Here is a 57,671-nt window from a genome sequence, read left to right on the forward strand (position 1 = left end):
GCATATTTTCGTTTCAGGTCAGCCTTCTGCTCATCCGTCAGGCTGGTAGTAATACGCGTGAAGCCTGCATCAATCGCTCTGTCATTAATATCCAGATCCGGGATGCGCTCTTCGTACAGTAGCGGGGTAACGGCTTCGTCTTCCACCGCACGCTGCATGGTGTAGGCATGCACAATCGGGCCGAATTTGCTGGTGGTTTTATCGTCTTTCAGTAGCGGCGTGCCGGTAAAGGCCACGAAAGCAGCATTGGGCATTGCCTGTTTCATACGGATATTGCTTTCGCCACCCTGGCTGCGGTGGCCTTCATCAATCAGCACAATGATGTCAGGGCTGGTATTCACACATTCCGGCAGCTTGGTTGCGGTATTGAATTTGTGAATCAGCGAAAAAATAATCCGCTCGGTGCCGGTACTAATCTGTTCTGCTAGGCGCTTGCCCGAGGTAGCCAGCGCGGCTTCTTTGTCTTTCTTGCTCGACAACTCGCCACCAGAAGCAAAGGTTTTGGAGAGCTGGCTTTCCAGATCCACGCGGTCGGTTACCACCACAATGCGGCATTGCTTGAGCGAATCGTGCAGGATCAGCGCCTTGCTCAGGAACACCATCGTGAACGATTTTCCTGAGCCCGTAGTATGCCAGATCACACCGCCTTCGCGCCCACCATCGGCGCGGCGAGTATTGATGCGGGCGATCAGCCGCTTGATGCCAAACACCTGCTGATAGCGAGCGACGATCTTGCCGACCTTTTTATCGTACAGTGTGAAGTAGCGCACCAAGTCTATCAGACGGGAAGGTTTCAGCAAGCTGATCAGCAATTTATCCTGCCCTGTTACCGCCAGCTCACCACCAGCCAGCAGCGATTGAAACCAGGCCAAATCCCTGGCTGGGCGATGATTAAACAGGGTATCGGTCTGTAGCTGGCTCAGCGTCATATTTTTGATCGCAAGCATCTCAGCATCAGAGATATCCTCTTCGCGCCATGCTGCGAAAAACTTCTCCGGCGTGCCGCAAGTGCCATAGCGGCCATCGCTGCCGTTGATGGATAAAATCAGCTGGGCATAGGCAAACAGGCGTGGTATTTCATCGTGGCGCTGATTGCGCAGTGATTGCGAAATTCCCTCGGCAATGGTCGGGCCTTTTTTGGCATTACCATCGGGGCGCTTGGCCTCGATTACCACCAGCGGAATGCCATTCAAAAAGCACACGATATCGGGGCGGCGGCTATCAATGCCGCCCGTGCGCGTTACGCTGTACTCCTCGGTAAACAGGAAGCTGTTATTCTCTGGCGTTTCCCAATCGATTAGCGCAATGGTCGGGTTGGCCTTTTTACCATCGACAAACTCGGTCACCGAAATGCCGTACAGCATGTGGTTGTAGAGCTTTTCATTTGCCAGCGCGAGGCCTTCATTTAATGCTGGGCTACATACTTCCGCGATTAGCTTATCGACTGCTTTATCCGATAAAGCCTGTTCACGTCCCTCGAAGCGAAAGCGCCGCGTTTGCAAAACCTGCCGCAGCTCATCGCGCAGCACCACCTCATCCTGCTTGCCACCGCGTTTGGCTAAGGCCACCTCGGGCGGCAGGAATGTCCAGCCAAGGTTGGTGAGTAGCGTCAGCGCGGGGATTTTGGCGCTATATTCTTCCTGGAATTTGGGCGTGTTATTCATATACAGTAATTCCCTGCTCGGCCAGCCAGGCGCGGCCAGCAGCGGTAGTGGCATAGGCTTGCTGCGGATGATTAACCACTTCGGGGTAACTGTACTGCAGCAATTTTTCTTGCTCGCGCAGCAAGCTCAAATGCTGGCTTTTGAGAGCTGTTACCTGCCGATTGCCAAGCCGGGCGGCCAGCTCTTCCGCGGTATGCGATCGAATGGCACACAACCAGATAATGACTGGCCACAGCTTTTCACGACGTGGCTTTGTGCCAAGAGTAGCCATCGCTGCGAGCAGTTCTGGGGGGAGGTCACTCGCATCGCCCCTAAGGTCACTCGTATTTGAGTCGAGGTCACTCGTATTTGGAGTGAGGTCACTCGTATCCACGCCATCAAACAGCGGCAATTCCGGCAAATTGCGCAATTGGTAGTAGGTGGCCGAGCTGGCCCCACCCTGCACCAGGAGCTCACGTTGATGATGTAATTTACGCAGCACCTGGCTGGCCGACAGCGTATCGAGCCCCGTAATGGCACGCAGGCTGGCGTTATCGACTGCGCCTGTTTCTCGCGCCAGAATCAGCGCCTTGGCTTCGTCATCATTTAACCCAAAGTAGCTAAATTGTTGCAACCACTGCAATTGCTCGGTATCCATCAATTGATGCAGCAGATACGTTGCAGTAAACAGATTGCTCTGGCTGCTGCTGGCAAAAACGGGGGCAGTCAATCCAGCATTCTCTAGCAAGCGTCGCATCGTGCGGATGCCAGACCCTTTAGTTTCTGCGAAGTCCAGGTCATACAGAACTGAAGCAATGCAGGGGTTGCGCTGAATCGAGCCCATTTCACCGAGTAATGCATTGGGTTTGAGCGAATAGCCCGCGTTGCGGATTTCCAACCGGTTACTGTAGCGCACCACCAGAATGGGCTGGTTCACCTGATAATCGCGATGCATCACCGCATTTACAATCGCCTCTCGGATGACCTTCTGCGGTAGCAATGGCTCATCGCTGCGCTGGGTATCCCCTTCCCGCAAGCGAAAATGCCTTGGCATATCGTCCAGAATGGCTGCTTCCAGTTTCGGGATCAGCCGCAGCAGAGGCTCTCGAATATCCAGCGTAGTGGCAAAGCGTTGCTCCGGATCTTCCACCCATTGCGTACCAACAATGCGCACATAGTCCACACGAATAGCGGGCAGCAAGCGGCGCAAAGCCAGTGGTTTACCCAGCAGCAGTAAACCCGCTACATTAGGCAATAACTGCCCATTTTGCCGTTTGACCAGATTCAAAGCATGTAGCATTTCCTCGTCACTGGCCTGCAACTCCTCGGCATGGGGCCGAACTTTTTGACGTAAAGCGCGATACAACGCAATGGCAGCTGGGTCGAGATCTTCCCACTCGGCCTCAGCGGGTACCACCTGCTCGAAGCTAGTGCCGGCTTTGGCCAGCAGAATCGGCTCCAGCTCCTGCTGGCTGCACTCGTAATCGCCATTCAGTCCACGCCGCCAGATGCCGGATTTGCGTTTGTTCTTGCTATCGTACTTGCCTTTAAAAACGCATGGCTTGGCAGCTGGGATCAGCTCTGGCACAAACACAATCAGTACCCGTTGGCCTTCCAGCAATACGGCCTCGCCCCGGACCGGAATTGGCTGCTCGAACTGATCGCGGCAATGATGCTGCAAATCCCCCAGCAACTTATCGCTATCGGTCACTCCAGCCACCCAGAATTCAGCATGTGCGTCATCCGGCTCGGCCACGCCCAGCATCAGAAAGCCACCGCCCAGACCCGGCTCATTGGCAAAAGCGCACACCGTCTGCATCACTGAATCACCCGCATCACGCCCCAGTTTGGCCTCGATACGCGGGTGCTCATCCAGCTCACGTAACTGCTGCAAGAGTTCTTCGGGGGTAAATTCCATGTCGTGCATATCAGTAGCTCGAAAATTGTTGATGTTCAGTTGTTCGGTTAAGCCGAACAACTGTTCTAGTTGAAATCGGGGAACTCAACCTTTCGCACAAATTGCGTGCAGGAGATTGGTTTCGTTAGCGATAGCAACAATGGTCAAAATGATCAAAAGTGCGCAGAGCATGAGTGACAGGGGGATTTTGTCTCTGAAAAATCTAAATTTCAATTGCTCATCAACCCAATCAATCTGATGCTCCCAAAAAAATTTATAATGCGCGTACCAATTACTAAACATAATTTGGTGATGCATACTTAGGTTGTTATATTCGTTTTCTAGCTGTTCGAGCTCTGCAATATAAGGATCGAGTGCGCCTTGTTCAGCCTTAACCTTGCCAGACAAGATTTTCAATTTATTAAATAATTTTGTTAGTTCAACCCCCGTTTTGGCATATTCACCCTTCTTTGCATCGTAGAAGGTAATGTACATCCCAACGATACCCAAAATAATGAATGACGCCGAGAAAAACTTTGCATTCAGCGCCTCAAATACCAAAGCATAAACACCAAACGCCAGTGAGATAAAACTAATCAAACCAGGCATTTTGGCAACAATGTCATACGTGGCAAAATTCTTTTTTGCACCAAACCCCACGTTGTAGGCCGTTTGTGCAATATGTTTTAGTAAATCGTCTTTATTCATGATTTTCACTCAATTGGGACTTCAATTCGGTTTCTGGCAATGACCACATTGTTTTTAATAACATAGCATTCAACAATGTGATCTCCTCTGAAATCAGTCTTCTCAATTCGTTGAAATTTGCCATCATCAAGAATTATTTGTCCTCGGATGCAATTTCGTCTTTCAGCTTCCGCGCCTCGATTAAGAATCTTCCACTTAATAAAGTATGAGCCATCAATGTCTTTCGGAGTGGCCTTGAATTTTAATTGCTTATTTATCAAAAGAGGTGCATTTATGGAGAGTAGATGACGCAGTGAGCGCACCATAAATCCATCCTGAGAAACATCACAATCAAGGTCTACATCGTATCGAACATCGATCGGATGCTGATCTTCAATAAACTCTTCAGTATCGTTCCATGACCTTGTGCTAGCTTTCTCAGTGGCAACTGCGGGTTTAGCAGGGAATGGTTTGCCATAAACCTTTTTCCATTTTGCGTATTCGGCGTCCGTACCGTCGGCTTCTATTGCAGCCAAGCATGCTTCGTATGCTTTTTTTGCCTGTTTCTGAAACCGTTTTTTCACTTTGACATCTTGACCACTACCCAAGGCTTGGTAATGATCTTGGTTTGGCTGATCCATTAGGTATTTGAAGAAGTCGCGGCTTAGCCTGTCGTAATAGGTATAGCTTTTATCATCGTAATAGTCGGTCGATTTTAAAAAGTTGTAGGCCAGTGTATCAATTAAAAGCCCCCCCATTCCAACGCCATGCTCGTTTTTCCAAGCCCTAGCCATCTTGCACAGCTTGCGTAGATTTTTATTTTTTTGATCTACGAATTCCTTCATTGCTGCAATTTCTTGCCTTGGCTTTGTAATTCTCCAGCTACCGCCATTGTAGGTATCTGGGTATTTGAAGTAACTCTGGTCGTTGGCATCAAATTCTTCAAATACTGGCTGAACTTCAACATGGAAATTGGTATAGGTCACAGTAACGACCAAACGATCAACACGAATATCGGTTTTAGGGTAACGAGCTTTAATCGCATCCCTTGTGGCATTCAGCAGCTTAGTTTGACCACCCGCTACGTTGTAAGTGTCCCACTCACTTTTTGGCATGATGTAGAGCATGTCCAGATCAGAAATACCCTTGATCCCGGTGTATCGACCATACGAGCCGACTTGCAGACTATTCGCCGTTTTAGAGTCAGTGTCTCGAAATTTTTGATTCAGGCTGGCAGTAATTTCGGCATATCGATAGCTGATGTCATCAGCATTGTCGATTTGGATATTGCTTAAAAAATCTTGGAACATCGTCGATACAGACATCATTACTCCTCTGATTAATCATCCACAGCCTAATTTCGCGTAAAGCACATAGCAAGACTTGAAATACGCACATACACAAAACTCAACCCTTACCAACCGCTGCCTTAGCCAAATCAATCCCCGGCATCGTTGGGCCGCTTTCATTGGCGAGCAGGCCTGTTTCCGAGCGGCTGAATAGTGCTTGCAGCACGATTTCGCGTGATTTTTCATCCACAGCTGATTCGTTAGAAAGGGCCAGATATAGATAGGTCAACTGCTCTCGCTCTTCTGCATCACGCATCAGATGGAACGCGCTGAAGACGAGGCGAGATAGGGTTTTAAGCAGGAAGGCGTATACAGCCGCAATCGAGCCGAATAGCACCACACCTTGCAGGCTATTGAGCTGCAAGGGTAGTTGCTTGCCCTGTAACCATGTCACAAAAAATTCGTGGAAGTACACCAAGCCAAGAAGAATCGCAGCCACTATCGCCAGCGCCCACAAGGCGCCTTGTATTCCATAGCGTTTCGCAGCCTTAGCCCAATATTCGGCTGGCTTTTCCAAACGCAGCTTCTCTTGGTACATCGCCTCTAATTCGCCTACCCGTTTCTGCCACCCCATCAGTTTTTCATCCATTTGGGCTAGGCTATTGGTAAAGTGCTCATCATTTTTGCGAACGATGGCCTTGTTTAAACGTTTTTGGGCGAGAAATCGGCGATTGCTTTGTATTCTATGCTGCAGATCCCAGTTACGGATGTCTTCTCGTACCGCATCCGTTTCGCCGAACAACTCATTGCGAGCGTCTACATACTGCGTGCGTAGCCGTTCCAGCGAGTCCGCTTCGCTTTTACTACGTTGCAGGATTTCGGAGCCCTGATGCTGGAACTCATACCCGAACATATAGCCCTTAAATGAATCAGCGTAGCCAATGTTGGTCGTCGAATTTCGTGCCAAATAGTCAATAAATGCTTGTGCTGCTAAAGCTCCATATTCGGCAAAGCAATCTAAATACGCAGCGACATAGGGCTGACCACTCCATAGCCAAGCGCTCTGAGTGCTGGGGAAGTAATTTTGAATCGCCCAATTCAATTGCGCTGTGAAAGCGGCTTCTTCAAGCCCACTCCATGAAGGCAAATTAGCATCCACTTGATTGAGAAAGTGCCTCAATGTTGGGCCGATATTCACATAGGCTTGATTGATGGCGCGATCGCCTAGCCTTTTTTGAGCAGCTTCCCAAAAAGTGGTTTCGGCCTCAATAAATCCACGAAAGGCTTGGTAACTATCGAAGCGAGCAACGTAGCCAGCAATGTCTATGATTTGAACACTTATCCTGCGGTCGTTCATGCGGCCTCCGCCTCAGCCACTTGCACGCGGCGCTTGCCGGTGAGCAAGGCTTGCATCAGGGCCTTTTTCTCTTGCTTCAGGCCGTCGAGCTGGGAGATTAAGTTATCAATTTCGTTTTGACTGTTCAGCAAAACCGAGGCAATTAGATTTTGCTCTTCAATTTCGTCAGGAAGACGCACACTGATCGTTTTTAAATCACTGCCATACAGGTGAATAATCGTAATGCCTTGAGCTCTTGATGCAATGTCGTATTTTTTAATATGTGTGAGTAAATGGGCCATGAACTCGGCGTTCATTTTTTTCTTAGGGCGCAGGACATTGATATCCCCTCCTAGTAAAACATCGTCTTCCAAAATCGCGGTGGCGTTTGCCAAATCAATTCCACTTGTCGTCGTCGAAGACGGAATTAGAATATCACCCGTTTTGGATGGCAGACCATCATTTGCTTGTGTTCTGCTCACGACACTGGAAATTACCTCGCCATATTTTGTGTAAAGCTCTCCATAAAGAACACATTTACTACCGTCTTCACACAAAGCATCCTTAGACAAACCTTTGCCTTTTTTGAAGTCAAATAAATTGCTTAGCTCATACGTTTTCCACTCCCCATCAAACCCCGGAAAGCGTCTTTTGCCGGTGAGCAGTTGTTGCATCAGGGCTTTTTTCTGCTGGCGGGCGAGGTCGAGAAGGCGCTCGGTGGTGGCGATGGCCTGATCCCAAGTCGAGAGGATTTGGGCGATTTTCTTTTGCTCTGTTAGCGGCGGGAGCTGAACGGGCACCTTGCCAACAAGTTTAAACGAAACCGCTGGCATAGTTGAGGAAGTCGAATTACCGAACAGGAAATGTTTAATTTTTTCTTGACGAAGATACACCCAGAGAAAATCTTTCGAAACCTCTTTCTCGTTGGGTATTACTCTAAATAAATTATTAGCAATCGCACCAGTTAGACCTCTGACAAGGTCGCCTGCACCTGCGCTCCCATAACGAATCATACTAAGGTCATCATTGGATACTAAAAATTTATTACCTGGATTCTCTATGTATCGAGGAATTTCCTCTTTGTTGACGAAATCGCTTATGCGAAGAAAACGCACATAACCTTCATTATCTGTATTGAATTGCTTATCAACATCAATCTGGATGCCTTGTGAGAATGTTGCCAAGTCTTCGAGGCTTTTAAGAGTCCATCCCATTGGCTGTTTCATTCACAACCTCCGGCACCTACTGCATCTGGCTCCAATTGATTCGAGGTGTCAGCACTTGAATTTGCATCGTATCCCAATTCGAACAAATACTTCGCCATCTCAGTTTCCAGCGCATTCAATTGTGCTTTCAGCTGTTCGCGCTCGGCACGTACCGCCAGCAGGTCAATTTCTGCCTCTTCTTCAAAGGTATCGACATAACGCGGTATGTTCAGATTGAAGTCGTTGTCTTTGATCTCGTTAAAGCTCGCCACATAAGCGTATTTCTCAATGCTCTGGCCTTCACGGTAGGTGGTGACGATTTTGGCGATGTTGTCATCGGTTAGCACGTTCTGGTTCTTACCGGCTTTGCAATCGCGGCTGGCGTCGATGAATAGCACGTTGGTGTCCGATTTCTGCTTGCTGAAAATCAGGATCGCAGCCGGAATTCCGGTGCCGTAGAACAGTTTTTCTGGCAGGCCGATGACGGCGTCGAGCAGGTTTTCTTCGATCAACTTTTGACGAATCGCACCTTCGCTGCTGCCACGGAACAGCACACCATGCGGCACCACCACGCCCATGCGGCCGCTACCGGGTTTCAGTGTTTCGATCATGTGCAGGATAAAGGCGTAGTCGCCCTTGGTTTTGGGCGGAATGCCACGGCGGAATCGGCTGTATTTATCGTTTTCTGCTTCGTCATGCCCCCATTTTTCAAGGCTAAACGGCGGGTTGGCGGTAACGATGTCGAACAGCATCAGCTCGCCATTTTTATCCAGCAGCTTGGGGTTGCGGATGGTGTCGCCCCATTCGATTTTGTGGTTGTCTTCGCCATGCAGAAACATATTCATCTTGGCCAGAGACCAGGTCGAGCCGATGGCTTCCTGCCCGTACAGCGCGTAGTTTTTGCTGCCGTAATTGCTAACGACTTTGCGACCACACTTCATCAATAGCGAGGCTGAGCCGCAGGCGGGATCGCAAATGGTGTCGCCCGGTTGCGGGTCGAGCAGCTCGGCAATCAGTTCGGAGACTTCAGGCGGCGTATAAAATTCGCCGGCTTTCTGACCTCCGCTGGCGGCGAAGTTTTTGATCAAAAATTCATAGCCGTTGCCGATGATATCGAGTGCCCCGACGCGACTAGGCTTAAGGTTGAGTTCAGGCTTGGCAAAATCTTCCAGTAGGTGGCGCAGGATAGTGTTTTTCTGCTTTTCTTCGCCCAGCTTGTCGGTGTTGAAGCTGATGTCCTGAAAGACGCTTTTGCCAGCATCCTTGAGTTTGGTACCGTTGGCTTCTTCAATCGCGTGCAGTGCCTGATCGATGCGCTCGCCGTTGCCGGGCTCGTGACGACGCTCGTACAGCTTGTAGAAACTAGCTTCTTTGGGCAGCACAAAACGCTCGTTTTTCAGCATTTCTTCGATCAACTCAGGTTCATCACCATATTCGGCTTGATAGCTGTCGTAATGGTCCTGCCATACATCGCTGATGTATTTGAGGAACAGCATGGTGAGCACGAAGTCTTTGTAGGTGTCGGCGCTGATGGTGCCGCGAAAGGTGTCGCAGGCCGCCCACAGGGCTTTATTGATGTCGTCCTGATTGATCTGGTCTGTCATGGTGCTTCCTTGGATAGCGAAATTTTAACGATATTAAATTGTGTTACTTAGTGCAGTGTGCTGATCTGCAGCAAGCTGATTCGCAATGGCCGCCAGCATTTGCTCACCGTTGCGACGCAGTTGTTCCAGCACGCGCTGCTCTTGACGCAAAGTATTCGCGATGCCAGCGATAGCCTGTTGTCTGGCTAAATCGGGTACTGCTATGGGTATCTCTTCCAACGCATTGCGCTTAATCGCTTTGGTATACGTACCTTCGGCATTGAGCTCAAAATAGCGCTGACTGGGCGGCTGGTTGAGATACCAGCACAAATAGTCCGGTAATAGCTGCGAGGATGTTGAACGCACGATAAAAAATTGTGGTGCGGCAATAGCTTGCTTACCAGTTTTGGCGAGCGTGTTATCGATCAGCACCGCGTAATTGTGATTACCACGGGCTGCGACCAGAATATCGCCCACTTGCAGACAATCATCCCGACGGCCGGTAGGTTCAGTTTCAATACACTCAGCCCAATTGACCCCGACGAGTACGGAGGCATCCTTCATTTGCACGGCAACCACCCCGGAACCAGGGGATTCAGGAATTTTCCCCCGAAAAGGATGTCCCGCAGAAATTTCGGCAAGATATTTAAGTTGCATGTCAATGTAGTTTCATCAGCGATACTGCACGATATTCCAACAAAATAATACTGTCAACGAATTTCGTTTCTTTCTCATTACTGCACAAAAAAAGCCGCGCATTTTTGCACGGCTTTCCAATTTAGCAAGGCGTAGAGCTTAAAGATATTGAACTCTGTGGAAAATGCAGACTTTAGTAGTGACTCATGAAAACTTGATTAAAACATAACAATTAAATTCCGTGAACAAATTTTGACCATGCTTCCATCAGTGGCCGGCGTTGCTCCAAAAGGTCAGTACGGTGGTAGGCTGCCTCAACTTTATTTTGAACGGTGTGTGCCAATGCACGCTCCGCAAGATCACGCGAATAGCCGTGTTCACTACACCAATCTCTGAAACTTGAACGAAAGCCATGTGCAGTAGCATGACGACCCAAAGTATCGCTTTTGGCTTTTACTCTTCGCAAAAAAATTGTCAACATCATATCCGATGGTACTTTCTGATCACGAGGTGAAGGAAATATTAATTGTTCATGCCTTCCAAGCTGTTTTTTGAGAATCACTATAGCTCGTTCCGATAAGGGTATTCTGTGCTGAAGATGCGCCTTCATGCGTTCTGCAGGTACAGTCCAAATCGCCGAATCAAAATCCACCTCTTCCCATTTCATCCCACGTACCTCACCAGAACGAGCTGCTGTAAGAATCAAAAACTCCAACATAGGACGTGTAACATCATAACGTTCACGTGAATTTAACTCTGTCCTGACAAATTCCGGAATGTATTGCCACGGCATGGCTGGCTGGTGCTGAACCCTCACCGATTTTCCAGGCTGCTGTGGCAACAACAAATGAACGACATCTACAGGATTCGAGCTACAAAATCCGTGCGCCCATCCCCATGCCATAACCGCGTGCATACGCTGCTTTAAGCGACTGGCAGTTTCTGCCTTTTCTAGCCAAATCGGCCTTAATGTGTCTGCAATATGTCTTGGTTGAATTTGATCGAGAGGGAAATTACCGATGACAGGCAAAGCATTTCGTTCCAGCGATTTCATCCATTGCTGCTTATGATTTGCATTTTTCCAGCCAGGGAGTAACTCTGCATGCAAAATTTCTGCGGCTATCTGAAACGTCGGAATTGATGGAGCCAGATTTACCTTTGCTTTTTCTTCTAAAGGATCAATTCCTTGACCAATTTGCTCGCGCATCTGCAGAGCAGCTTTTGCGGCCTGTGCGATTCCTACCTCAGGATACCCACCAAGCCCTGCATTACGACGCTTTCCTGTAACCGGACTGACAAATCTTAAAACCCACTTACCGCATCCCTTTGAATTTGACGGATGTAATGCAAGTCCAGTAACGCCGCCGTGCGGCAATGCAGCGGAATCCGGCTTTAGATTTCGTGCTTTAGCATCTGTCAGGATTGCCATGATTGAGATAGCTCGAGAAAATTAGTATGCCATCCAGTATGCCATTTTCCGCTGGATTCTCACAGCATAAATTGGAATTCATTGGAAAGAAAAATTCATAAATACATGATTTATAAAGAAAATATAGAACAATATGGAAAATATTGGATTTATTTTTGGCGGACGCCGTCTCCACCAATATTGAAACCCCAACCGTTCTCGGTTGGGGTTTTTTCTTGCCTGATCGCGCCGGTTTCCGCGTGTTCTTGGGGGTTCCTGCGGAAGCCTGCGGACTTCGCCGGTCAGCCTTTCAGCCCGTTCCGGGCCACATTCCACTCTCTCCTGGCCATTCCTCGCTCCCACCTCGCTCCCTGAAACCGGCCCGAAGTCCGCAAAGGCCATAAGTCAGCGCCATACAGATCAAAGAGTTACGCGCGGACGAATCAAGCGGTTGGATTGCAGCATCGGGGAGCAGAGGAAACCACATTGGTTGTGTTTTGTCGGTATATATTGACAACTACCGACGTAATGCAACATCATGGTGGCATGGAAACTTCGCACCAGACCATTCTCGATCTCGCCGCCCAGCGCGGCCTCATACGCCCGCGAGATCTCGACGCGCTGGGTCTGCCCAGTGTCGCCCTCACGCGGCTGGTTCGGCGGGGCCTGCTCGTCCGAGTGGGTCGCGGTCTGTATGCCCGTCCCGATCGCAGCGTATCCGAGCATGGCACGCTGGCCGAGGTGGCCCGCAAACACCCGCAAGCCATCGTCTGCCTGCTGTCAGCACTGCGGGTGCACGACCTCACCACGCAGTCGCCATTCGAGGTCTGGCTCGCCATTCCCAACAAGGCGCGTGCGCCGAAGATGGACTATCCGCCGCTGCGCATCGTGCGCTTCTCCGGCGCTGCGCTGACCGATGGGATTGAAGAGCACCAGATCGATGGCGTGACCGTGCGCATGACCAACGTCGCCCGCACCGTGGCCGACTGCTTCAAGTTCCGCAACAAGATCGGCCTCGATGTCGCGATGGAAGCCCTGCAGGAAGCCTGGCGAGCCAAGCGCGTGAGCATGGACGAACTCTGGCGCTATGCCACGCTGTGCCGAGTGGCCAATGTGATGCGCCCCTACATGGAAAGCCTGTCATGAACCAGCGCAACACGGCCGCTTCGGTGCGGGCTCGTCTGCTCACCCGTGCCCGCGAGACCCGACAAGACTTCAATCTGGTCTTGACCCGCTACGCCCTTGAGCGGCTGCTGTAGCGACTCAGCATCTCGCCCCATGCTGACCAGTTCCTGCTGAAAGGCGCGCTGCTGTTCGACTTGTGGTTCGACATCCCGCACCGGCCGACGCGGGATGCGGACTTTCTGGGTTTTGGTTCGGCCGAGTTGCCGCACCTAGAGGCCGTCTTCAAGGACGTCTGCGCGATGGAGACTGACGACGGTGTTACGTTTCGACCGGACACCGTTCAAGCGGCGGAGATCCGCAAGGAGGCCAACTACGCCGGCGTGCGCGTCACCTTGCACGGCCTGATCGTGATGCGACGCTCCGTCGTCGAAGCCGTGCTCAAGGAAACCACCGACCTCAACAACTTCGCCGACTGGCTGCTGACCCTGCTCGTAGCCAAGCGCGGCGGCGTGCTGTACCTGCCCATCGTTGGGCGTCATTGGCGACAACACCCGCAGCAAAGCCACCGAACCGGCGATCCGGAAGCTGTCCGGCGTATTCGCCAAGCATCGAATCTCTGGAGATAGACCATGTCATCGACCGACCCGAACCTTGGACTCAACTACGGCTGGACGCTCGGCGAAAGCGGCTGGGACACCGGCATGGACGCCAACCTCAAGCGCCTCGGCGCGGTGGTCGGCCTGTCCGTGAAAGACCGCGACCTGACCACGCCACCGGCCAGCCCCGCCAATGGCGACCGCTACCTCATTCCTGCCGCTGCCACGGGCGTGTGGGCAGGCAAAACCAACCAGATCGCGGCGCGCATTGCCGATGCCTGGGAGTACCACTCGCCCAAGATCGGCTGGCTTTGCTACATCGAGGACGAGGCCAAGCTCTCGGCCTACAAGTCCACCGGCTGGAGCGCAGGCATCGCCATCTGATTTTCCATCTTCGTACCCACCAGAAACCCGCCCACGAGGCGGGTTTCGTATTTCTGGAGACTGCTATGACCGAACCCAAACAACAACAGCCTGCGCTCGTCGAGAACATGCTCCTCTTGCGCCGCGAGGACTTCGACGAACTGCTGGACCGCGCCGCTGAACGCGGAGCCGAGCGTGTCCTGACCCACCTTGGCCTGGAAAACGGCCACGCCGCACGCGACATCCGCGAACTACGCGACCTGCTGGAAGCCTGGCGTGATGCCCGACGCACGGCCTGGCAGACCACCGTCAAGGTCATCACCACCGGCATCCTGGCCGCGCTACTGGTCGGTGCCGCCATCAAGTTGAAACTGATGGGAGGCCCGCAATGATCGAGACCTTGCTCGGTGGTCTCCTCGGAGGGGCCTTCCGTCTCGCACCTGAAATCCCCAAATGGCTCGACCGTAAAGGCGAGCGTGGACACGAACTGGCGATGCAGGACAAGGCGCTGGAGTTCGAGAAGATTCGCGGTGCGCAACGTATGTCGGAAATCGGAGCAGGTGCCGACGCCGCGTGGAACGTCGGAGCCATCGAAACCCTGCGCGAAGCCGTTCGCAGTCAGGGCGAGAAAACCGGCGTGCGCTGGGCCGATGCCTTGTCTTGCAGCGTGCGCCCCGTCATCACCTACTGGTTCATGGCGCTGTACTGCGCCGCCAAGACCGCCGCATTCGCGGCGGCTGTCACTGCTGGCGCGGGCTGGGGAACGGCCATCCTGCACGCTTGGACGGAAGCCGATCAGGCGCTATGGGCCGGGGTGCTGAACTTCTGGTTCCTCGGGCGCGTGTTTGACCGGGTGCGGCCGTGATTGAGGTGCCAAAAGCGGCTATCGAGCTGGCCAAGCGCTTTGAGGGATTCGAGCGCAAGGTGAAGCGCGAAATCGAGATCACCGCCGTCCCCTACGTTTGTCCCGCAGGCTTCTGGACGATTGGCTACGGCCATCTGTGCAAACCAGATCACCCACCTATCACGGAGACGGAAGCCGAGGTCTATCTCGCGCGCGACCTCCAATCGGCACTCGCCGCCACGCTGCGCTACTGCCCGGTGCTGGCCACCGAACCCGGGAGCAGGCTCGCCGCCATCGTGGACTTCACGTTCAACCTCGGCGCGGGGCGGCTTCAGACATCGACCCTTAGGCGGCGCATCAATCAGCGGGACTGGACTGCCGCAGCAACGGAGCTGCGCAGATGGGTCTACGGCGGAGGGAAAATGCTGCCAGGATTGATAATCAGACGGGAAGCAGAGTCAGCATTGCTATTCGAACGGGTGATCAATTAGCACTCAAGTAGCCAAGTGTGCGGTAACCCAGTGCGTTTCGCGTGGTATTTCCAGAATTCCGGGATTCGGCATACGCGTCGTTCTCAACGTACACGTCCATTTGATTACCGTTGATATCAAGCACAATGTTCCCAGCCTGATTGTTCGTGATCTTATCGAGGCCTCGCCGATTCCAAGCGTCATATGCCAAATGCTCAGAACTGGCCACGCCAAAGAGAGTCAGTCGTGGCTTCAATATGTCCAGGAAATCCCAAGATCGGCCCGAATCCCGCCCGTGATGCGGAGCAATCAGAATATCGCAGTCCGCGACATCGGCAGCGTGGTTTTCCAGTATGTGATCCCAAGTCGCATCATGGGAATCACCTGAAAATATGATCTTGAAACCACCTGTGCGATAGAGGATCACGTATGAGCAATCGTTGAAATCCTCACTCTCGTTAGCGTCAGTGACCAAACTCTGAGTAGGCGCAATAATCTTTAAACCATCGCCACCACCCCCGTTATCGTCCTCGTTTGCATACTTGAAAACCTTGCCCGCGAGAACTTTGAGGGTTGTAATTCCCGGCTCCTTGTCATCACGCACATTCGCATATCGATCCCAGTCTTCTTCCTGGTAGCCGTTGTACCCGGAGAAACTCGGCTTGGCCTTGCTGGCACCAGAATGCCAGAAATTGTTGACCTCAATCTCGTCAAGCAATGCATCGAAACCATCCAAGTGATCCATGTCCGGATGGGTCAGAATGAAACGCCAGATCGACTTGATCCCCAATGCTGCTAGGTAGTTTTGCGGCTTGGTAGGATAAGCCTTCATATTGAAGTTACCGCTCACATTTGAACCTGCCAAGCCTGCTGATTTTATGAAGCGGTTAGTCGACTCCTGTATCTCGGTCATATTCCCACATGAGATATCAATCATGCTGGTTCGGCCACTGTTGTGCTGAATCACAATGCAGTCACCTTCTCCCACGTTGAGAAAATGAACCGTTGCCACTCTGATCAACCCTTGTCCGTTGCAGATGTTTTGCGTGACTTCTTCTGTTCAAGCGCAAACGCTGGTGAGTCACATGTAGCCAGAAGTGCAGTTGAATAGGCAAAGGCCGTCGTTTTGACGAAATCTGCGTTGACTACTGCCCCCCAAACCACAAGGCCGATGCATGCCACCACTGCTGCACTCCATGACTGTGAGGTGACAGCAGACAGATTTCCAGCCGTCAACAGCCAAGCATGTAGAGCCGTCGCGGCAAGTGTAAGAACGCACATGCCGAGGGCCAGCGGCTTCACGCCCAACAGATTTCTGCGAAACCCATAATTGGTATTTTCGGCAAAGACCAATGCGAACTTCTTCGTGTCTCGTGTCGCCTCGCGCAACCACTTCACCGCAGACTCGCAAATTGCTGCGACTTTTGCCGGATCAGATGCCTCGCTTGTCGAATCAGGAAACTGAAGACCCGGCACTTTCCCTTCAAGAACCTTTCGGTATCTGTCTAGGGTCAGCTGATCCAATGGACTTGTTGCTCGCATCAACATAAGCGTTGTTGGTGTGCCACCCCAACTCTCGAATAATTTCGGCTCTTTGCGTTTCCCCCATTCGCGGCCCAACGAGCTGAGGAGCATCAGCCCGCCCAGCGCTATCGCCAGAGATGCCAGACCTGCCAGTTGGCTTGAAAACACTGGGGCCACTAAGGTGGCCGCGATTATCGGCACAAGCATGACCAACAACGCCGGGTAAAGGCGAGCCTTGCGGTCATAAGGATCAAGAATGCTGCCGATCATCTGATTCAGTCTCCCTCAACTTGGGCATGGAATGGCACAGGAGTTGATGCCGTCCAACCTTCACGATTCGGCATGTTGTGTGAATGTCGCTTCGATTGCCCCTTCGTTTGATGAACGTCAGCGCCACGGCGCAGAAATGCATTTGTCACAACTTTTCGTGGATGCACTTCCGAGTCCTTTGACGCAGAAACAAACGCTGTCTTTGTCGCTGCCGTGCCCTGTGTGTTTTTCAGGCCGACAAAGCGATCCAGAACACTTGGGGAGACATTGTTTCGGCTACCGTGGTGGGGCACCTGAATGAAGCGACTTGAAACTAGGTCAAGGTCAAGTGCCTCTGCGTAGTCGCATGCTCGACCCAACGCCTGAATGCCCGCATCACCAGTCAGCAACACGCCGCGCCCATCAAGGTTCGCGTACAGAATCACGCTGCTTTCGTTTTCGCACGACGTTTCGCCATCTTCGGAGAGCGTCTCGATATGCCAATGCTCATCGACCCAAGAGGCCATTTTCTCGAGCACTCTGAGTCCAAAACTCTTCACCGCCTCGGCCATGCTGACACTACGGGCTTCAGGCGTTTTGTTGAATTGCGGGACGAGTTCCAAGTACCAATCTTGATCAGGCGACAGCACATAGAAATCGCCAATCTTGGCACCGGCATACGGCTCAAATATCGGAATTCCTTTTTCATCGGCGAGTTCTTCAAGCCGGTAGGCGTGTGAAAGCAGATCTTTCAGGCGACTGGCCAGACTCTCATCGGTGATCCTTCCGTCCTTAAACCAATGCCGGATTTCTTCAGCATATTCCCACGGCCGATGCACCCAGACCTCACCGACAGTGAGTTGCTCAAGCACGACTTCTAGCCCGGATGCATGATCCGCATCGGGGTGCGTGTTCACCAGGTAGTCGACATGCGTCGTCCCGTAGTGTTCCTTGATGTGATCGACGATCTTCTGCCCGGACTCTTTCGTCCCACCATCAACGACCATCACCTTGTAGCTGCCAGGCTCTCCGTATCGAAGAACAATGGCATCACCACTCTTGTCGCCGTTACCGACCGGTAGGAAATCAACTTCGTAGCCGTATCCCGCCATTTTCCAGCCCCCCTTTATTCTTCAAATTCAGCGTTCTTGAACCGCAGCACGTTGCAGTTCTCCTTGACCGCACGTTGCAGCCCGTCATCGAAGCCCGTGGCCGAGTCGGCCTGAATTTCTATGGCGATCCTGACCTTTACTCCTGGACGGATGGTGAACTGCTGAACCACTTCATCGACCAGATCGGCGAACTGCTTCTTGGCCTGAATGGCATCGAGCTCGATGCTGCCGTAGAACTGCTTCTTGACCGGTTGCGGGGCTGAGTTACCGCCTCCAGCGTAGGTCGATTTGGCTGAGTCCTCGACCCTTGGCGGGGGTGTGCCGTTACCAGCGGTAGCTGTTGCTGTGTCTGTAGGCTTGGGACGCGCGGCCTCTTCAGCGGCTCGTTGTGCCTCGGCATACCCGGCGGCGGTGACCGGCTCGATCAGCAGCAGGGATGAGTCGAGGAACAAGGACGTTCGTTTGCCGAAGGTGAAGCCGACATAGCGACCACCCTCTTTGCCTTGCGCGAAGCCGAAGAAGTCGCGGCTCTCTGCACCTGCGCCCATCGTCTGCTGGAAGGCTGTGTCGTCTTTCAGGCGAGGTAGGTAAAGCTGCTGGCAGCTTTGCTGCCACACATTGAGCGCGCTTGTGTCCTTGATGTCATCCTTCCAGAACCAGTTCTTCAGCACCGTGGCTAGATGGATCGGAGCCCACTCGGTGATCAGGAGCTCGTTCTCCTTCAGCACGCGCTCTATTTCCTGAGACAGGTTCTGCGCGCCCGGGTTGACCTGAAAGTGCTCCCACTGGATTTCGGATAGACCCTTGCCAGGGCGGGCTTCCTGCATCGGTGCGACGATCCATTTGTAGGTCTCGCGGATCATCCGGCGTAGCGCCTCATTGGCGTCCTCCAGGCTTTTGCTGGCCTGCCGCGACTGGAACTGGTCGAGGTTGAGCTTCATCTCCTTGATGTCGCCCACGATGGACTGCCATGCCAGGGTCGAGCGCACCTGATCCTTCAGTCGGCTCACGCTGTCGTAGTCGGCGGCCAGGAAGATCAGCCGGTTCTGCTTGAAGCGTGGTTGGTCGCCACGGGTTTTCAGAATCTCGGTGGCCCGCTCTATGGCGAGGCTCTGGCCACTGCGGCTGAAAGCTGCATCGGGGGGCAGCACCACGAGACGCAACTGCCAGTCATCTGGCACATCGCCGCTGGTCGTGAAGATGTGGATGCCCCCGAACACGCCGCTGGCAAAGGTCTTCTGCACGCGGTCACGGATAGCGGGGAACACGTCCTCCTTGTCCTGGAAACGGCGCTTGCGCTCCTCCATCTCCCGGCGCAGATTCGGGCGAGTATCGAACCAAAATCGATTGTTGCCGCTGTTCAGGTAGTGCAGGCGGTCGCCAAGACGACGCAGCGCATCCTTGTAGATGCCGACTTGCTGGCCGGGCTGCGCGACACCCAAGGTCACCCGCTCCAGCTCGATGCCGCGCACCATCTGGTTTGCCGTGCTTGGCGCGCTGCCCAGGAAGATCGCGCGGGCCGAGCGGCGGCAAGCTTGCACGCTGCCAAGCCGTGTGTCGCGGTTCTCAATCTCGGTGGTCTCGGCGCGTTCGCCGTCCACGTCACGCTCCACCACCGGGTCCCAGCCTTGCGGCAGGTAGTAGATCACCTCGTTGCGGGTGTCGGCATCCGCCAGCGGAAAGCTCCCAGGCATGATTAGCGGATCTTTGTCGTTGTCTTTCCACAATCGGTGGATGACCTTAGCCATCAACTTCAGCACGCCACGGGTGCGCTGGAAGTTGTCGAGCGACGACCAGTCCTCATACAGGCGGTCGAACACTTCCGGGTGGATCGGGTAGGCGTGCATCAGCCGCTCGAAGTAGCGACTCTCCTGCGTCTCTCGCGGGAAGTCCTCTCCGTTCGCCGTGTAGTAGTCGGCGAATGCGCGGCACACCGATTCCGCTGCCAGTTTGTCGTTGATGCTGGTGAACAGGCGACGGCGCACAATCTCAAACGCCTCCTCGGTGCCCACCGGCTTCCACAAGGCCTGAATGCGGCCGAAGTAGTGCGACAGCGCAGCCAGTGCCTTCACGCCACGTTGGCTGCCTGCCTCCTTGTCCGACTCTGGCAACGAGGCCAACAGCACTGCGGTCGGCACTGCCTTGAGGGCCTCGGTCAGCGCCTGCACAAAGCTCAGGTTGGAATCGAAGCTGCCGCCGGTTAGCGTCTTGCCATCTTCGAACTGGCGTACATAGGCCACCAACTCGTCAATCAGGATCACACAGGGCGCGTAACGGCTGAGCAGCGTTTCCAGCACCGCCTTGCCCGGTGACGTGCCCGAAGCATCGGCATCGGCCACCAGGGCATAGCCTTCGGCCTTGCCCAACTGCCACGCCAGATCGCCCCATAGGGTGCGGATCGCATGCCCGTCGCGAACCACCGGTTGGTTCGGCGATGACTTGATGCCATCCAGCACAGCAATCCGCGCACGTGGCAGCTCCGTCACGCCAGCAGAGTCCAGAATGGCCGGTATGCCGGGCAGATCACTTGCCAGGGCCTCGCCCTTGGCGAGGTGGTAGACCGCCAGCATGGTGTGCGTCTTACCGCCGCCGAAAGCGGTTTGCAGTTGAATGACCGGATCACCACCCTTGCCAGACAATCGCTTGACCACGGAGTCGAGCAGCAGGCGCATGCCTTCGGTGATGAAGGTGCGCTGGAAGAACAGTGCCGGGTTTTGGTACTCGCCAGTTGCAGTACCGGCGTGCACCCGCGACAGGTCGGCCGCGAACTCGGCTTGTTGGAACGTGCCTTTGAGCACGTCTTCGTGAGGGACGGCGATTTCACGCCAGGGTTTCAGTGTCATTGTTATTCCCCGCTCAGATATCCAGTTGTGTCTGCGAGCCGACTACACCCGCCTCACCGGCGGCCTGTTCGATGGCACTCCACGCGTTGACAAGCTCGTTATAGGCACGCGCGTCGTCGACCCAGCCCTTGCGTTCACACAGCGTGTAGAGGCGGTAGGCCAAAGCGCGGATGGGTTCGGCTCGCGCTGGCATACGGGCCAGCAAGGCCCCAGCTGCCGACTCACCCTCCTGGTTCAGTGCGCGAATCAGATGGTGCAGCGCCTCCCACACTGGCAGCCGCAAGTCAGTCTCTGGCGACCAATCGCGCGGCAATTCAGCCCAACGAAGTAGCCGCAAGTCACCCTTGCCGGATTCCACCACCCCGGTGGCCTGAAGGCCGGCCACACTGGTGCCTTTGGCGCGGGCCAGAACATCCGCCTCACCAAACTTACCTGTAGCCCAACCCTGCTGCTCAAACCAATGCAGGCAGAACTGCGTATCGTGGTCGAAGTCATCCTCGGCCAGGAACCGATTGATCAGTTGCAAGGCGGTCTTTACCCGCATCGGTGTGCCGTCTGCTTCCAACACCGCCGCGTATTGGCTGAATATGGCCATGCCTGGACCGATGATTGCCTGCGACAGGTCGACAGGCGCGACAGGTGAGTTGACTCCGCCTCGCGTCATTTCAGCCAACGCATCTGGAAGGTTGGCATTGAGCTCGCGGATGAACTCTCGGCGCGAGACGGTCGGCGCCTCAGCCTCCTTCCCCTTGCACACCAGTACTACGCTGGAAGCGAGGGCGTTGTTGCCGACAGCCATGCGCCGCGCGCTCATCTCGGTGCGCATGGGCCATGTGCCGGTAATCGAGAAACCCGAGTCAATTACTGCTTGAAGAAAGGTCTCCCACCCGCTGCTGGACGTTCCTTCGCCGTCTTCGGTTTCCGATGCCTTGAAAGCATAGTAGATGGTCACCGGGAAGGCTGGATGAGCGGATTTGCGAAGCTGCGAAATGGCCGCCTGCATTCCATTCATGAAAAATGCAAAGGCCTTTTCCTTACCTCCGTGGCGAAACTGGTTGGCAACCAGCTCTGGCATCTTTGGCACAGTGATCGTCGCAAACAAGTTCGGGTAAATGTCCCGAATGCAGCGGCGCAGCCAAATGTAAAAATAGTCAGAAATGTTGGAGTAAGGAACGTTGTCGTAGTAGGGTGGATCGGTAGAGACAACTGGTAACGTTGCTTTGTTGAATGGGGTCGCTGCATCATGTTGGACAGCGGTGCCATTTCCTACTGCTGGCAACGCCTCGATAACCTTTGCCACCCACTGAACCATCCCCAACCAATTGCCGGAAGAGTCGGAAAAGACGTTTGTTTCGGCGTAATCCCAACTCATTGGAATCGCTTGACGCCCGAAAGTGTGTCCTATTTTCTCTCCTGTATTGTGCCAAGTGCACATCGTCGACCAGTAGTCGGCACATTTGTCCACGACGAAAGCCAGCAACACAGAAATAGCTTCTGAATAAGCTCGCGCGCCCGACCCGCCTTCACCAAGAGGCCTTTCATCGTTATGCATTCCGTGAGCAAGAGCATCCTTGAAAACCTTCTCGCGGACCGATATGACTGCGTCAGAGAAGTAGGTCAGTGCAGCTAGCTGTCGTTTCGAGAATAGCTGCTCGAAGTTTTCCAGGCCATAAACCACACAGTTTGTGCACCCTGCCCAGTGGTCGATAGCCGCGGAAGGGATCGGCTCAGCAGGTTCTGCCTGCTCCGCGATCTCCGATATTTCGTCGCTCGGAGAAAGGTAGAGCCGACCTCGCGGGCCCTCAACGACGACGGCAAAGAGTTTTTGCCCCAGTCGCCCAGCTTTTGCCTCGGAGCGGATGTAGCTCAACGGAATGGGGGTGTCCGACATGATGCACATCGCACCTTTGCGGCCAACTGTTTGCTCGATCTTCGGGGAGCCAGATGTACGGACCACAAATGAGTAGCTGCCGTTTTCACGATCAACGACTGGATCAACCCAGGCTTCTTTGCCTTCTTTGGCTGAGACCCAAAATGATCGGACCAAAGGAACATCGACGGAACTGAATGCTGGGTTTGGGCTTTTCACTGTTCTAGCCCAAAGCCAAGCAATTGCAGTGAATTCCTGGCCGACAAGGTGCTGAATTTCGGGGCGATCACTGACCATGGCCGCGGTGATTCTCACCTTAGGATAGAGATGGCCAATCTTTTTTTCGACAGCGTTGCGCACCCACGCACCATAGCGTCGGACATCCTCTGCGAGCCCGCGCGCTCGAGACCAATCCTCATGCAGATTCGACTGTCGAGCATCTCCAAGAGCGGGACCTACTGGCTTCCTCCCCGCGAACCGTGGAGGAATTTCGATCATAGCCTTGTTGATGGTCACCGCAACTGGGTTTAGGTCAGATGCAAAGCTATCCAGACCGAGGCGCTGGGCTTCGAGCGGAATTGCACCACCGCCGGCGAACGGGTCATGAAATCCAGGCGGCTTGTCCGGGTTGAACAACTCGGCCGCCTGCGGGTGGTTTTTATTGAGCTCGCAGGTCTCGCGCCATGAGCGGAGTATTTCGGCACGGGCGCGCGCAAGAACGTCCTCGTTGTTGGTGTTCTCCCACTGCACGAGGTCCTCAATGATCTTGAATAGTCGCTCGCGCTCCAGCGCGGCCTTCTCTTTGTTCACGCCGTAGCGGAAGCCGCCACCCTGTTGGTAGCCCGGGTCATTGACCATCTGGGCAAAGATCACTGCGCGTGCGGCGGCAAGAGGGCGACGCGCCCACCACAAGTGCAGAGTCGATGGATGACCGTGGCGGATAGACTTTTCACGCGCAGCGGCTTCGTTGATGGCATCGAGCGGCAATGCGACCTCGATGAGCTTTTTGGGGGCTTTGATTGGATGCATGTTTAGCTCTTGTTTTGCGCAGCACGAGATGGGCGCGGCGGAGTGGATTTCTTTAGCTCCCTGGCCTGCTCGGCCAGGATTTCTGTGTGGATAAGTCGCTCGACGATGTCGATCACCACATTCACGTCTTCAGCCGTTGGCTTGTGACCTCGATGCGCTGAAGCGTGGCCAGCTTCAATAGCGGTTTCAACAATTCCGCGATCCTGCTCGCTGATCAGGTACTTCTCTGCCAAGGCGTTGAGGCCTTGACCGAAGTTCTGCTGATCGCCCGCATTGCGACGAATGACCGCATCAATCAGTGCTCGGGCTCCCATCATCGCCAAGCGACGGCTATCGGCATGCAGTGCGGTATAGGTCTCTTCCAACAGAGCTATGTACTCGGATGGCAACTCGTAATGACTTGCCCATGAAGGCTTGCGCCTGGATACCCGCGGGGGAAAGTAAGTTGCTGGGCCGGGGCCATCCATCGGGTCGTCTTCGGAACACCAGTCCACGCGTCTTAGCGTGACCTCTTCGCAGCCGCGACACTGAAGCACTTTCCAAACTGACCCCACTTCAACGGAATACTGGTCATCGTCAAAAGTACGGCGGCGATCAGCTCGATGCACGACGTCGTGCTTGGTCTCATGTCCACACTCATTGCAGTGAGACCAAAGGACTTCTGGCTTTTCAGTCTTTTCGCTCATACGGGTGTCCTAGGCTCGACGGCCCGAGCCAGCAACTGACCGAGATCGAGATTAATGCTGGTCACGGCCCAGTCGGGCTCCTGGGTGAAAGGCTGCCGCACATAGAACGGTCCCTCGTGCTGTTCACCATCAACCAGCACGATGGCCAGGATGAACTTGTCGGATTGGTTGAGGCCGTACAGGATCTCGTTGCGCGTGACGGTGATCGTGGTCTGGCCCTTGGCGCGGCCCTTCACCTCGATGTGGCGCGAGGCCGGCAACTTGCCGTTGATGGCCTTCGGCAGGCTGGTTACGTCCCAGCCGCATTTCTGTGCCGATACGTCGATCACCTCGTGGCCGAGGGATCGTTCGGCGTCCATCACTGCCCTCATGGCGATCCACTCCACACGCGCCCGGGCGTCAGCGTCCGCAGTCCAGCCCGGCGCTCCCTTGAGTTGCGCCAGCAACCCTGCAGGAATCACCAGTGCGCCGCCGACCACCACTGGCGTGGCCGAGATGACGTGGCGCATCGCCAGCAGTTCTTTCTCGCGTGACTCGCGGCGCGCGGTCAGGTCGTCAATCGTGCGACGGACGTTTTCCAGCGTGAGCCGCACATCCTTGCCTGCGGCGATGTCGTCTTGCAGCTTGATGTAGCGATCAGACCAGTAGTTGATCTCCTTGACCAGCCGCTCATGGACAGCGGTCAAGGTCTTATCAACGCTGTGCTCGCGTCGGGTACGCACCTCGTCGAAGTGCTCTGGCACGAGGTGGGTAGAGGCATGAGCCAGCGCTTGCTGCTCCAGATTCTGCGTGATCCACGGCGCGCCCAGCACGTCTTCGATCAGCGCCATGTCTGCCTTGGCGATGGGCTCCAAGTCGAGGTGAGGTGCCCAGCCTGCGTTGATTGCACCGCCCTGCGGATCGATCTCGACGAACTGCATCCGGCGAGATACGACGTGAGTCGAATCAGCACCTTCTTTCACGCAGTGGTCGATGATGAACATCACCTTAGGAAGCAGGCCCATATCGGTCGGATCGACCAGCACAGTGCCCTGTTTGAGCTTGTTGCGATGCTGCTCCATCACCAAGTCTGTGACCGACTGCATCAGCGGGTGACCGGGGTGCATCAGGCTGGCCATCGGGGCACCCACGCGGTCTGCAAGGCGCACGTACTGTTTCTCGAAGCACACGCGCTCATATTTGCGCAGCACGGGGTCGAGGTTGCGACGGTCGCGCCCAGTGATCTGGCGGTCACGCTCGCGGATGTTGGCGGGAACGTGGGTGATCTCGTAGCGGCCCTGTTCGCGGGGGCGCAGTTCGCCGCCAAGTTGCCGGAATGCCTGACTAAAGAAGGACCGAATGAAATACGGCTGGAGCTTGCGGGCCTCGGCTTTCTCCATCTCCTCCTTGACTGCAAACAGGCGGCGCTCGTCCATCACCTCTTCGCACAGGGCGTTGCGCTTGATGATGGTTTCCAGGTGCAGGGTATCGAGCGCGCCTTCCACCTTGCGGTGAAGCTGGGCGCGAACCTCGGGGTCTGCGCCGTAGCGGATGGCTTCGATCAGCAGGTCCTTGAGGCTCTTGTCTTCGAATACTTCCCCGAGGATGTCGAAAACGCGGCCGCCCAGTGCGGCGCGCTCGACCTCGAGCTTTTCGAATAGGCGCTGAAAAACGTCGCCCTCGCGGGTCTCGCTGGCCACCATGTTCCACAGGTGGCAGACCTCGGTCTGGCCGATACGGTGGATACGGCCGAAGCGCTGTTCCAGGCGGTTCGGGTTCCAGGGCAGGTCGTAGTTGACCATCAGGTTGGCGTTCTGCAGGTTGACGCCTTCGCCTGCTGCGTCGGTGGCGATGAGCACGCGCACGGCAGGGTCGTTGCGAAACAGCTCCTGCACCTTGCGCCGTTCTTCGCGCTTCACGCCACCGTGGATCATCACCACGGACTCTTCATTGCCGATCAGGCCACGGATCTTGACGGCGAGGTAATTCAGCGTGTCGCGGTGCTCGGTGAAGATGATCAGCTTGCGCTGGCGGCCATCGGCATCGTGCATCTCAGGCGTGTTCTGCAGCAGTTTGGAGAGTTCATCCCACTTACGGTCTTGGCCGGAGTGGACGACCTGACGAGCCTGCTCCTCCAGCGCTTCGAGGATGATGATTTCGGCTTCGAGCTCTTGGATGGTCTGCGCTGCTGTGGCTTGGTCAACCACGGCTTCTTCGAAGTTCTCGTAGTCCTCGGGCGAGAGCGCGTCGTCGGCCTCCCAGATGTCCTCGGGTGCATTGCGCCCGTTGAATTCGTAACCGTTCAATGTTTCGGCCAGGGACTGACCGCGCTGACGCAGTTTTTCTTCTTCGACCCGGCGCATCAGCTTGTGGTGGCGACGCTTGAGGGATTGATAAATTGCTTCCGGACTGGACGCCAGACGCCGCTGCAAGGAAGTGAGGGCGAAACCTACCGTGCCCTTCCGCTGTCCGTCGAGCTGATCGGCGCGATTCATTTCCTCCTTCACGTAGTCGGTGACGGCTGCGTAGAGAGCGGCTTCGGGGTCGGAGAGCTTGTAGTTGGTGGTGTAGGCGCGGCGCTCAGGGAATAGGCGTGTGCCATCGAAGCGCAGCATGTCTTCCTTGACCATGCGACGCATCAGATCGGTGACATCAACCTTATGCGCGCCATCGCGGAACTTGCCGTAGAAGCGGTCGGAATCCAACAGGGACATGAACAGCTGGAAGTCTTCCTCCTTGCCGTTGTGCGGCGTAGCAGTCATCAGGAGGAAGTGGCGAGTGACCGAGCCCAGCAGTTCGCCGAGCTGGAAGCGCTTGGTCTTGTTGACCTTGTTTCCGAAGTAGTTGGCCGAGAGTTTGTGCGCTTCATCGACCACCACCAAGTCCCAGTGGGAGAGGCGCAGCTTTTCCTGCAGGTCTTCGTTGCGTGAGAGCTGATCAACCCGGGCGACCATCAGGTCGATGTCGTCGAAGGGGTTGCCGCTGCGCGACTGCTCGACCTGCTCTCGTGAGAACAGCGTGAAGGTCAGGCCGAACTTCTCGAACATTTCGTCTTGCCACTGTTCGACCAGACTTCCGGGAGCCACGATCAGCACGCGTTTGGCATCGGCCCGCATCAGCAACTCGCGGATAAACAGACCGGCCATGATGGTCTTGCCCGCGCCCGGGTCATCGGCCAGCACGTAGCGCAGCGGCTGGCGCGGCAACATCGATTCGTACACAGCAGTGATCTGGTGCGGCAGCGGCTCGACGTTGGACGTGTGGACGGCCATCATCGGGTCGAACAGATGCGCCAGGTTGATCCGCCACGCTTCGGCGGCGAGCTTGAAGTCTTCACCCGGCGCATCAAAGGCCCAGGGGCGACCGGCCTCGGCCAGCGACAGATTGACCTCGTCGGTACGAAACAGCATCCGCTCGCACAATTGCCCGTCCGACTTCTTGTAATAGACGGTGAGGGCGTTGTCGCCCACGGGCTCCGTGGTGACGATGCGCACCACCTGCCCAGGCTCAAGCCCGGAGATGGCAGCGTTCTTTTTGATGTCTTCTAGTTTGAGCATGTGTCCTCCCCAGCCGTGCGCTTAGGCTTTCTCTTCGGCCTCGTACCCGGGAGCGAGTACGAGATTGGTGACGCCGTACAGTGCTTGCCGGTTCCGAAGCCACAAGTGGTACTCGCCCCCCTTGAGGCTGTGATCCTCTGTGCAGTCGACGTTCCACCGACGAAGCAGGTAGCCCGCCATCGCCGCGCGCGCGCGAATCTTGAGCACTCCACCTGCCATTCCGTACTCGGCCTCGATGGTGTCGGGGTGTTGTACGTTGGCAGGATGTGGCACGAGCTCGAGTTCGGTGATACGATTCCATTGAATATCTTGGTCAGGCTTCTCTTGGTCAGCTACGCGACCGGGGAGGATGCGAGCGTCGTCGAGACGACCCAAGACAAAATCACGGAACTCGCCGCTGCGCCTATCAAAGGCTCTTACGTGCCAACGAAGGCCGCTGTCAGCCAACCCGAACGGAACGATCTCGCGAGTCGTCAGCCCACTAGACAACGCGCGGTAGGAAACCTCAACGGCGGCACCTTGGTATATGGCGCGCGTCAGAACTGACAGCAACTCCAGGTCGAGCGCATTTGGAAGACTGCTACCTTCGTGCGCTACCAATCCCTTCCAGCGAATGGGCTCGCTGTCCCCGTAGCCTTGGGACAGCCAGGTAAGAACCCGTTCAACTGAGAAATCAAACAATGGACGGAACCAGGATGCACGGATGTAGACCTTGCCCTTGGTGTCGTACTCCACGTTGCGCGGTGCCAGCTCCTTGTACTGAGCAATGTCACGTGTAGCTGCAGCAGCCTGGATGCCGAAGCGAGCCACAAGATCATGCCGACGGATCTCCCCAAAGAATCGAACGCGGAGCTCAATAAACGCGAGCCGGTCGCGCTGGGGTTGGGTGAGATCTGAAATCTGATCGCTAGACATTCTGACTGGCCAGTGTTGTTTGTTGATTGGTTATGTTGCGCTCAGTATATACGTTGCACTAGAATGAGTCCATAGAATCATTTAGATTTTGTATGCGTCGCATTATGATTATCATATCAACTCGGGATTGATAGTCCAAGGGCAGGAGCACAATGAAAGCAGACAAAGCCATCGCGACCTACCGGCGCATGCGGGCGCAGCCGCTGTGGCGTCTGCTTGCCTCGACTACCGGGCCTACCGTCATTGGCCTGCTTCAGTCCCATCTGTATGAGGGCGAGCGAAGCCTCCCTGCCTCCATTTTTCACGAACGCATCGCAAGGGATCTGGAAGAGCTGCGCGCCCAAGGCGAAGACGCCGTGAATGAAATAGCTGCTGCTGCCGGAGCAGGAAGAGCTGCGCGCCCAAGGCGAAGACTTTCCCCAAACGGCACAGGCGTATGTCGCCAGCTGGCTCGCCGATGGGTTCCTCGAGCGACGCTTCCCGGCTGGGGCTTCAGAAGAGGAATATGAACTCTCCACGGCGGCCGTCGAAGCCATTCGGTTTGTCTCTGGACTGGCACAGCCGCACTCAGCCGCGACCGAAAGCCGCCTGACGCTCGTCATAGAGGCCTTGGCCCGACTTGCCGAGGACACAGACACCGACAAGTTCCGCCGCATCGACCGGCTGATGGCCGAGCAAGCCCGCATCGACAAGGAGATTGACGCCATCCAGAAGGGGCAGATGCGCGTGCTGCCCCATACGACGGCGCTCGAGCGCACGCGGGAGATCATCACGCTGGCCGACGATCTGGCCGGTGATTTCCGCCGTGTCCGCGATCAGTTCGACCAGCTGAATCGCGATCTTCGTGAACGCATCATGGACAACGATGGCAATCGTGGAGATGTGCTGGATTCGCTGTTCGCCGGAATCGACCTGATTTCAGAGAGTGACGCCGGAAGAACTTTCTCCGCTTTCTGGCGACTGCTCACGGACCCAGAACAGGCGGCCACGCTTGATCAGGCGCTCGATAGCGTCATGTCGCGGGAGTTCGTGGGGCAGCTCGAGGCTAAGGAGCGACGATTTCTTCTGCGGCTGACGCGCACCCTTCTTGAGCAGGGCGGCATGGTTCACGAGGTGCTCCAGACCTTCGCGCGCAGCCTTAAGCACTTCGTCCAGAGTCGTGAATACCTCGAGCAACGCCGACTCAATCACCTGTTGAAAGACGCCCAGCGCGCAGCACTGGCCCTGAAGGATGAAGTCAGGGCCACAGAAACCCTCCAGTACACGCTGGAACTCACGAGCAGTCGGTTGCGCTCCTTGTCTCAATGGGTTCTGCACGACCCATCCCTACAAGCATTGCCCGGTCAGATGGCAGCAGGGGATGCGCCGCCCATCGATCTAGAGTCTGTGAGCGAACTGGTCGCACAGTCCGAGATCGACTTCCGAACCCTGAAGGCCAACGTGCTGGCAGTCCTGGAGCAACGCTCCCAGGCATCGATTGCCGACGTGCTGGAACAGTTCCCCGCTGCACAGGGGCTGGGCAGCGTCGTCGGCCTGCTTGCGTTAGGCAGTCGGCATGGGTTCAAGGCCGACCACAGTGAAACCGTAGGCTGGGTTGGAGGCGACGACGAGCGTCGTAGCGCCCGAATTCCAAAGATCTTCTTTTTGAGGGAGCGGGCCAATGAACTGGTCTGAAAATGGGTCCGTCAGCGACGAATCGGCAATGCCGACCGAAGCACAAGCCCCCGATGCTGCTCAGGCACCTGCCAACACCCTGTTCCTAGGCGACAGCGGCGAGTTGCCACTGGATACCCGGCGCGCCCTGGTGCAGCTGCTGGCAGGGCCATCACTCGACGGACGTCGACATCCAAAACTCTGGCCGATCTTGGTACGAGACGAAGCGGTGATCCGTCGGCGTCTTGCCGAGCTGTTTCTCGAACTGGTTATCGACCGAGACGTACAAGTGGCTTTCACGCGCCAGGCAGATACCGGCGACCTCGAAGTGCCGCTCCTGCTGCGTCGCGCCCAACTGACGTTCATTGACTCAATTCTGCTGCTCCACCTACGCCAGCGATTGACCCAGGCGGACTCGCAGGGCGACCGTGCCGTGGTGTCGACAGACGAGATCACAGAGTTTCTCTCCCTCTATGAACGCGCCGCCAACACCGACCGTGCGGGATTCGTGAAACGGGTTCATGCCTCCATCGAGAAGATCAAGAAGCACAGCATCCTGCAGAAAATTCGCTCGAGCGAGGATCGCTTCGAGATTTCGCCGACGCTGAAACTCCTCTTCTCGGCAGAGGAAATACAAGCGCTGACGCAGTTGTATCAGCGCATGGCGGCCGGAGAGGCGCCAGCGCAACTGGTTCAGACTGAAGCTGATGAGGAGGCCGACCAATGATCTCGGAACCCCAAACCGCCTCCTTGTTTGCCCGCGAGCAGTTCCGGATGACTCGCTTGCAGGTTTACAACTGGGGTACTTTCTCCGGCCTACATGACGTACCGATCAGCGAGCGAGGTTTTTTGTTTGTTGGTAGATCCGGCGCAGGAAAGTCGACGCTTCTCGATGCATTTTCGGCGTTGCTGACGCCACCTCGCTGGATCGACTTCAACGCGGCCGCTCGCGAGGCTGACCGCAGTGGCCGTGACCGAAACCTCGTCACCTACATACGGGGTGCGTGGGCTGAACAGAAGGATGGGGAGTCGGGAGAGATCGCTACCCGCTACCTGCGCGCGGGGACGACTTGGTCTGCCTTGGCGCTGACCTACCAAAATGCGTTGGGTCAGTCTGTGGTGCTGGTTCAGGTGTTCTGGCTGCGGGGCAATGCGAACGGCAGCGCTGACGTCAAACGCCACTACCTTGTCATGGAGCGAGCCTTTGACCTGCGCGAGCTGGAGGACTTTGGTCAATCCAACTTCGACATCCGGAAGCTCAAGCAGTCTTTCCCTGAGGCATTCGCACGCGACGAATTTCGCCCCTATTGCGAAAGGTTCTGCCGTCTGCTCGGCATCGAGAGCGAAATGGCGCTGCGTTTGCTGCACAAAACCCAGTCGGCTAAAAACCTCGGCGACCTCAATACCTTCCTGCGCGACTTCATGCTCGACAAGCCCGAGACCTTCGAAGTGGCGGATCGCTTGGTCAGCGAATTCGGCGAACTCAATGCGGCCCACCAGGCGGTCGTCACGGCTCGCGAGCAGGTTCAAACGCTCGCCCCAGCGCGGGAGCAGTATCAGCGCAGGGACTCGTTGATACTGCAGCGCAATGGCTTGGATGAGCTTCGGCTTGGTGTTGATGGCTACCGGGAAACCCGACGCATTGAGCTACTCAAGGAGCACGTGGCATCCCTGGAGGTGCAAGCCAACGGCTCAGAGGGTGAAGTGGGGCGGCGTCAAAGCACCCTGGATAACCACGCCGCAATCTTGCGCGATCTGGAGCGACAGCACCGTGAGGCAGGCGGTGATCAGATCGAGCAATGGGAGGCCGAGAAATCGGGGCTGGAGGTCCAGCGCACAGATCGTCTGCGCAAACGCGGTCAGGCGGAAGATGCATGCAAGAAGCTGGGGTGGAGCCTCCCGGATTCGCCTCAAGCCTTCGCAGAACTTTTGGGCAACGCGCGGCAGGAGGTCGAAAACTGGGAGCAGCGCAGCAACGCGAACCGCGAAGAACAGTTCCGCCTGGCCGGTGAAAAAAGGGACGCTGAGGCAGCATTTTCGCAAGCACTGAAAGAGGTGCAGGCACTTCAGCGCCAGCCATCGAACATCCCAGCGGACATGCTGGAAATGCGCCGAAACATTGCCGCTGCCATCGGGATCTCTGAGTCCGCGCTGCCATTCGTTGGGGAACTCATCGAGGTGAAGCCCGACGAGGCCGAATGGCAGGGGGCCATAGAGCGCGTACTGCACGGGTTTGCGCTCTCGCTCCTGGTAGACGAACGCCAGTATTCGGCATTGGCCAATCACATCAACACCACCCACCTTGGGCAGCGCTTGGTGTATTACCGGACTGGCCGTCCGGAGACGTGGCAGGCAAAGCCTATCGGTGCTAACTCGCTCGTCCTCAAGCTGAATGTCAAGGAGGGGACGTATGCCGACTGGCTTCAGGCCGAACTACGGCAACGCTTCGATTACGCGTGCGTCGACTCCATTCAGTCCTTCAGGAGCGCAGATCGCGCCATCACCCGTGAAGGCCAGGTCAAGCACAGCAAAACCCGGCATGAGAAAGACGACCGCAGAAATGTCGGCGACCGGCGAAACTGGGTGCTCGGGTTCGACAACCGCGAGAAGCTTGCGCTCTTCCAAACCCAGGCGCAGGAGCTGGCTGACACCATATCGCGCCTCGGCGGGGAGATCGACAAGCTTTCCGACCAGGACAAGAATCGTGCAGCCCGAGCGATGCAGTGCCAGACTCTGGTGAATCTCCAGTGGCAGGAAATAGATGTGCTCCCATTACTGGATCGCATCTCCACCATTGAACGGCAGATCCGCGAAGCGCGGGAAGGCAATACAGCCCTACTGCAAATCAGCCAACGGATCGACAAGCAAAAGGACCTGGTTGAGCAGGCTGACAAGGATCTCCGCGAAGCCAAGGTCGCGCATGACTCAGTTCTCAAGCAGATCAAAGACAGCACGCAAAAACTCGAATCCCTCCTTCAAGATGCTTCCAGAGTTTCATTGACCCTCCACCAGATCAAGGGGCTCGACGAACGATTCACCAAGCAGTCAGACGTGATCAGGCTCGAAAGCCTCGACAAGGTAACAACAGCTGTTGAGAGAGGACTCAACACAGAAATCAGTGAGATCAAAGATGAAATCGCCGATTGCGAGAAGGAAATAGAAGCACGCTTTGCCGATTTCAAACGGCAATGGCCGATGGACGCGGGCGACATGGACACGAGCCTTGCCAGCGCGCCAGACTTCTTCGCCAAGCTGGTTCGGCTGGAGACGGATGGTCTGCCCGCCTATGAGCAGCGGTTCTTTGAGTTGCTGCAGAACCAAAGTCACCAGAACCTGGCGGCGCTTTCCACCTACCTGAACGATGCGCGTAAGGCGATCCTGGAACGGATGGATCTGGTCAACGACAGTCTTGGCCAGGTGCCCTTCAACCAGAGCACCAATCAACGCACCTATCTCCACATCGACGCCAGTGACCGGCAGCTTGTCGACGTCAAGGAGTTCAAGCAAGAGATCCAGCAGGCGCTGAGCCATGCATGGACGGAGGATCGAGAGTTTGCCGAGGCGCGGTTCCTGGCCTTGCGACGACTTGTTGATCGACTCGCCAGTCAGGACCCCGAGCAAAAACGCTGGCGCGAGACTGTGCTCGATGTTCGACAGCACGTTGAGTTCATCGGGCGGGAGATAGATGAAAGTGGTGTCGAGGTCGAGATCTACCGAAGCGGAGCAGGCAAGTCTGGTGGCCAACGGCAGAAGCTGGCCACCACGTGCTTGGCCGCAGCCCTGCGATATCAACTGGGTGGTAACGACCACGGCGTGCCGATGTATGCCCCCGTCGTGCTGGATGAAGCCTTCGACAAGGCAGATAACGAGTTCACCGCGTTGGCGATGAACATCTTTACCAATTTCGGATTCCAGATGGTGGTCGCCACGCCGCTAAAGTCGGTCATGACCCTTGAGCCATTCATCGGTGGCGCCTGCTTTGTGGATATCAGCGATCGGCGCGTCTCAGGCGTCCTGCTCATCGAGTACGACGGTGATCGTCAGCGGTTGAAGCTGCCAGAGCACGCACGAGAGGAGGCTAGCGTTGAAGCTTCCTGAAGATGTTCGGCAGTTTCTCGCCCGTCGCTTTCAAAGCAAGCACCGCGAGTGGTTGATCGGTGATCCGGGCGAGAGCCAGTGGCCGCTGGAAGTTCCCCTCGGCATACCGACGGAGCAGGCTGCGCTGAGGCAGGTCGACGGCGTTCGTGCTTGGGTGAGCGCATGGCAAGGTTGGCAAGGAGTCGGCTCCTTGTCCTGGTGTGAGCGTCGGTGGAAAGCGCTTGGAGTCCAGCGACTGCCAGAGAAACTGACGTTACGAGGCCCTGAAGATGTTGCCATGTGGATCGGTGCATCCGCACGGTGGGTTCGTTCCCTGTCTCGGTATCAGACGCTCACTGCTCGCTGGCCGGTGCTTGCGCAGCAGTTGCCGAGATATTTTGATGTCCTCGCTGACTACAGCGATGCCGATTTCCGTCGACTGGCAGAGATGCTGGATTGGATCAGTCGCAATCCGAAATCGAATCTCTACCCACGACAAATTCCGGTTGCCGGTGCCGACAGCAAATGGCTGGATTCTAGAAAGGGCATCATCTCTGACTTGATTGCAACGCTCCAGGGTGACCCAACAGGAGAGCGCGACTTCTTCTGGCGCTGCGGCTTGAGGGCACAGCCGCAGTTAATGCGCATGCGCGTTCTAGACCCGGATCTAAGAGCCCGTTTTGGCGGTCTTGGCGATATCTCTGCGCCTTATGATGAGGTCGCGAGAATTGGTATTCGACCAAAGAATGTCTTCGTTGTTGAGAACCTTCAAACTGGCCTGGCCTTTGATGATCTGCCAGGGGCGGTTGTGATCATGCGACTGGGTTACGCGGTTGACGTTTTGGGACAGCTTCCATGGCTACAACAGGCGCAATGTATCTACTGGGGTGACATTGATACGCATGGCTTTGCCATTCTTAATCGAGCCAGAACATACATCCCAAGCCTGAAGACTGTGCTTATGGACGAGTCTACGCTGATGAGTCATCGCGATTTATGGGTCGAAGAGAAAGACCAGCACTCTTCCACAGAGCTCCCACTACTCACCAATACCGAACAAAAGCTCTACCAGTCGATTAAAGGAAATGCCTGGGACCAACAAGTCCGCCTCGAACAGGAGCGGATACGCTGGGATGTGGCGTGGAATGCCATACAGGCAAGTATTCGATGATCCAGGATCAGGGAGGTCAGTCGTGAGTGGAAATCGATGGGACCAGCCGGGTGTGCCCCACAAGGGATGGCACTGCGTTGACGTGGTCGACCTGAGGGCCGACGGCGAGTCGGCGGACGAAACCGATTACGCGACCTGCCAGATGTGCGGCAACGAGAAGATCCGCTACGTCCACATCATGGAACACCCGGATCTGGATGAGAACTTCGACGTCGGCTGCGTCTGCGCCGAGAAGATGAGTGGCGACTACGAAGGACCGAAACGGCGTGAGGCCAAGTTGCGCAACCGGGCAGCACGCCGAACCCGATGGCTGCAACGCAAGTGGCGGGTGTCCGCCAAGGGGAACAGCTTCCTGAACGTCGATGGGCACAACCTCGGCGTCCACATGAACAAGTTCAAGCGGTGGGGCTACCGGATCGGCAGCCGGTTCAGTACCAAGACCTACTCGACCAAGGACGAAGCCAAGCTGGCGCTGTTCGATGACTTCTGGGCCGCGACCCAGGATGACGATCGGCTGTGGGCTTCGGACTGATCCCAGCAGGCTGGCGGACCAGTCTTAGACCAGGACACATCAAATAATGAGAACAGACTTAATCGAAAAGTACGCACCGATTCTTTGTGGGTCGACGCCTCCGGTGGTCCGCGACCCGCGCCTGTTGATGGATGCAAGCGGCGACGTGAAGATCTATTACGCGCCGTTCGAGTACATCAACCCCAGTGCGCGGATCGTCCTGGTCGGGATCACACCGGGCCCCACCCAGATGGTCAATGCCAACAACGAGGCGCGGCGCGCGCTTCAGGCCGGCAAGTCCAGCGCGGAAGCGATCCAGGCCGCCAAGAGCGTCGGCGCGTTCAGTGGCGAGCCGTTGCGAAGCAACCTCATCAACCAGCTCAACCATTGGGGCTTTCACAAGTGGCTCGGCCTGACCGATTCTGCCGACCTGTTCTCCACGTCGCGCCACCTGGTGCAGACCACATCCCTCCTGCGCTATCCGGTGTTCGTCAAGGACGACGATTACCGTGGCTCTCCAGACATGACCAAGCACCCCTTGCTGAGGAAGTACCTGCTGGAGAACTTCGCGGCGGAGGTCGAGGAACTGAAGGATGCCGTTTTCGTCGGGCTCGGGCCGCAGGTCCAGAAGGTGCTGGATCGACTGATCCAGGAGCGTGTGCTGAATCCCGAACGGGTGATTGGCGGCATGCTGCACCCATCCGGCAACTGCACCTACCGGATCAATTACCTCATCGGCGACAGAAACGCGCCGATCCCGCACGCCACCAACCCTGTGCCTTACGACCAGGGCCGGCGAGCATTTCGGGAGCGGTTCGTCACCGCCTGATCGAAGATCGGGTGAGTCGATGCGGACGCGGGTTCAATTCCGCAAATGGGAATCGAACTGACACCGTGTCCAATGTGTTTGGCTCGTGACCTCGGTCAGGCTGAACTGGTAGGATTGAAGGCAGTCGGGGCTGGATTCCGCACCTTTCCGCAGAAGTTCGCAGCGGTCGTAAGGCGCTAAGTTACATAGGTTTGGCGCAGGGTTCCGCCCCACCACCAGTATTTATAATAAAATCAAAGACTTACGATTTTATTGTCGTCATTAAATGGGGTGTTTTGGGGTGATTTAGGCTCTGGAATGACAGCATAAAAAGCCCAGCAGATCCGGGCTTTTTTATTCTCGGTTCAATTCAGGAATAGCGGGGTTCTCCCCCATAATGCACAGCCAGGATTGAGCATATTCAACTATTCCACGTTCAGTCTCAACTCGCTCAAATCCTGAGAGCATCATCCTGTTACCTTCCAACCACCATACTTCGATCCCCATTGATAGTAGGTCACTTCGAAAACGCTGGGTTCACGGCCAAGGTTTGACCAGCCTGCCAGCCTCGACGGTCTTCAATATTCCGATGATTTGTGTTTCTGTATATCTGCTCTTGCACATTGCTGTTCTCCTTTGGCATGCAAGTTTGCCGCTAGAACTCTGGTTATACATGGCTTTATTTTAAGTGAGGGTTACAGTTCTCGGATAAATGATGGCGCTCCATCGGATAACCTTTGGCACGCTCTATGGTTTTACGCTCCGCCAGCCGGGCTTTGGTGTCGGATAATTCCGTTCGCAACTTCTGATCTGCGTGAAACCGCGCCGTCGCCAAGTCGAGCAAGGGCTTCACGCGCTCCGCCTGCAAACCCGCCACCACATACGCCGACACGCCCGCTTCCATCACCGCCGCCAGTTGCGAAGGATGGCCGTCTTCGGTAAATAAAACGATAGGACGCGGCGTATCATACGTCGCAAACACCATGTGTCCCAGCACATCGCAGGCATGCATTAAAATGTCAACGTCAGCGCCAGATGTTGTCCCAAATAGCCCATGGATAGCCAATGGACGATGATCTGCGACGCTACATTTTTTGCCGTCAGTTTTCGCCCTTCCTTTTCGATATTCCTTTTTTTGCACGCCACCATTGCCATGTCCCTGACCTCCCCGTTGCTCGCTGCTATTCCCGGTATTCAATATGGTTTTGGTACTGCGCGTCATCTGGTGCCCAGCGCGCTCAGCCCCTATTGGCATCGCGTCCCGGAAAAAACGCAGGTGCACGGAACGCAGATCGTCGAGATCACCACCGGGCAACAAATGTGCGGTGGTGCAGATGGTTTTTATACCCGCCAGCCGGAGATACCGGTGACGGTCATTACCGCCGATTGCGTGCCGGTGCTGTTCGCGCGGCGCGACGGCAAAGCGATTGCCGCTGTTCATGCGGGCTGGCGCGGCCTGCGTTATGGCGTGATTGGCGCGTTGTGGCAACGACTGCGCGCCGAAGGTGAAGACCCGGCAGACTGGGTGGCCGCCATCGGTTCGCATATCAACGCCTGCTGTTTTGAAGTCAGCGCAGAGCTCGCTCAGGAATTTGTCGATGCATTTGCGGATCATCCTGCCGAACTCATCACACCGTCATACCGGCATCTGGATCTGAATGCGATTGCCGTCATCGAATTACAAAAAGCGGGTTTGCAGCAGATCGACAAAGGCCATTCCTGCACCTTATGCTGCAGCCACAGCGATGGCAAATTCCTGTATCGCAGCTACCGTCGCGGCGACCGCAATTCGCATCAGCATTCGGGCCTGGTAATACTCCCGTAATTCGCATTTTCAGGGGAGTATCTGCGTTTTTCGCCTTATTGCCAGCGTAAAATAAGGGGCTTTAAATATACTCCCCGGGGTACATTTTTAATCTGAAACTGATTCCGGTGAACATGTCGGTTCATTACAGATGCTGACCGGACTGTTGTTTGGGCTCTTTGATTTGGACTTGGTTGCTTCCGGCCGTCGGTATGAACGCGCCGCTCAGCGCGGCTTACCATAAACACGTTCCGCATTTTTCCAGGCGATCATCTGCGCCTGTTCATCTGGCAGTTGTCCGAGAATACGACGCCAGCGACTGACGATGTGGCCGTATTTATCCCAGCGAAAATCTTTGTGCGCATCGGTGGCAAACATAAAGCGTGTCGGGAAACGATCAAGCAAAGCGCGCCATTCAGGAAGAATCACGCCACAGTCATCAACCATCGCGCCGCCAAGTTGCGAAGATTTTTCTTCGCTGCTGAGGCTGCGCTGGTCTTTTTCTGTTTTCGACAAACTGATGATGACATTCTCATGTTGCGACAGCACTGTTTCTGCCTGCGCCGCCGAGCCAAAGCCAGCGTGTGGCCAAATGAATGTCAGTTGAGGAAATTTTCCGTATAAGGCATGAAACACAGGCCAGTCGCGGTTCCAGTTATACACTTCCCAATGCGTCATCACCGGTGCCTGTAATGTCTGCAGCTCCTGCATCAGTTGCAATACATTCGGTTTTTCGGCGGAAACGTAACGCTCACCGCTGGCGGTTTGTTCACCATGAGATTTATCGCCATGCGCAAACATGATTTCGCCGACAAACTGATAAGGCCCATCCCGTAACCCGGACAAAGTCTGGCGCAGATACATCGCTGACACATCGCCCCTCAAATCAAACCATTTGGGTGTACCGATAATAAATTTCTGCGGAAAATTTTTCTTCAGCGCCAGAACATCGGCATCGCCGTTACTTTTATGAGTCAGACGCGCGAACAATGCCATCCCCTGCACGCCTGACTTGTCCATCTTCGTCAATACCTGATCGTACATTCCACGATCAATCTGCGCCATCGCATCAAACAAGGCACCATGATATTTAGCAGATTTTTCTTCCGATTCACAAGCTGCCAGCGCAGAAACAGAAATAGTAAGGCCAGCGATCATAAGCAAAAAGCGTTTCATATTGAGACAAGCTTTCCAAAACAGGGATCAAGCGAATTTTAAAAGTAATTATTATGTTCGCACGAAAACACGCTCATCGTCGACGCTGATGCGCGCAGTCAAAACAGAATCAACAGGTAATCAAATGGGCGGCAGAGATTTTTCATTAGCAGCGAACTAAATGCTGAATAATGCAAGAACCAAGCGAGACAAAAAGATGACGATCTTAAAGATCATATGCCGGACAACGGGGTGAAAAATCTGGCATTGTATATGTGACTCGATGGTGCGAGCGTCGCATAGAGCGCCAGCTCACGCCAGAGCGCCACCAGCGCCGAAAGTGTAAATGCCCGCTGGGAAATCATGATTGACTTTCGATATTTCTAACTAATAATTTAACGAAGCCAAGATTAAGAATCTATTTTCTCACTTCTTAATTAAATTAGAGAATTGATCAATATCAAAAGCGCTAAAAGGCGTTTTATATAATTCGTTGACCAGCCACAATCCACTTGCGACAATTTTCTCTTTTGGCGAATAATTTCCAAGCCATCCTTGGGAAGGACCACATTCATCACAAAGGGAAATAGTAGAAATAAGTTTTGATTCAACTTCCAACCGCTGAGACTTATCGTCTAACTCAATGACACAAAAAGAAAAATTAGCTTGGATGTACCAACTAACTTCTTCCTCAATTAAATTCTTATAATTTAAGTCAATAGACAAGGAATATTTTTCTCTGGCTTGTTTAGTCGTCAGATCAATGTCCCAAAATTTCAAAAAGGAATCATCATTGCGACTCAATATTGCGCGCCCGATATTCTTGCGAAAGATACTTCTGTCTTTATTTTTATTTAGAAAGTGCTGTTTCAATCTTGACTGAAGTTGCTTTGCGCCAGTGTGTGTGCCAATTCGAACAATTCTATCCCCGTTATGACCCTGTTCTCCTTTCTCAAATAAGATATAGACCCCATTAGATGGCAACTTCCCCCCATCAAACGGAAAAGTATGTCGATCGAGGTTGCGTAATAAATCATGCACAGCTTGACATTCTTTACTCACTTGGTTAGCTCCTTTAGTTTTTGAAGTTGCTTACCAATACTTAGCCCCTCTAGAGGAATGTGTGAATGCTTAATATGAGGTAACAAGTATTTCCTATACTTATTACCAGCAAGGAATATGAATTCATCTTCATCTAAAGATGCAATTTCACTCAACTGCTGGAGCACTAGTCTAGCCCACTCTTTGATTTCGCTAAACCTCATAGTATTGAGGGTCTGTTCGTATGGTTCAATTTCTTGATCCAAGTTAAGCAATCCGTGTTTTGCAGAGAGAACGTATATTCCATTTGGTTTTAAACTGCGAGCGTATTTAAGGTTGTATCTGAAAAGTGTACTTATATACAAATTTTGTACCTTTTCAGATTGCTCAAGCTTTTGACTTACACATGAAATTAAAATAATTTTATTTTTCATAAAAAAACTTCTTCCAAATTTATCGAGCCTGTAAGAATTTCTGTGTGAACCGGGGTCATGAAATAATACCGAAAGGGATTTGCCATGACCGATACGATGACCACGAAAAAACCTCGCAAAAAGAAAGAACCATACAGCGCACTTGGAAGCTGGCGGCCAATCAGTTTGCCATCATGTTTGGCGAACGCTTCACCAACGCGATTAACTAAAACCCGGCCCCGCACACACAGAATTTCTTACACGTCCAATTTATCTCAACTGAAATACTGAAAAACGCTGAACAGCTATAGCAAGTCAACGTCCCGATTACCACCTGCCAAAGCTACTAGTTTTTATTTGCGATAAAAATTGCAATGTACCATGTTAAGGTTTTAATCTCCCTGACACCTCTGTTTTTAAATACGCCATGCCTGCCAGTGTTCTTCGTCAGTTGTTTTCCATCGTCACTGTATTGATCGCCGCGCTGCTCGTCGTTGATGCGGTTTTTCTGATGTCCACCGGGCTGGTGAATTTCGGGGTGGTGCTGCCGCTGTGCATCGGTTGCGGGCTGATGGTCTTACGCTGGAAATGGCAGCAATTCGGGCGCTGGCGTTCGCAAAGAGTGTGGCGACAGAAAGTCTGGACGCTGGCGCAGTTGCTGGCTGGCGCGTGGTTGCTGAGTCTGGTTCTGTTTTTCATTTTCTTACAACGCAGCAATGATGCCGCCGGGCTGACCGACAAAAATACGGCGGCGATCAAAGCCATCATGATTCTGGGCTCGGGCTCATTGAAATGCAGTGCATCACCAACGCTGGCGGCGCGGCTGGATCTGGGGCTGGAATGGGCGCGGCGTTTGCCTGCGGCGAAGGTGCTGGTCACAGGTGGAAAAAACTGGACGCTACCTTGTAGCGAAGCCCAGATTATGGGCGATTATCTGCGTGTTCACGGGCTGGCAACCGAGCGCATCATTCAGGAAGAACGCAGTACCACAACGTATGAAAATCTGTTGTTCAGCCAGCCTTTGCTGGAAAAAAATGCGGTGACACCGCACGATGGAATACTCATCGTCAGCAGTGATTTTCATGTACTGCGGGCACGCATGATGGCGCGTCGGCTGGGTTGGTCGTCGGTGCAGACTGCAGGCGCAGCGACGCCGCTATACATACGTTATAACGACTGGCTACGCGAATACTTCTCATTCATCAAGGGCTTTTTACTCCGCATGTATTGATGCAGATCATCGCTTTGCGCTGGTCATACCACTGACGGGTCGGTTAGTATGAATCACTGCCGCATGACGCCGGGTTGACTGGATGCCATGCGCTATGCTTTCATTCCATTTCTTTTCCCCAACCCGCTGTGTTTTCACAGTGTTTCACCAGGTACAAAGAACATGCAAACTTCACGTTATCACCCTCTCTCGGCAGCCTTACACTGGCTGATGTTCATTCTGATCGCCGTTGCGCTCGCAGCAATTCAGGTCAGGGAAGATATTCCGAAAGGCGAGCCTTTGCGCGACACCTTGAAGTCGGTGCACATGCTGGCAGGACAACTGGTGTTTTTATTTGTACTGGTTCGTCTGGCGCTGCGCTTAACGTTCAAGGCACCGGCAGCTTTACCGGGACCGCGTTGGCAAACCGGTAGTGCGCATCTGGTGCATCTGGTGCTGTATCTGATGATGCTGGGTTTGCCTTTGAGCGGCGTGCTGTTTTATCAGGCGGGCGGACGCGATGTCAGCTTTTTCGGCATGCTGTTGCCGCAACTGATCGCACCGAATCCTGAACTGAAAAGCAGCATCAAGGAACTCCATGAAACGGTGGGCGAAGCGATTTATTTTGTGGTCGGCTTCCACGTTCTGGCGGCGTTATGGCATCACTTCATCGTCAAAGATGGCACGATGCTTCGTATGCTGCCGTGGAAAAAGTGAGGCAGCACATCACCTCACGGCGGCGTAATGTCGCCTGAAAATGTCGGGACAATTTCCCTGCATAGAGTAAAAACGGGGGAGTATCTTCATTTTTATCTTTATTCTCAACGTAGAATAAGGACCTCAACATATACTCCCCGGTAGTATATTTAAGCTATCAAACTCACCGCCAGCCCGGACAATGCCGCTGGCGGACTGCGGCAATATTCGCCACTGCTGGGTCCGGTCTGATCTGCCTCACTGCTGACAGGATCATGTCGCTATTAAAAAATCCAAGGCACTCTGCATGACAACACCACAAACAAAAAAAGACAGCACGCCGCATGCGTGGGTATGGCTCATTTTTTTCGCTCTGCTCGGCGCTTACGATTTGTTTACTGCCTGGAAAATGCAGTTACTCCCGCAGGCGCTCACCGGTGCCGCCTTCATCCTGTTTGCGATCTGCACTTACAAACACCGGGGTATTTTCCAGTTTTCAACCCGTGCCGGCGATGCATCACAGGAGAAGCCCGGTTTCATCTGGAAAACCATGTATTACGGTGCGATGGTACTGATGGTCATTGGTTTTTCGATGAAGCAGGGCTGGCTGAAAGTCTGATGCGGAAAGTCAACAATGAAACATATTCAAAGGATATATCTGCTGCTCATCGCTCTGCTGAGCGTCTTGTGGCTGCTTGCCGATACGGTATTGAGCGAGCCTTATAATTTTTTCAGCTTACGAACGTCGCTGATGAATTACACCGGCATTATCGGCATCGGTGTGATGAGCATAGGCATGATGCTGGCGATACGGCCTGCGATAGGCGAAAACCTGCTCGGCGGTCTGGATAAATCCTATCGTCTGCATAAATGGCTGGGCATCACGGCGTTAGTGATTGCCGTTATCCACTGGCTGTGGGCGAAAGGGCCGAAATGGATGGTCGGTTGGGGCTGGCTGACGCGGCCAGCGCGCAAACTGGCAGCAGAGCAGACCGTGCCCTTATTTCAGTTTTTTCAAAGCCAGCGTCACCTCGCTGAAGAGGTCGGAGAATGGGCGTTTTATGCGATGGTGCTGCTGATTGCTCTGGCACTGATCAAACGTTTTCCGTATCGCTATTTCTTTAAAACCCACCGCTTGCTGGCGATTGTGTATCTGGTGCTGGTATTCCATTCCACGGTGCTGATGAAATACACATACTGGGATCATCTGATCGCGCCGCTGATGGCGGTGCTGATGGCGGGAGGCACGATTGCCGCATTGATGTCGCTGTTCCGTCAAGTTGGCGCGCAACGGCAGGCAGTCGGTGCGATCGAAGAGATTCAGTATCACTCCGATAATCGCGTACTGAAAGTGGTCATCAATCTGAAAGACCGCTGGAGCGGCCACGCCGCCGGTCAGTTTGCGTTCCTGACGTTTAACACGAGTGAAGGCCCGCATCCGTTCACAATTTCTTCGGCCTGGAATGAGGATGGCAAACTGACGTTTCTGATCAAAGGCATAGGCGATTACACCGCAAGCTTACCGGCAACATTGAAAACCGGTGATCTGGTCAAAGTGGAAGGCCCGTATGGACGCTTCGCCTTTGACGATAATAAATCGCGCCAGATCTGGGTTGCCGGCGGCATCGGCATCACCCCGTTCATCGCCCGTATGCAGTCACTGGCAGAGCAGGCCGACGCACGTGAGATCGATTTGTTTTACAGCACGGCAGCACCGGATGAAGGCTTCATTGCCAAGGTGCAGGCCAATGCCGACAAAGCTGGGGTGCATTTACATGTCTTACGTTCGGATGCCGATGGCAGGCTCAGTGCAGACCGGATTTGCACTGCCGTGCCAGCATGGACATCCGCCAGCATCTGGTTCTGCGGACCGAAAAATTTCGGTAAAGCGCTGCGTCAGGATATGCTGGCAAAAGGCTTGTCTGGTAATGACTTTCATCAGGAATTATTTGATATGCGCTGATCCAGCAAAGGTATAAAAAAAGGCTGAACATGTTCAGCCTTTTTTTACGCTTAATGTAGCCTTAATGTAGCCTTAATATAGCCTTAATGCATACCGTAAAGACTAGTTTGCCGCCGGTCTGGTTTTGTGAAAAACCATAGGACTGTAAGGCACAGACGATGGCGGCGGCGATTGCAGTATGTGTTTTTTCATTGCGCCTATGATATGCATTTCGCAGGGCTTGCAATCAAATTTGAGCGTGTATTTTTCATCGCCCGTCACCAGCGTCATCGGTTCGGCTTTAACCTGACCTTGCACGCCCTTCACGCCTTTCGCCTGTTTCGGGCACAGATTAAATGAAAACCGCAGGCAATGTTTGGTGATCATCAGCGACACCTCGCCCGCTTCTTCATGCGCTTCATACGCAGCGGCGATCAGTTGTACACCATGCTTTTTATAGAACTCCCTTGCCTTGCTGTTATACACGTTCGCCAGATAGCTGAGCGTGGTTTCAGGATAAGCGACCGGCGGCTCGACTGCCGGTGTGCGGGGCTGGCGAGGCCAGGCTGCGATCCGTGCCGCCTCATGCGCTGCGACAGTATCGCGGCGCAAGGCATTGATGACAGAGGAAGGAACAAACCACGGCTGGCGCAGACGCAGATCCACATTCGCCGCTTCAAACATGGTGTTACCCAGTTTGGCGAGACTGTCGCGCAGCGATGCTGCGGCTTTGTCGGCTTGCTGCGCCGGCTCCAGCGCCAGCGCTGTGTGTACTGATGAAGTGACGCCATCGGCATCATGCATAGTCAGCGTCAGGCCGTCGCTATCGTCACTGAGCGTGAGCCAGACCGGCACGCGGCGCTCTGCCGATTTTTTGGTCAGCGCCTGTTCCCAGCGCTGATCGCGGTTGCGATTAATCAGCATACCGACTTTCAGCCCAATCAGCTCGCTGACTTTTTCATTCGGAGAAATGCGCCAGACGTCGCCATTCTCATTCTTGCCCATGTGCTCGACGGTATTCGCTTGTATGCCCACCACTTCGCGCTTGTGCATGTAGTTCAGACCATCGCCGTTCGCCATAGGCTCATTCGCTTCGATCTCAAACCAGGTCGTGCCTATGCGCGTGACATAACCGAGATGCAGACCGACGTATTTCGGCGAATCAAACGCACCGATATTATCCAAGCGCCCGTTGGCAAAATAATCGGTATGACCACGATGGAAATTTTTATCGACATCCGGTGTAAACGCAATCTGACTATGGCCGCTGGAGGCACGGGTAAATTCCGGGCGGCGCTCTAAAATTTCATCGAGCAACATACGATAATGCGCGGTGATATTTTTGACGTAGCCCATGTCTTTGTAGCGACCTTCAATCTTCAGCGACTGCACACCGGCATCGAGCAACGCTTCCAGATTGCGGCTCTGGTCATTGTCTTTCATCGACAATAAATGTTTTTCATACGCCACCACCCTGCCCTCGCCATCGGTCAGGGTATAAGGCAAACGACAGGCTTGCGAACAATCGCCACGATTGGCGCTGCGGCCATTATCCGCATGCGAGATATAACACTGGCCGGAAAAAGCGACGCACAAAGCGCCGTGTACAAAATATTCCAACGGTGTTTTCACTTCGGCTTTAATCGCCTTGATCTGTTCTATCGTCAGCTCACGCGCCAGCACCAACTGCGAGAAGCCGACATCACCGAGGAATTTTGCTTTCTCGACGCTGCGGATATCGCACTGGGTACTCGCGTGTAACTGTATCGGTGGAATATCGAGTTCGAGTATGCCCATGTCTTGCACGATCAGCGCATCGACACCCGCTTCGTACAACTGGTGGATTTGTTTGCGCGCCGGTTCAAGTTCGGATTCATGCAATATCGTATTCATGGTCACAAAAATCCGCGCATGGTAGCGATGGGCGAATTGCACCAGCCCGGCGATATCACTGAGCTCATTGCTCGCATTGTGACGCGCACCAAACGACGGGCCGCCGATATACACCGCATCCGCGCCATGCAGAATAGCCTCGCGCCCGATATCGACATTCTTGGCGGGGGATAACAGTTCAGTTTGATTGACGAGCAGACTCATGGCGGTGACCGGTGACAAAGGAAGGGCGAAATTATAACGAAATCAAGGGCTTATGTCCTGAAACAGCATTTTTTCGCAGATAACGATAAGGAATTGGCATACCTAATAGGCATACAACACAGCGAATCTGTCATGACTTGCAAGCCGTCCGCAGACTGTTGCTGCCTGCTGCATTCCTCTACAATGCAGCATCGAAGAAAGAGGATCACCATGCTGAAACCGACGACGTGCTTGCTGGGAATAATATCTTCAACGCTGTATTCAGCCAGCCTGCTGGCACAAACGGTGCTGCCGCTGAAAGTGGAAGACGCTTTCCGTCATTCTCCGGTTCCGTCTGCGGCGATGAGTGCGGTGGTGATACCGCTGAATTCGGCAACTGCGACGCCGGTATTACAACAAAATGCCGATGCTAGTTTCAGTCCGGCATCGACGATGAAGCTGCTGACAACCCTGATTGCACTCGAAGAACTGGGGCCGACCTTTCGCTGGAAGACGCAATTTCTCACCGATAAGCCACTTAAAAAAGACACACTGAACGGCAATCTGTATTTGCGCGGTGGTGGCGATCCGAATCTGACCTGGGAAAAATTCAGCGTCATGCTGCGCGCTTTACGCACGCAAGGCATACGCAAAATCAATGGCGATCTGATTCTGGACCGCAGTTATTTTCAGCCTGAACGCCTCGACATCGGTGCGCCACCGTTTGATGAACACCCCGATGCGTATTACAACGTGATTCCTGATGCCCTGCTGATCCACAGCAATCTGACCTCATTCGCCATCGAATCAACCGCAGAAAGAATCGATACCCGTTTGCTGACGCCGCTCGATAAAATCAAATTTTCAAACCACCTGCATTTTAATGAGAAATCCTGCGCCGAATGGGAAAGTGAATGGAAAGCGCCGGCCATAGAATTTCAGCGTAAAGATCAGATCGAGATCATGCTCAGCGGCGGTTTTCCACGGCGCTGCAAAATCACCACGAACCTGAACATCATTGAACGCAATCAATACATTGCGCACATGTTCCGCACGCTGTGGCAGGAAATGGGCGGCAGCTGGCAAGGTCAGGTGCGCGACGGGCTGGTGCCGGCAAATGCGATCCTGTTGCATGAACGTGCATCGGAAACGCTGGCAGATACACTGCGTATCGTGAACAAGCAATCTGATAATGCGATGGTGAAGATTTTGTTTCTGACACTGGGCGCAGAATCGCCTGACAAAATCAACGGCAACACCTTGCAAACCGCCGATGCCAGGGTCAGAAACTGGCTGGCGAAGCAAGGCATCAGTGATGCCGGACTGGTGCTCGAAAACGGCTCAGGCTTGTCGCGCATAGAACGCATCAGCGCGAATCAGATGGCGGCGATTTTAGCTGTCGGTGCGCGGAGTTTATGGAATCCTGAATTCAGCTCCAGCATGCCGGTCGCAGCACTCGATGGCACCATGCGCAAACGCCTCAAAGGCAGCGCTGGTGAGCTGCGCGCCCGTATCAAAACCGGCACACTGAAAAACACCACGGCGATTGCCGGTTACGTGCGCGACATTCACGATCAGGCGTGGATTGTTGTCGCCATGATTAACCACGATGAAGCGAGCAAAGCCAAGCCTGCATTGGATGAATTGCTGAACTGGGTTGCCGCTGGTCGGCCCTGAATACGCGCGCTGAACTGGCACTCTGTATGAGTCGCCGCAACAAAAAAGGCAGTACCGGTTGAATTACGGTGCTGCCTTTTTTTAAGGTACACAGAATTACTGTTTGTAATAGACGACCTGTGTGGTGGTTGCAAGTAATGCGCCGTCCGGCGTCCACAATTCAGCGATCTGATCGAAATAATTATTATAAAAACGATTCGCCCGCGCATATCCCAGTACAGGCTGCGTGCCTTGTGCAGTCAGCGTTGCGGCATCCGCATGAAAATATACGGTCAGTGAAACGGTTCCGGCTGGCACTGCCTGTTTGCGTTTGATGAAAATACGCGGAAAAAATGCATCGGCAATCGCAGTCAGTGAGCAAAAATCCATCACGCGTGGTGGCTCATCGCGTATCCATTGCTGAGTGACCGTGTCGCTGCTCGTTTCCTGCGATGCCGGAGTCAGCCCGAGATGGCCGCGCAGCGTGCGGATATGGTAACGATTCACCCATGCCAGCCCAGTTGGCGGAATTTCCATGCCTTCACCGGCATCGCTGATGTCGGGAAACTGCGCTTCGGTTGCTGACCAGGTTTCACGGCGCGTCGCAAACAAGGCGGTGGCAGTGGCAGCGATCTGGCCGTGTTGCACTAACTCCATGCTCCAGTGCTGGGTTGAACGGTTGGTGCGGATCAACTTAGGGATCAGATCAAACTCACCGTCGGCAACGGGTGCGGCGAAATTCACGGTCAGCGCCAGCGGCTCACCCTGACATTCCGGATGATCGATTACGGCGCGCAGCAAGGTCGCCGCTGTGACTCCACCAAACGGGCCGACCATATTCGCGTATTTCGGTGAAGTCTGGCCGCGGTAATGATCGCCCTGTGGCCTCAGTTGTATTGCTTCGTCAAACGGGTGCATCGTGTTCGCTGTCGTCATAGTCTCTCGTTTTGATTATTGTTGAACGTTGTTGAATGTGATGATTTATTGTCGGTGCTGATGCTGATCAGAAGCCGCGCACAGGAAAGCTGGCATCGCGCTGTATCCAGTTTTGCGGTGAATAGCGCGTTGCGCCATCGGTCACATGCAGGGTGTAGGCATGGCGCGATACCGGCGAGCGGTTCGGCGCGCTGTAATGCGGCAGCAGCCCGTGAAAACAGACCAGACTGCCGGCTTTGACCTCAAGCGGCACGGCAGTGCTGTCATCCGGCCACGGTGTGGCATCGAGTTTTTCCACGCGCACCAGATCACCTTCGCGCACAAAGCGTTCGCGCATAGCCGTGCGGTGTCCACCCGGTTCTGCCCACAGACAACCGTTATCCAGCGTCGCATCTTCGAGCGCAAACCAGAACGTCGTAACGCTGACCGGGTCGGTTTCAAAATAAGTCGCATCCTGATGCCAGCGCACCTCGCCACCGATGCCAGGCTGCTTGAAAATATACATCGACTGCCAGATTTGCGGCTGCTGCAAACCCAGTTGCTGCGCGACCTGTGCCAGCGCCGGGCCACGCGAAAACGCGCTGAAAACAGGGTCGAGATCATGCATCGCATGGCCGATTTTATTAATCGACAGCGATTTATCCTGACGCAGATTGCCTTGCGCGTCGAACGCTTCTTCTTCAAAAAAACAGCTGATGTTATTCGCTGAATTTAAGAAATAGTGATCGATATGTTGTTCCTGCTCTTTGGTCGTGAAGATGGAACGGGATTGCGCCGGGTCGAACGCATCGACAATCTGCGCCGCACGTTCGCGCAGCGCAGCGATCTCAGCTGCAGTTTTAAAATCCGGCACGACGACATAGCCATCTTGTGTGAATTGCTTGATTTGTTCTGTACTTAACATCGTGATTTCCTGTCCGTATCTATGGCTACGCTGTCTATCTTAATAGAATTTCTATGTCGCCGGCGGCAACACAGCCTGATCGCGATGTTGCTGTGTTGCTGCGGTGTTGCTACGATCGCGGTGATGAGAAAATAGACATTAACATTTCAGCACAGAAACATCAGACCTTGCATGAAAAATGTTAACATCACCCGGGACAGACAAAAAAAGACAGTCCATTCACAGAACAGCGCTTCAGACTGCCCCGTTCGGAACGATAGCCCGGTTACCAGCGAGACTCCCATGATTGCTTTCATCAAGCGCCATATCAACACAGTGATCGATGCTGTCCGCGATCCGTATTTCTTGACCTGGTTTATTCCGCTGATGACGATCGCCCTGATCGCGGCGGGTCTGTTGTTTGAACTGATCAGCTACGACAGAATTTTTAAACTGGCGCATTTATATTCAACCCATTGTCGCGAACTGAATGACAAAGAAGCCTTTGCGATGCTGATGATGATCTTCATCGCCGGCATCAGCTGCCTGACAACGATAGGCGAATTAATGATTTTTGCCGACAGGCGCCGTCGCGGTCTGCGAATTACATACACCGGCCTGACGATCAGCGCATCGGCAGCCGTACTTTCTCTGGCACTGACGCTGGTGCTGTCACAACAATGGTGTCGCTGAGACGGATTACTCCCTGCATTGTTCACTCTTATCTCGCTATCGCACTAACTACCGGCAGCTGCCTCAGAACCGGTAGCGCAACAGCACAGTAGCCAGCCTGCGACCATCATCATCCAGTGACATTTATATACTCCCCCGGGTATATAAAATCCCCCTTTATTTTATTAGGACTATCGATAGTTTTTTAAAAAATAGGGGGGAGTATGCATATACGGCGGATTAACGCTGGTTTGTCGATGACGAATGCAGTAGCATCTCAGCTCTTTTTTGTTTTCGCCGTTACCGACGCATGATCTCGTTTTCAGCCTCACCGTTTTTGCTCATAAAAAATCACCGGAACATCGTGCGTACGGTGCTGACCGGCCTGCTCATCGCCATACTGAGCGCCTGCAGCTCACCACCGGTCAGCGTGAAAACAGCACCGGCACCATCGGCGATTATCGCTAATGCGCCACCGCCATCCTTACCCCTAAGCCGTGAAACGCCGCCGACACCGCGTGAATTCCGCGCCACCTGGGTATCCACTGTCGCCAACATCGACTGGCCGAGCCGCCGTGACCTCAGCAGCGATAAACAAAAAGCGGAGATCATCACCATTCTCGACAATGCGGTACAGATGAAGCTCAACGCCATCGTGCTGCAGGTGCGCCCGGCCGCTGATGCGATTTATCCGTCGACGATAGAGCCGTGGTCGGAATTTCTGACTGGTGAACAAGGCCGCCCACCTTCGCCGTATTACGATCCGCTGCAATTCTGGATAGAGCAGGCGCATGAACGTGGTCTGGAATTGCACGCCTGGTTCAATCCTTACCGCGCCCGCACCGCGCAGGCAAAAACAGCAGTGGCAAAAAATCACATCAGCAAAACTGCGCCTGACGCCGTGAAACAGTATGGCGATCAGTTATGGATGGATCCGGCAGAACCCATCGCCATGCAGCAAACACTGAATGTCATCAGCGATGTCGTGCGGCGCTACGACGTTGATGGCGTTCATATTGATGACTATTTTTATCCGTATCCGGTCAAAGCCGCGAACGGCAGTGAGGTCGAATTCCCGGATGACAAAGCCTGGATCAGGTATCTGCAAAGCGGCGGCAATCTGATGCGCGCGGACTGGCGACGTTCCAACGTCAACCATCTGGTCGAGGCAATTTACAACGCGGTGCATCAGGAAAAAAGCTGGGTGAAATTCGGCATCAGTCCGTTCGGCATCGGCCGCCCTGACCGCTTACCGGCGGGCATCACCGGCTTCAGCCAGTACGACAAACTGTATGCGGATGTAGAACTCTGGATGGCAAAAGGTTGGTTTGATTATCTGGCGCCGCAATTGTACTGGCCTATCAATCAGACACCGCAGGCATTTAAGGTATTGCATGACTACTGGATAAGGCAGAATTTACAAAAACGTCAGATCTGGCCCGGCTTATATACCAGCCGCATTGATCACAGTGATAAATCCTGGCCTGCCGAAGAAATTCTGAATCAGGTGGATGCAGTGCGTGAACGCGGCGGTAACGGTCATATTCATTTCAGCGCTATCAGCCTGAATCAGAACCGCAAAGACATACGCAAACGCCTGATGACTGAAAAATACACGTCGCAGGCGCTGATTCCGGCAATGCCGTGGCTCAACAGCAGCAATATCACCGCGCCGCAGTTGCAACTGTCGGAGGACAAGAAAACCGTGGACGTGGCGCTGGCTGACGCCGCCAACACAAAATTACTGGCGATTTGGAAACGCACCGATCAGCAATGGCTGTTCTCAGTCCAGCCTGCGACAAAACTGAGCATTGATACCAGCGCTGATCCCCAGGCTGGTGCAATCCGCCAAATCAGCGTGATGGCGATCAGCCGTTCGGGTCAGGAGAGCCAGCAGGCGAGCGTGCAGTTACCCTGAAAAGGTGCGCTCAGCAGCGCCGGGACCTGCTCTGAATGTGGTTTTTTTGAGATTCCGTCTGCTGTTTTTTTAAGCATACAAAAAATTTATTCAGAGTATCAATCCCTCTTGCACTGCCTGTGTCATACAGGCCCGGAGAACGATTTTTTTATCTATATCTTTTAGTTATTACCTGAGTAGAATTTTTCATTTGTCACCGGCAAAGTGAAAACTCTAGTCTGAATCTCAACGCGTATATCGTTATAACGATTTTGCACGACACCAAAAAATCCAAATTGGTGCAAAAAGAAAAAACCTTGTTAACGGATGTGACTTTTGATGGTCGTTGTCATTCTAAGCCCGTGATAATTGCCCGACATCCTGATCACACATTGAACAGAATTATTTGAGGAGAGACCCGTGAAATTGAAAACCATTGCCCATTGCATCGCCATTATCGGCGTGACTGGCGTTTCTGCGACATCTGCGGTGGCGCAGGAAAAACCTGCCGACGTCACGCAACGTATCGAAATTACCGGTAGCAGCATCAAACGTATCGCCGCCGAAGGTGCGTTACCCGTCGAAGTCATTACCCGCAAACAGCTCGAAGCCTCGGGTATCGTGACTGCCGAGCAGCTGATCGCAACGCTGAACATCAACGGCAATGGTTCCGATAATCTGGCAAGTAATGCCGACGTCACCTCCGGTGCGCAGCGCGGCAATAACGGCGCTACCTCCGCCAACCTGCGCGGTCAGGGTTCAGACAGCACACTGGTTCTGCTGAACGGTCGCCGTATCGCCACACACGGTATGAAAGGCTCGGCAGTCGATCTGAATTCGATTCCTATGGCAGCGGTTGAACGCGTTGAGGTGCTGAAAGACGGCGCTTCCGCGATTTATGGTACCGATGCAATCGGCGGTGTGATTAACTTCATTCTGCGTAAAAATTACAACGGCATTGAAGCACAGGCCTTCACTGATCTGACACAGCAAGGCGGTGCCGATATTCACCGCGTCTCTATCGTCGGCGGTTTCGGTAATCTGGAGAGCGATGGCTACAACGTGCTGATTACCGGTACCCACAGCGAGAATCAGGCATTGCGCGGCGATCAGCGTTCGTTTGTGAATACCTTCCAGCCGAATCGCGGTTTGTCAGTTGATACGCGCGGTACCCCGTTTGCGACCGTATTTGCGACGTCGCTGGCGAACACCATCATGAGTAACAAGAGTAATACCGGCCCTATCCTGCCTGGCACAAACCAGTCGATGAATGCGGTCAACGTGCTGAATTTGCCGGGTGGCGCGGGTTGTAACTCCATCGATGGTATGGCTGCTTATGATTACAAAATCTGGGATGTCGCTTCTTCCAAATATGCGTGTGCCTGGGATACAGGTCGCGCCGCTGTTTTACAACAGCCTGTGACCAACGATAATTTCGTTTCGCGCGCCACATTCAAAGTCGGTGAACATCAGGTGTTCGCTGAACTGGTCGGTTCCCGCGTTGATGTATCAAAAAGCTTCTCGCCGAATCAGGTGTCGCCCGGCAGCAACTTCCCGGTATCGTCGTTCTATCCTAAAACCGGCGCTGCGTATGACATGGTATTCAATTCCATCGCTGCGCTCTTACCAAGCATTAAATCCAATTACGGCGCGCCTATCGCTTATCGCTGGCGTTGTATGGAGTGCGGCAACCGTGAAATCAGCACCCGTACCGATGCCGCCCGTCTGCAAATCGGCGCCGATGGCCAGATCGGTAACTGGGATTACCGCGTCGGCCTGTCACGCGCTTACAGCGAATCACAATCGACACTCGGCAATGGCTATAACTACACGGTCGCACTGGCGAATGCACTCGGCACCGGCATCATCAATCCTTTCCTGTTGCCTGGTCAGAAGCAATCACAGGCAGCGCTGGATCTGATCGCCAGCACCTCTGCTAAAGGCGTGGTGTTGTACGGCGGTAAAACCACGTTGACGCAAGCCGATGCCGCGATTTCCGGTGAAATTTTCAAACTCCCTGCCGGTGCAGTGATGGCAGCGGTCGGTACCGATCTGCGTAAGGAAGAATATTCGTTTAACGGCGATGCACGCGCCTCGAACGCACGTCCTGCGATTCTGAATGCGCCGTTTGATGATGCGAATGCACTGCCAAGTGTAAGCCGTGATATCCGCGCGATCTACGCCGAGTTCCTGGTGCCTGTCTTCAAAAATATGGAAGTCACCGTCGCTGGTCGTCAGGATCATTACACCGGTTTCGGCAATACCTTTAACCCGAAAGTCGCGTTCCGCTATACACCGGTTGAACAAGTATTGTTCCGTGGTTCGTATAACACCGGCTTCCGCGCACCTTCATTCAATCAGTTGTTTAACGGCATTACCGAGTCGCCATACGCCGGTAAAGATCTGGTCGATCCGGCGAGCTGCCCAAGCCTGAAAGCAGACAGCACCAAACCGGGTTGCGGCATTATCAACCCGAATACCCTGACCGGTGGCAAAGCCAATCTGGGACCGGAAACAGCGAAACAAGCGACTGTCGGCGTCGTCTGGGCACCAAGTAAAAATTTCAGCGCAAATATGGATTTGTGGGAAATCCGCAAGGAAAACACCATTACCTCGCTGGACTTAAACACCATGCTGCAAAACTACAATTTGTTCAGCGCGCAATTTATCCGTGATGCGAGCGGTGCGATTGTACAAATCGACCAGCGCTGGGTGAATGCAGGTTCAAGTATTACCCGTGGTCTGGAAGTCGGTGCCAATGCGAATGGCACAATCTGGAATGGCAAATGGACGGCAGCAATTGACGGCTCGTACCTGATCGAGAAAAAATCCCGTCCGACCGCGAATGCCGCCTATGGCGAAAGCGAAGTCGGCCGTTTCACCTTCACTGGCGATTTGGGTCTGCGCTGGAAACACACTGCCTATGTGACCTACACAGAAGGCAACTGGACGACCATGCTCTCGCAAATCTTCCGCTCTGGCTATAAAGATCAAGTCTTGCCTGGCGTACTCAATGGTCTGGTTTCCCCATCGGATTACAACCCGAATGTGAAAAGCTATTCCATCTTTAACCTGAGTGCGACCTACAGCGGCATCAAAAACATGACGCTGACCGCAGGGATCAAAAACATCCTGAACACCGACCCGCCATTTGCCATCACTTACGACAGCAACTCCGGCGCCGGCAGCTCATGGGAACCACGCGTCGCCGACCCACGCGGTCGCTCATTCACCTTGCTGGCGAATTACAAGTTCAAGTAAGCGCGGTTGTACTGAAAAAAACAATCCCCGGTAGCGATGTCGGGGATTTTTTATTCTGAAGAAGATGACTACATTACACTCATATAAAGTTGCTTCATCTACGTTTATCGCACTCTGCTTTCCTTCAACATTTCTTCGTAACGCACTGGGCTAAATCCAACGAGTATTTTGCTATCACTAACAAGAACCGGTACGGCTTTTTCACCTAGTTGTTGATATAACCTTGCTGCATCACCTGATCGATCAATCATCTGATCATTGAACTCGATACCGGCTTGCCGCAAATAGGTACGAGCGTTTTGGCAATGCTGGCAGGTTGCAGTACCATATAAAGTCAGTTTGTAAGGAAACGATTTCACATGGGCAGAGTAATCTCCATTTTTAAATGGCCCTTGCCATAAACGATACCAATGAGGAATATTTTTTCCTAAAAAAATCGCGAGAATGGCGACTACAATCAATAGAAAAATATCTTTGATATATTTCTTGTAACGAACTTGCATTTAATATCCTTAGAGTTTGAGTTCCATCCTGATGCCAACTCGGGTATAAGCCGAGTTCTTATTACGTGTTTGCAAAGTCGTGCTATCCGTAAAATACTCACGAATTGTGTATGCTTCTGGTGCAAAAAGATTATCCATGTTCATGACCAGGCGCATCCTTGGATTCACGGTCCAGATGGCGTTCGCGCTTAGGCTTCGCTGACGGGACTCATAAGTTCTCTGGGTCAGATTATTACGTAGCCAGTCCGCCGGAAGCCAGTTAGCATCCAGATCGATTTTCACCGGCAGATTAGCCATGACATAGCTCAATCCAAGTTTGGCACGCCATGGCAATTGACCTTCCAGATGGTTATCCTGCGCGGGCAAGTTACTCATCACCGAATGCGCCCAACCGACGCTGCCACGCAAATCTAATTTGGGAGAGGCAGACCATATATCAGTCACGGCAACGCGCCAGTTG

At 54.0% G+C, this 57,671-nt stretch carries 50 protein-coding genes and 1 pseudogene (2 of these 51 only partly in view); 23 read left to right on the plus strand and 28 right to left on the minus strand.

The features are described from left to right. The 9 genes from ACPAOP_RS03155 to ACPAOP_RS03195 all read right to left on the minus strand — a co-directional run. On the minus strand, positions 1–1,718 hold the 5' portion of the coding sequence (locus ACPAOP_RS03155; protein WP_423709298.1) for a type I restriction endonuclease subunit R. It extends 1,621 nt beyond the left edge of the window; only the first 1,718 of its 3,339 coding nucleotides appear in the window; it begins with the start codon at positions 1,716–1,718; the stop codon falls past the left edge of the window. Next, a complete protein-coding gene (locus tag ACPAOP_RS03160; protein ID WP_423709299.1) occupies positions 1,657–3,570 on the minus strand; it encodes an ATP-binding protein in 1,914 nt (637 codons plus the stop codon). The genes ACPAOP_RS03155 and ACPAOP_RS03160 overlap by 62 nt, the downstream gene beginning before the upstream one ends. A gap of 75 nt (positions 3,571–3,645) precedes the next feature. Further along, on the minus strand, positions 3,646–4,248 hold the full coding sequence (locus ACPAOP_RS03165; protein WP_423709300.1) for an SLATT domain-containing protein: 603 nt from the start codon (positions 4,246–4,248) through the stop codon (positions 3,646–3,648). A gap of 5 nt (positions 4,249–4,253) precedes the next feature. Then, positions 4,254–5,552 (minus strand): SMODS domain-containing nucleotidyltransferase, encoded by a 1,299-nt coding sequence (locus ACPAOP_RS03170; protein WP_423709301.1) that lies wholly within the window; start codon positions 5,550–5,552, stop codon positions 4,254–4,256. A gap of 82 nt (positions 5,553–5,634) precedes the next feature. Next, on the minus strand, positions 5,635–6,873 hold the full coding sequence (locus ACPAOP_RS03175; RefSeq protein ID WP_423709302.1) for a DUF6161 domain-containing protein: 1,239 nt from the start codon (positions 6,871–6,873) through the stop codon (positions 5,635–5,637). Continuing rightward, positions 6,870–8,078, minus strand: coding sequence for a restriction endonuclease subunit S (locus ACPAOP_RS03180; RefSeq protein WP_423709303.1), 1,209 nt, complete (start codon positions 8,076–8,078; stop codon positions 6,870–6,872). Before ACPAOP_RS03180 ends, ACPAOP_RS03175 begins: the two co-directional genes overlap by 4 nt. After that, entirely contained in the window at positions 8,075–9,661 is a 1,587-nt protein-coding gene (locus ACPAOP_RS03185; protein ID WP_423709304.1) for a type I restriction-modification system subunit M, read from the minus strand. The genes ACPAOP_RS03180 and ACPAOP_RS03185 overlap by 4 nt, the downstream gene beginning before the upstream one ends. A 33-nt stretch (positions 9,662–9,694) precedes the next feature. After that, the gene (locus ACPAOP_RS03190; RefSeq protein ID WP_423709305.1) at positions 9,695–10,297 is read right to left on the minus strand and encodes a restriction endonuclease subunit S; all 603 of its coding nucleotides are present in this window, start codon (positions 10,295–10,297) and stop codon (positions 9,695–9,697) included. A 211-nt stretch (positions 10,298–10,508) separates the two neighbouring features. Further along, positions 10,509–11,705, minus strand: coding sequence for a tyrosine-type recombinase/integrase (locus ACPAOP_RS03195; RefSeq protein ID WP_423709306.1), 1,197 nt, complete (start codon positions 11,703–11,705; stop codon positions 10,509–10,511). A 525-nt stretch (positions 11,706–12,230) separates the two neighbouring features. On the opposite strand from ACPAOP_RS03195, the gene ACPAOP_RS03200 reads away from it, so the two are divergent. From ACPAOP_RS03200 to ACPAOP_RS03225, 6 genes are all read left to right on the plus strand, one after another. Then, on the plus strand, positions 12,231–12,830 hold the full coding sequence (locus ACPAOP_RS03200; protein ID WP_423709307.1) for a type IV toxin-antitoxin system AbiEi family antitoxin domain-containing protein: 600 nt from the start codon (positions 12,231–12,233) through the stop codon (positions 12,828–12,830). Between the two features lie 122 nt (positions 12,831–12,952). Beyond that, complete coding sequence (locus ACPAOP_RS03205; RefSeq protein WP_423709972.1) at positions 12,953–13,435, plus strand: nucleotidyl transferase AbiEii/AbiGii toxin family protein; 483 nt, start codon at positions 12,953–12,955, stop codon at positions 13,433–13,435. A gap of 3 nt (positions 13,436–13,438) precedes the next feature. Beyond that, the gene (locus tag ACPAOP_RS03210) at positions 13,439–13,789 is read left to right on the plus strand and encodes a DUF2793 domain-containing protein (RefSeq protein WP_423709308.1); all 351 of its coding nucleotides are present in this window, start codon (positions 13,439–13,441) and stop codon (positions 13,787–13,789) included. 65 nt (positions 13,790–13,854) lie between these two features. After that, a complete protein-coding gene (locus tag ACPAOP_RS03215) occupies positions 13,855–14,160 on the plus strand; it encodes a DUF6127 family protein (RefSeq protein ID WP_423709309.1) in 306 nt (101 codons plus the stop codon). Next, a complete protein-coding gene (locus ACPAOP_RS03220; protein ID WP_423709310.1) occupies positions 14,157–14,633 on the plus strand; it encodes a hypothetical protein in 477 nt (158 codons plus the stop codon). Before ACPAOP_RS03215 ends, ACPAOP_RS03220 begins: the two co-directional genes overlap by 4 nt. Then, positions 14,630–15,103 carry a lysozyme gene (locus ACPAOP_RS03225; protein ID WP_423709311.1) on the plus strand — a complete coding sequence of 158 codons (474 nt, stop codon included), beginning with the start codon at positions 14,630–14,632 and terminating at the stop codon, positions 15,101–15,103. The genes ACPAOP_RS03220 and ACPAOP_RS03225 overlap by 4 nt, the downstream gene beginning before the upstream one ends. On the opposite strand, the gene ACPAOP_RS03230 is transcribed toward ACPAOP_RS03225, so the two are convergent. The 8 genes from ACPAOP_RS03230 to ACPAOP_RS03265 all read right to left on the minus strand — a co-directional run bounded on the left by ACPAOP_RS03230 (position 15,096) and on the right by ACPAOP_RS03265 (position 28,846). Further along, a complete protein-coding gene (locus ACPAOP_RS03230) occupies positions 15,096–15,995 on the minus strand; it encodes a ComEC/Rec2 family competence protein (protein ID WP_423709312.1) in 900 nt (299 codons plus the stop codon). The two genes, ACPAOP_RS03225 and ACPAOP_RS03230, sit on opposite strands and share 8 nt — an antisense overlap. Before the next feature lie 104 nt (positions 15,996–16,099). Next, positions 16,100–16,876, minus strand: coding sequence for a hypothetical protein (locus ACPAOP_RS03235; RefSeq protein ID WP_423709313.1), 777 nt, complete (start codon positions 16,874–16,876; stop codon positions 16,100–16,102). Positions 16,877–16,881: 5 nt separating this feature from the next. Then, on the minus strand, positions 16,882–17,967 hold the full coding sequence (locus tag ACPAOP_RS03240; protein WP_423709314.1) for a ComEC/Rec2 family competence protein: 1,086 nt from the start codon (positions 17,965–17,967) through the stop codon (positions 16,882–16,884). A 14-nt stretch (positions 17,968–17,981) separates the two neighbouring features. After that, positions 17,982–20,810 (minus strand): ATP-binding protein, encoded by a 2,829-nt coding sequence (locus tag ACPAOP_RS03245; protein WP_423709315.1) that lies wholly within the window; start codon positions 20,808–20,810, stop codon positions 17,982–17,984. A gap of 13 nt (positions 20,811–20,823) precedes the next feature. Beyond that, on the minus strand, positions 20,824–23,709 hold the full coding sequence (locus ACPAOP_RS03250) for a DUF1156 domain-containing protein (RefSeq protein WP_423709316.1): 2,886 nt from the start codon (positions 23,707–23,709) through the stop codon (positions 20,824–20,826). A gap of 2 nt (positions 23,710–23,711) precedes the next feature. Next, the gene (locus ACPAOP_RS03255) at positions 23,712–24,395 is read right to left on the minus strand and encodes a DUF4145 domain-containing protein (protein WP_423709317.1); all 684 of its coding nucleotides are present in this window, start codon (positions 24,393–24,395) and stop codon (positions 23,712–23,714) included. Next, positions 24,392–27,931, minus strand: a complete 3,540-nt coding sequence (locus ACPAOP_RS03260) for a helicase-related protein (protein WP_423709318.1) — start codon at positions 27,929–27,931, stop codon at positions 24,392–24,394. Before ACPAOP_RS03260 ends, ACPAOP_RS03255 begins: the two co-directional genes overlap by 4 nt. 21 nt (positions 27,932–27,952) lie before the next feature. Then, on the minus strand, positions 27,953–28,846 hold the full coding sequence (locus ACPAOP_RS03265) for a WYL domain-containing protein (protein WP_423709319.1): 894 nt from the start codon (positions 28,844–28,846) through the stop codon (positions 27,953–27,955). A 188-nt stretch (positions 28,847–29,034) separates the two neighbouring features. Between ACPAOP_RS03265 and ACPAOP_RS03270 the strand changes: the two genes are divergently transcribed. The 7 genes from ACPAOP_RS03270 to ACPAOP_RS03300 are packed head-to-tail and all read left to right on the plus strand — an operon-like array spanning position 29,035 to position 37,087. Continuing rightward, entirely contained in the window at positions 29,035–29,355 is a 321-nt protein-coding gene (locus ACPAOP_RS03270) for a DUF3375 family protein (protein ID WP_423709973.1), read from the plus strand. Beyond that, the gene (locus ACPAOP_RS03275) at positions 29,240–30,520 is read left to right on the plus strand and encodes a DUF3375 domain-containing protein (protein ID WP_423709974.1); all 1,281 of its coding nucleotides are present in this window, start codon (positions 29,240–29,242) and stop codon (positions 30,518–30,520) included. Before ACPAOP_RS03270 ends, ACPAOP_RS03275 begins: the two co-directional genes overlap by 116 nt. Continuing rightward, positions 30,507–31,226, plus strand: a complete 720-nt coding sequence (locus ACPAOP_RS03280; RefSeq protein WP_423709320.1) for a DUF4194 domain-containing protein — start codon at positions 30,507–30,509, stop codon at positions 31,224–31,226. Before ACPAOP_RS03275 ends, ACPAOP_RS03280 begins: the two co-directional genes overlap by 14 nt. After that, the gene (locus tag ACPAOP_RS03285) at positions 31,223–34,597 is read left to right on the plus strand and encodes an ATP-binding protein (RefSeq protein ID WP_423709321.1); all 3,375 of its coding nucleotides are present in this window, start codon (positions 31,223–31,225) and stop codon (positions 34,595–34,597) included. Before ACPAOP_RS03280 ends, ACPAOP_RS03285 begins: the two co-directional genes overlap by 4 nt. Then, positions 34,584–35,747 (plus strand): Wadjet anti-phage system protein JetD domain-containing protein, encoded by a 1,164-nt coding sequence (locus ACPAOP_RS03290; RefSeq protein WP_423709322.1) that lies wholly within the window; start codon positions 34,584–34,586, stop codon positions 35,745–35,747. The genes ACPAOP_RS03285 and ACPAOP_RS03290 overlap by 14 nt, the downstream gene beginning before the upstream one ends. A 22-nt stretch (positions 35,748–35,769) precedes the next feature. After that, complete coding sequence (locus ACPAOP_RS03295; RefSeq protein ID WP_423709323.1) at positions 35,770–36,279, plus strand: hypothetical protein; 510 nt, start codon at positions 35,770–35,772, stop codon at positions 36,277–36,279. Positions 36,280–36,325: 46 nt separating this feature from the next. Beyond that, entirely contained in the window at positions 36,326–37,087 is a 762-nt protein-coding gene (locus tag ACPAOP_RS03300; protein WP_423709324.1) for a hypothetical protein, read from the plus strand. 464 nt (positions 37,088–37,551) lie between these two features. Here the strand turns inward: ACPAOP_RS03300 and ACPAOP_RS03305 are convergent. Beyond that, positions 37,552–37,690 (minus strand): annotated as a pseudogene (locus ACPAOP_RS03305) (transposase); the annotation flags it as partial. A 55-nt stretch (positions 37,691–37,745) separates the two neighbouring features. Then, positions 37,746–38,078 carry an ANTAR domain-containing response regulator gene (locus ACPAOP_RS03310; RefSeq protein ID WP_423709325.1) on the minus strand — a complete coding sequence of 111 codons (333 nt, stop codon included), beginning with the start codon at positions 38,076–38,078 and terminating at the stop codon, positions 37,746–37,748. 141 nt (positions 38,079–38,219) lie between these two features. On the opposite strand from ACPAOP_RS03310, the gene ACPAOP_RS03315 reads away from it, so the two are divergent. Beyond that, positions 38,220–38,891 carry a polyphenol oxidase family protein gene (locus ACPAOP_RS03315; protein WP_423709326.1) on the plus strand — a complete coding sequence of 224 codons (672 nt, stop codon included), beginning with the start codon at positions 38,220–38,222 and terminating at the stop codon, positions 38,889–38,891. A gap of 204 nt (positions 38,892–39,095) precedes the next feature. Here ACPAOP_RS03315 and ACPAOP_RS03320 read toward each other — a convergent pair whose 3' ends face one another. From ACPAOP_RS03320 to ACPAOP_RS03335, 4 genes are all read right to left on the minus strand, one after another. Then, the gene (locus ACPAOP_RS03320) at positions 39,096–40,046 is read right to left on the minus strand and encodes an amidohydrolase family protein (protein ID WP_423709327.1); all 951 of its coding nucleotides are present in this window, start codon (positions 40,044–40,046) and stop codon (positions 39,096–39,098) included. Between the two features lie 212 nt (positions 40,047–40,258). Continuing rightward, positions 40,259–40,390, minus strand: coding sequence for a hypothetical protein (locus ACPAOP_RS03325; protein WP_423709328.1), 132 nt, complete (start codon positions 40,388–40,390; stop codon positions 40,259–40,261). 61 nt (positions 40,391–40,451) lie between these two features. Next, positions 40,452–41,087 (minus strand): hypothetical protein, encoded by a 636-nt coding sequence (locus ACPAOP_RS03330; protein ID WP_423709329.1) that lies wholly within the window; start codon positions 41,085–41,087, stop codon positions 40,452–40,454. Beyond that, positions 41,084–41,500 (minus strand): DUF6884 domain-containing protein, encoded by a 417-nt coding sequence (locus ACPAOP_RS03335; RefSeq protein ID WP_423709330.1) that lies wholly within the window; start codon positions 41,498–41,500, stop codon positions 41,084–41,086. The genes ACPAOP_RS03330 and ACPAOP_RS03335 overlap by 4 nt, the downstream gene beginning before the upstream one ends. A 44-nt stretch (positions 41,501–41,544) precedes the next feature. Between ACPAOP_RS03335 and ACPAOP_RS03340 the strand changes: the two genes are divergently transcribed. The 5 genes from ACPAOP_RS03340 to ACPAOP_RS03360 all read left to right on the plus strand — a co-directional run bounded on the left by ACPAOP_RS03340 (position 41,545) and on the right by ACPAOP_RS03360 (position 45,348). Beyond that, entirely contained in the window at positions 41,545–41,709 is a 165-nt protein-coding gene (locus tag ACPAOP_RS03340) for a hypothetical protein (RefSeq protein ID WP_423710051.1), read from the plus strand. A gap of 197 nt (positions 41,710–41,906) precedes the next feature. After that, positions 41,907–42,710 (plus strand): YdcF family protein, encoded by an 804-nt coding sequence (locus tag ACPAOP_RS03345; protein ID WP_423709331.1) that lies wholly within the window; start codon positions 41,907–41,909, stop codon positions 42,708–42,710. Positions 42,711–42,872: 162 nt separating this feature from the next. Further along, positions 42,873–43,406, plus strand: coding sequence for a cytochrome b (locus ACPAOP_RS03350; protein WP_200178727.1), 534 nt, complete (start codon positions 42,873–42,875; stop codon positions 43,404–43,406). Between the two features lie 286 nt (positions 43,407–43,692). Further along, entirely contained in the window at positions 43,693–44,004 is a 312-nt protein-coding gene (locus tag ACPAOP_RS03355; RefSeq protein WP_423709332.1) for a hypothetical protein, read from the plus strand. A gap of 15 nt (positions 44,005–44,019) precedes the next feature. Next, positions 44,020–45,348 (plus strand): ferredoxin reductase family protein, encoded by a 1,329-nt coding sequence (locus ACPAOP_RS03360; protein WP_423709333.1) that lies wholly within the window; start codon positions 44,020–44,022, stop codon positions 45,346–45,348. Between the two features lie 102 nt (positions 45,349–45,450). Here ACPAOP_RS03360 and ACPAOP_RS03365 read toward each other — a convergent pair whose 3' ends face one another. Further along, positions 45,451–47,424: a peptidase U32 family protein gene (locus tag ACPAOP_RS03365; protein WP_423709334.1), complete on the minus strand. Its 1,974-nt coding sequence runs from the start codon at positions 47,422–47,424 to the stop codon at positions 45,451–45,453. 210 nt (positions 47,425–47,634) lie between these two features. Here ACPAOP_RS03365 and dacB point away from each other — a divergent pair, with 210 nt between their 5' ends. Then, positions 47,635–49,080, plus strand: a complete 1,446-nt coding sequence (dacB, locus tag ACPAOP_RS03370) for a D-alanyl-D-alanine carboxypeptidase/D-alanyl-D-alanine endopeptidase (protein WP_423709335.1) — start codon at positions 47,635–47,637, stop codon at positions 49,078–49,080. Between the two features lie 96 nt (positions 49,081–49,176). Here dacB and ACPAOP_RS03375 read toward each other — a convergent pair whose 3' ends face one another. Both ACPAOP_RS03375 and ACPAOP_RS03380 read right to left on the minus strand, forming a co-directional pair. Continuing rightward, positions 49,177–49,995 (minus strand): acyl-CoA thioesterase, encoded by an 819-nt coding sequence (locus tag ACPAOP_RS03375; RefSeq protein ID WP_423709336.1) that lies wholly within the window; start codon positions 49,993–49,995, stop codon positions 49,177–49,179. A 67-nt stretch (positions 49,996–50,062) separates the two neighbouring features. Next, positions 50,063–50,899 carry a phytanoyl-CoA dioxygenase family protein gene (locus tag ACPAOP_RS03380; protein WP_423681182.1) on the minus strand — a complete coding sequence of 279 codons (837 nt, stop codon included), beginning with the start codon at positions 50,897–50,899 and terminating at the stop codon, positions 50,063–50,065. 282 nt (positions 50,900–51,181) lie between these two features. Between ACPAOP_RS03380 and ACPAOP_RS03385 the strand changes: the two genes are divergently transcribed. The 3 genes from ACPAOP_RS03385 to ACPAOP_RS03395 all read left to right on the plus strand — a co-directional run bounded on the left by ACPAOP_RS03385 (position 51,182) and on the right by ACPAOP_RS03395 (position 56,708). Then, positions 51,182–51,571 (plus strand): hypothetical protein, encoded by a 390-nt coding sequence (locus ACPAOP_RS03385; RefSeq protein ID WP_423681183.1) that lies wholly within the window; start codon positions 51,182–51,184, stop codon positions 51,569–51,571. A 343-nt stretch (positions 51,572–51,914) separates the two neighbouring features. Then, entirely contained in the window at positions 51,915–53,468 is a 1,554-nt protein-coding gene (locus ACPAOP_RS03390; protein WP_423709337.1) for a glycoside hydrolase family 10 protein, read from the plus strand. Between the two features lie 399 nt (positions 53,469–53,867). Continuing rightward, positions 53,868–56,708 carry a TonB-dependent receptor domain-containing protein gene (locus ACPAOP_RS03395; RefSeq protein WP_423709338.1) on the plus strand — a complete coding sequence of 947 codons (2,841 nt, stop codon included), beginning with the start codon at positions 53,868–53,870 and terminating at the stop codon, positions 56,706–56,708. A gap of 104 nt (positions 56,709–56,812) precedes the next feature. On the opposite strand, the gene ACPAOP_RS03400 is transcribed toward ACPAOP_RS03395, so the two are convergent. Both ACPAOP_RS03400 and ACPAOP_RS03405 read right to left on the minus strand, forming a co-directional pair. Continuing rightward, the gene (locus ACPAOP_RS03400; protein ID WP_423709339.1) at positions 56,813–57,211 is read right to left on the minus strand and encodes a glutaredoxin family protein; all 399 of its coding nucleotides are present in this window, start codon (positions 57,209–57,211) and stop codon (positions 56,813–56,815) included. Positions 57,212–57,220: 9 nt separating this feature from the next. Then, positions 57,221–57,671 carry the 3' portion of a TonB-dependent receptor plug domain-containing protein gene (locus ACPAOP_RS03405; protein WP_423709340.1) on the minus strand. The gene runs 1,751 nt beyond the window's last position, so 451 of the gene's 2,202 nt are visible here — the last part of the coding sequence; its start codon lies off the right edge, out of view; its stop codon occupies positions 57,221–57,223.

It is taken from the genome of Undibacterium sp. WLX3042, from assembly GCF_049544825.1.
GTDB lineage: Bacteria > Pseudomonadota > Gammaproteobacteria > Burkholderiales > Burkholderiaceae_D > Undibacterium.

Excerpts from the sequence above, each read along its gene's own strand:
- ACPAOP_RS03380 (WP_423681182.1), bottom strand. The coding sequence starts at position 50,899 with ATGTTAAGTACAGAACAAATCAAGCAATTCACACAAGATGGCTATGTC.
- ACPAOP_RS03270 (WP_423709973.1), top strand. The coding sequence starts at position 29,035 with ATGCGGGCGCAGCCGCTGTGGCGTCTGCTTGCCTCGACTACCGGGCCT.
- ACPAOP_RS03190 (WP_423709305.1), bottom strand. The coding sequence starts at position 10,297 with ATGCAACTTAAATATCTTGCCGAAATTTCTGCGGGACATCCTTTTCGG.
- ACPAOP_RS03245 (WP_423709315.1), bottom strand. The coding sequence starts at position 20,810 with ATGACACTGAAACCCTGGCGTGAAATCGCCGTCCCTCACGAAGACGTG.
- ACPAOP_RS03220 (WP_423709310.1), top strand. The coding sequence starts at position 14,157 with ATGATCGAGACCTTGCTCGGTGGTCTCCTCGGAGGGGCCTTCCGTCTC.
- ACPAOP_RS03300 (WP_423709324.1), top strand. The coding sequence starts at position 36,326 with ATGAGAACAGACTTAATCGAAAAGTACGCACCGATTCTTTGTGGGTCG.
- ACPAOP_RS03200 (WP_423709307.1), top strand. The coding sequence starts at position 12,231 with ATGGAAACTTCGCACCAGACCATTCTCGATCTCGCCGCCCAGCGCGGC.
- ACPAOP_RS03210 (WP_423709308.1), top strand. The coding sequence starts at position 13,439 with ATGTCATCGACCGACCCGAACCTTGGACTCAACTACGGCTGGACGCTC.
- ACPAOP_RS03350 (WP_200178727.1), top strand. The coding sequence starts at position 42,873 with ATGCAAACTTCACGTTATCACCCTCTCTCGGCAGCCTTACACTGGCTG.
- ACPAOP_RS03335 (WP_423709330.1), bottom strand. The coding sequence starts at position 41,500 with ATGAAAAATAAAATTATTTTAATTTCATGTGTAAGTCAAAAGCTTGAG.
- ACPAOP_RS03185 (WP_423709304.1), bottom strand. The coding sequence starts at position 9,661 with ATGACAGACCAGATCAATCAGGACGACATCAATAAAGCCCTGTGGGCG.
- ACPAOP_RS03260 (WP_423709318.1), bottom strand. The coding sequence starts at position 27,931 with ATGCTCAAACTAGAAGACATCAAAAAGAACGCTGCCATCTCCGGGCTT.
- ACPAOP_RS03310 (WP_423709325.1), bottom strand. The coding sequence starts at position 38,078 with ATGCATGCCTGCGATGTGCTGGGACACATGGTGTTTGCGACGTATGAT.
- ACPAOP_RS03160 (WP_423709299.1), bottom strand. The coding sequence starts at position 3,570 with ATGCACGACATGGAATTTACCCCCGAAGAACTCTTGCAGCAGTTACGT.
- ACPAOP_RS03385 (WP_423681183.1), top strand. The coding sequence starts at position 51,182 with ATGATTGCTTTCATCAAGCGCCATATCAACACAGTGATCGATGCTGTC.
- ACPAOP_RS03365 (WP_423709334.1), bottom strand. The coding sequence starts at position 47,424 with ATGAGTCTGCTCGTCAATCAAACTGAACTGTTATCCCCCGCCAAGAAT.
- ACPAOP_RS03375 (WP_423709336.1), bottom strand. The coding sequence starts at position 49,995 with ATGACGACAGCGAACACGATGCACCCGTTTGACGAAGCAATACAACTG.
- ACPAOP_RS03170 (WP_423709301.1), bottom strand. The coding sequence starts at position 5,552 with ATGTCTGTATCGACGATGTTCCAAGATTTTTTAAGCAATATCCAAATC.
- ACPAOP_RS03165 (WP_423709300.1), bottom strand. The coding sequence starts at position 4,248 with ATGAATAAAGACGATTTACTAAAACATATTGCACAAACGGCCTACAAC.
- ACPAOP_RS03345 (WP_423709331.1), top strand. The coding sequence starts at position 41,907 with ATGCCTGCCAGTGTTCTTCGTCAGTTGTTTTCCATCGTCACTGTATTG.
- ACPAOP_RS03400 (WP_423709339.1), bottom strand. The coding sequence starts at position 57,211 with ATGCAAGTTCGTTACAAGAAATATATCAAAGATATTTTTCTATTGATT.
- ACPAOP_RS03195 (WP_423709306.1), bottom strand. The coding sequence starts at position 11,705 with ATGGCAATCCTGACAGATGCTAAAGCACGAAATCTAAAGCCGGATTCC.
- ACPAOP_RS03280 (WP_423709320.1), top strand. The coding sequence starts at position 30,507 with ATGAACTGGTCTGAAAATGGGTCCGTCAGCGACGAATCGGCAATGCCG.
- ACPAOP_RS03175 (WP_423709302.1), bottom strand. The coding sequence starts at position 6,873 with ATGAACGACCGCAGGATAAGTGTTCAAATCATAGACATTGCTGGCTAC.
- ACPAOP_RS03320 (WP_423709327.1), bottom strand. The coding sequence starts at position 40,046 with ATGAAACGCTTTTTGCTTATGATCGCTGGCCTTACTATTTCTGTTTCT.
- ACPAOP_RS03355 (WP_423709332.1), top strand. The coding sequence starts at position 43,693 with ATGACAACACCACAAACAAAAAAAGACAGCACGCCGCATGCGTGGGTA.
- ACPAOP_RS03240 (WP_423709314.1), bottom strand. The coding sequence starts at position 17,967 with ATGGCGGGATACGGCTACGAAGTTGATTTCCTACCGGTCGGTAACGGC.
- ACPAOP_RS03285 (WP_423709321.1), top strand. The coding sequence starts at position 31,223 with ATGATCTCGGAACCCCAAACCGCCTCCTTGTTTGCCCGCGAGCAGTTC.
- ACPAOP_RS03230 (WP_423709312.1), bottom strand. The coding sequence starts at position 15,995 with ATGACCGAGATACAGGAGTCGACTAACCGCTTCATAAAATCAGCAGGC.
- ACPAOP_RS03360 (WP_423709333.1), top strand. The coding sequence starts at position 44,020 with ATGAAACATATTCAAAGGATATATCTGCTGCTCATCGCTCTGCTGAGC.
- ACPAOP_RS03265 (WP_423709319.1), bottom strand. The coding sequence starts at position 28,846 with ATGTCTAGCGATCAGATTTCAGATCTCACCCAACCCCAGCGCGACCGG.
- dacB (WP_423709335.1), top strand. The coding sequence starts at position 47,635 with ATGCTGAAACCGACGACGTGCTTGCTGGGAATAATATCTTCAACGCTG.
- ACPAOP_RS03215 (WP_423709309.1), top strand. The coding sequence starts at position 13,855 with ATGACCGAACCCAAACAACAACAGCCTGCGCTCGTCGAGAACATGCTC.
- ACPAOP_RS03180 (WP_423709303.1), bottom strand. The coding sequence starts at position 8,078 with ATGAAACAGCCAATGGGATGGACTCTTAAAAGCCTCGAAGACTTGGCA.
- ACPAOP_RS03325 (WP_423709328.1), bottom strand. The coding sequence starts at position 40,390 with ATGATTTCCCAGCGGGCATTTACACTTTCGGCGCTGGTGGCGCTCTGG.
- ACPAOP_RS03315 (WP_423709326.1), top strand. The coding sequence starts at position 38,220 with ATGTCCCTGACCTCCCCGTTGCTCGCTGCTATTCCCGGTATTCAATAT.
- ACPAOP_RS03250 (WP_423709316.1), bottom strand. The coding sequence starts at position 23,709 with ATGCATCCAATCAAAGCCCCCAAAAAGCTCATCGAGGTCGCATTGCCG.
- ACPAOP_RS03235 (WP_423709313.1), bottom strand. The coding sequence starts at position 16,876 with ATGATCGGCAGCATTCTTGATCCTTATGACCGCAAGGCTCGCCTTTAC.
- ACPAOP_RS03255 (WP_423709317.1), bottom strand. The coding sequence starts at position 24,395 with ATGAGCGAAAAGACTGAAAAGCCAGAAGTCCTTTGGTCTCACTGCAAT.